Origin of the sequence: Runella zeae DSM 19591 (assembly GCF_000423565.1) — a bacterium.
GTDB lineage: Bacteria > Bacteroidota > Bacteroidia > Cytophagales > Spirosomataceae > Runella > Runella zeae.
In genome coordinates, this window is sequence record NZ_AUIF01000047.1 from 1 (window position 1) to 57,671 (window position 57,671).

General features: G+C 40.9%; 53 protein-coding genes (1 of these 53 running past the window's edge). 20 read left to right on the top strand and 33 right to left on the bottom strand.

Annotated features, from left to right (window positions below; all coding sequences use genetic code 11):
• Positions 1-67 precede the first annotated feature (67 nt).
• The 10 genes from G563_RS34825 to G563_RS0115015 all read left to right on the top strand — a co-directional run bounded on the left by G563_RS34825 (position 68) and on the right by G563_RS0115015 (position 11,609).
• The gene (locus G563_RS34825) at positions 68-391 is read left to right on the top strand and encodes a VOC family protein (RefSeq protein ID WP_051210994.1); all 324 of its coding nucleotides are present in this window, start codon (positions 68-70) and stop codon (positions 389-391) included.
• A gap of 542 nt (positions 392-933) precedes the next feature.
• Positions 934-1,710 carry a metallophosphatase domain-containing protein gene (locus G563_RS34830; protein WP_063828410.1) on the top strand — a complete coding sequence of 259 codons (777 nt, stop codon included), beginning with the start codon at positions 934-936 and terminating at the stop codon, positions 1,708-1,710.
• A gap of 219 nt (positions 1,711-1,929) precedes the next feature.
• Positions 1,930-3,507, top strand: coding sequence for a DUF4132 domain-containing protein (locus G563_RS0114980; protein ID WP_028666033.1), 1,578 nt, complete (start codon positions 1,930-1,932; stop codon positions 3,505-3,507).
• A 2-nt stretch (positions 3,508-3,509) separates the two neighbouring features.
• The gene (locus G563_RS0114985; protein WP_028666034.1) at positions 3,510-3,812 is read left to right on the top strand and encodes a nucleotidyltransferase domain-containing protein; all 303 of its coding nucleotides are present in this window, start codon (positions 3,510-3,512) and stop codon (positions 3,810-3,812) included.
• A gap of 92 nt (positions 3,813-3,904) precedes the next feature.
• Entirely contained in the window at positions 3,905-4,717 is an 813-nt protein-coding gene (locus G563_RS0114990; RefSeq protein WP_028666035.1) for a CPBP family intramembrane glutamic endopeptidase, read from the top strand.
• Positions 4,718-4,847: 130 nt separating this feature from the next.
• Positions 4,848-5,606 (top strand): alpha/beta hydrolase family protein, encoded by a 759-nt coding sequence (locus tag G563_RS0114995; protein ID WP_028666036.1) that lies wholly within the window; start codon positions 4,848-4,850, stop codon positions 5,604-5,606.
• 541 nt (positions 5,607-6,147) lie between these two features.
• Positions 6,148-8,070 (top strand): penicillin-binding protein 2, encoded by a 1,923-nt coding sequence (mrdA, locus tag G563_RS0115000; protein ID WP_028666037.1) that lies wholly within the window; start codon positions 6,148-6,150, stop codon positions 8,068-8,070.
• Between the two features lie 54 nt (positions 8,071-8,124).
• A complete protein-coding gene (gene rodA / locus G563_RS0115005) occupies positions 8,125-9,411 on the top strand; it encodes a rod shape-determining protein RodA (RefSeq protein ID WP_028666038.1) in 1,287 nt (428 codons plus the stop codon).
• 107 nt (positions 9,412-9,518) lie between these two features.
• Positions 9,519-10,541: a hypothetical protein gene (locus G563_RS0115010; protein WP_028666039.1), complete on the top strand. Its 1,023-nt coding sequence runs from the start codon at positions 9,519-9,521 to the stop codon at positions 10,539-10,541.
• Positions 10,542-10,904: 363 nt separating this feature from the next.
• The gene (locus G563_RS0115015; RefSeq protein ID WP_028666040.1) at positions 10,905-11,609 is read left to right on the top strand and encodes a LytR/AlgR family response regulator transcription factor; all 705 of its coding nucleotides are present in this window, start codon (positions 10,905-10,907) and stop codon (positions 11,607-11,609) included.
• 11 nt (positions 11,610-11,620) lie between these two features.
• Here G563_RS0115015 and G563_RS0115020 read toward each other — a convergent pair whose 3' ends face one another.
• Positions 11,621-12,367, bottom strand: coding sequence for a DUF4197 domain-containing protein (locus G563_RS0115020; RefSeq protein ID WP_374754517.1), 747 nt, complete (start codon positions 12,365-12,367; stop codon positions 11,621-11,623).
• Between the two features lie 150 nt (positions 12,368-12,517).
• Between G563_RS0115020 and G563_RS0115025 the strand changes: the two genes are divergently transcribed.
• The 3 genes from G563_RS0115025 to G563_RS0115035 all read left to right on the top strand — a co-directional run bounded on the left by G563_RS0115025 (position 12,518) and on the right by G563_RS0115035 (position 16,094).
• Positions 12,518-13,762, top strand: coding sequence for a competence/damage-inducible protein A (locus G563_RS0115025; protein WP_028666042.1), 1,245 nt, complete (start codon positions 12,518-12,520; stop codon positions 13,760-13,762).
• A gap of 30 nt (positions 13,763-13,792) precedes the next feature.
• Positions 13,793-15,103, top strand: coding sequence for a dihydrolipoamide acetyltransferase family protein (locus G563_RS0115030; RefSeq protein WP_028666043.1), 1,311 nt, complete (start codon positions 13,793-13,795; stop codon positions 15,101-15,103).
• Positions 15,104-15,245: 142 nt separating this feature from the next.
• On the top strand, positions 15,246-16,094 hold the full coding sequence (locus tag G563_RS0115035; protein WP_028666044.1) for an alpha/beta fold hydrolase: 849 nt from the start codon (positions 15,246-15,248) through the stop codon (positions 16,092-16,094).
• Positions 16,095-16,165: 71 nt separating this feature from the next.
• On the opposite strand, the gene G563_RS0115040 is transcribed toward G563_RS0115035, so the two are convergent.
• The 4 genes from G563_RS0115040 to G563_RS0115065 all read right to left on the bottom strand — a co-directional run bounded on the left by G563_RS0115040 (position 16,166) and on the right by G563_RS0115065 (position 18,922).
• On the bottom strand, positions 16,166-16,663 hold the full coding sequence (locus G563_RS0115040) for a lipocalin-like domain-containing protein (RefSeq protein ID WP_084650872.1): 498 nt from the start codon (positions 16,661-16,663) through the stop codon (positions 16,166-16,168).
• 78 nt (positions 16,664-16,741) lie between these two features.
• Positions 16,742-17,272, bottom strand: a complete 531-nt coding sequence (locus G563_RS0115050; RefSeq protein ID WP_028666046.1) for a GNAT family N-acetyltransferase — start codon at positions 17,270-17,272, stop codon at positions 16,742-16,744.
• 274 nt (positions 17,273-17,546) lie between these two features.
• A complete protein-coding gene (locus G563_RS37025; RefSeq protein ID WP_157585348.1) occupies positions 17,547-17,798 on the bottom strand; it encodes an MBL fold metallo-hydrolase in 252 nt (83 codons plus the stop codon).
• 20 nt (positions 17,799-17,818) lie between these two features.
• Positions 17,819-18,922 (bottom strand): vWA domain-containing protein, encoded by a 1,104-nt coding sequence (locus tag G563_RS0115065; RefSeq protein ID WP_028666048.1) that lies wholly within the window; start codon positions 18,920-18,922, stop codon positions 17,819-17,821.
• Between the two features lie 186 nt (positions 18,923-19,108).
• Here G563_RS0115065 and G563_RS34840 point away from each other — a divergent pair, with 186 nt between their 5' ends.
• A complete protein-coding gene (locus G563_RS34840; protein WP_037326998.1) occupies positions 19,109-19,843 on the top strand; it encodes a class I SAM-dependent methyltransferase in 735 nt (244 codons plus the stop codon).
• A 55-nt stretch (positions 19,844-19,898) separates the two neighbouring features.
• Here the strand turns inward: G563_RS34840 and G563_RS0115075 are convergent, their stop codons facing one another.
• The 6 genes from G563_RS0115075 to G563_RS0115100 all read right to left on the bottom strand — a co-directional run bounded on the left by G563_RS0115075 (position 19,899) and on the right by G563_RS0115100 (position 22,874).
• Positions 19,899-20,333 carry a BrxA/BrxB family bacilliredoxin gene (locus G563_RS0115075; protein ID WP_028666049.1) on the bottom strand — a complete coding sequence of 145 codons (435 nt, stop codon included), beginning with the start codon at positions 20,331-20,333 and terminating at the stop codon, positions 19,899-19,901.
• A gap of 104 nt (positions 20,334-20,437) precedes the next feature.
• A complete protein-coding gene (locus tag G563_RS0115080) occupies positions 20,438-20,752 on the bottom strand; it encodes an SUF system Fe-S cluster assembly protein (RefSeq protein WP_028666050.1) in 315 nt (104 codons plus the stop codon).
• Between the two features lie 11 nt (positions 20,753-20,763).
• Positions 20,764-21,189: a SufE family protein gene (locus G563_RS0115085; RefSeq protein ID WP_028666051.1), complete on the bottom strand. Its 426-nt coding sequence runs from the start codon at positions 21,187-21,189 to the stop codon at positions 20,764-20,766.
• A gap of 13 nt (positions 21,190-21,202) precedes the next feature.
• Positions 21,203-21,478 carry a type II toxin-antitoxin system RelE/ParE family toxin gene (locus G563_RS34845; protein ID WP_037327002.1) on the bottom strand — a complete coding sequence of 92 codons (276 nt, stop codon included), beginning with the start codon at positions 21,476-21,478 and terminating at the stop codon, positions 21,203-21,205.
• Entirely contained in the window at positions 21,460-21,648 is a 189-nt protein-coding gene (locus tag G563_RS0115095; protein ID WP_063828411.1) for a hypothetical protein, read from the bottom strand. The genes G563_RS34845 and G563_RS0115095 overlap by 19 nt, the downstream gene beginning before the upstream one ends.
• A gap of 8 nt (positions 21,649-21,656) precedes the next feature.
• On the bottom strand, positions 21,657-22,874 hold the full coding sequence (locus G563_RS0115100; protein ID WP_028666053.1) for a cysteine desulfurase: 1,218 nt from the start codon (positions 22,872-22,874) through the stop codon (positions 21,657-21,659).
• A gap of 207 nt (positions 22,875-23,081) precedes the next feature.
• Between G563_RS0115100 and G563_RS0115105 the strand changes: the two genes are divergently transcribed.
• Positions 23,082-23,384, top strand: a complete 303-nt coding sequence (locus G563_RS0115105; RefSeq protein ID WP_028666054.1) for a YtxH domain-containing protein — start codon at positions 23,082-23,084, stop codon at positions 23,382-23,384.
• 64 nt (positions 23,385-23,448) lie between these two features.
• Here the strand turns inward: G563_RS0115105 and rplI are convergent, their stop codons facing one another.
• The 4 genes from rplI to G563_RS0115125 all read right to left on the bottom strand — a co-directional run bounded on the left by rplI (position 23,449) and on the right by G563_RS0115125 (position 26,087).
• The gene (gene rplI, locus G563_RS0115110) at positions 23,449-23,892 is read right to left on the bottom strand and encodes a 50S ribosomal protein L9 (protein WP_028666055.1); all 444 of its coding nucleotides are present in this window, start codon (positions 23,890-23,892) and stop codon (positions 23,449-23,451) included.
• A 22-nt stretch (positions 23,893-23,914) separates the two neighbouring features.
• The gene (rpsR, locus tag G563_RS0115115) at positions 23,915-24,166 is read right to left on the bottom strand and encodes a 30S ribosomal protein S18 (RefSeq protein WP_013930944.1); all 252 of its coding nucleotides are present in this window, start codon (positions 24,164-24,166) and stop codon (positions 23,915-23,917) included.
• Between the two features lie 4 nt (positions 24,167-24,170).
• Entirely contained in the window at positions 24,171-24,539 is a 369-nt protein-coding gene (gene rpsF / locus G563_RS0115120) for a 30S ribosomal protein S6 (RefSeq protein ID WP_028666056.1), read from the bottom strand.
• A 117-nt stretch (positions 24,540-24,656) separates the two neighbouring features.
• On the bottom strand, positions 24,657-26,087 hold the full coding sequence (locus tag G563_RS0115125; RefSeq protein WP_028666057.1) for an arylsulfatase: 1,431 nt from the start codon (positions 26,085-26,087) through the stop codon (positions 24,657-24,659).
• Positions 26,088-26,544: 457 nt separating this feature from the next.
• Between G563_RS0115125 and G563_RS0115135 the strand changes: the two genes are divergently transcribed.
• Entirely contained in the window at positions 26,545-27,831 is a 1,287-nt protein-coding gene (locus G563_RS0115135; protein ID WP_037327006.1) for an O-acetylhomoserine aminocarboxypropyltransferase/cysteine synthase family protein, read from the top strand.
• A gap of 70 nt (positions 27,832-27,901) precedes the next feature.
• On the opposite strand, the gene G563_RS0115140 is transcribed toward G563_RS0115135, so the two are convergent.
• The 12 genes from G563_RS0115140 to G563_RS0115195 form a co-directional block, all read right to left on the bottom strand.
• On the bottom strand, positions 27,902-29,224 hold the full coding sequence (locus G563_RS0115140; protein ID WP_028666059.1) for a DUF4374 domain-containing protein: 1,323 nt from the start codon (positions 29,222-29,224) through the stop codon (positions 27,902-27,904).
• Positions 29,225-29,241: 17 nt separating this feature from the next.
• A complete protein-coding gene (locus G563_RS0115145; protein WP_028666060.1) occupies positions 29,242-31,650 on the bottom strand; it encodes a TonB-dependent receptor in 2,409 nt (802 codons plus the stop codon).
• Positions 31,651-31,945: 295 nt separating this feature from the next.
• Entirely contained in the window at positions 31,946-33,226 is a 1,281-nt protein-coding gene (locus G563_RS0115150) for a hemolysin family protein (protein ID WP_028666061.1), read from the bottom strand.
• 21 nt (positions 33,227-33,247) lie between these two features.
• The gene (locus G563_RS0115155) at positions 33,248-34,078 is read right to left on the bottom strand and encodes a universal stress protein (RefSeq protein WP_028666062.1); all 831 of its coding nucleotides are present in this window, start codon (positions 34,076-34,078) and stop codon (positions 33,248-33,250) included.
• Between the two features lie 144 nt (positions 34,079-34,222).
• Positions 34,223-37,387: an efflux RND transporter permease subunit gene (locus G563_RS0115160; protein ID WP_028666063.1), complete on the bottom strand. Its 3,165-nt coding sequence runs from the start codon at positions 37,385-37,387 to the stop codon at positions 34,223-34,225.
• 63 nt (positions 37,388-37,450) lie between these two features.
• A complete protein-coding gene (locus G563_RS0115165) occupies positions 37,451-38,575 on the bottom strand; it encodes an efflux RND transporter periplasmic adaptor subunit (RefSeq protein WP_028666064.1) in 1,125 nt (374 codons plus the stop codon).
• Positions 38,576-38,657: 82 nt separating this feature from the next.
• The gene (locus G563_RS34850) at positions 38,658-39,053 is read right to left on the bottom strand and encodes a hypothetical protein (protein WP_037327008.1); all 396 of its coding nucleotides are present in this window, start codon (positions 39,051-39,053) and stop codon (positions 38,658-38,660) included.
• A 107-nt stretch (positions 39,054-39,160) separates the two neighbouring features.
• Entirely contained in the window at positions 39,161-40,033 is an 873-nt protein-coding gene (locus G563_RS0115175) for a DUF1684 domain-containing protein (RefSeq protein ID WP_028666065.1), read from the bottom strand.
• Between the two features lie 30 nt (positions 40,034-40,063).
• Positions 40,064-42,169 carry a ComEC/Rec2 family competence protein gene (locus G563_RS0115180; protein WP_028666066.1) on the bottom strand — a complete coding sequence of 702 codons (2,106 nt, stop codon included), beginning with the start codon at positions 42,167-42,169 and terminating at the stop codon, positions 40,064-40,066.
• Positions 42,166-43,506: a M43 family zinc metalloprotease gene (locus tag G563_RS0115185; protein WP_028666067.1), complete on the bottom strand. Its 1,341-nt coding sequence runs from the start codon at positions 43,504-43,506 to the stop codon at positions 42,166-42,168. The genes G563_RS0115180 and G563_RS0115185 overlap by 4 nt, the downstream gene beginning before the upstream one ends.
• 1 nt (position 43,507) lies before the next feature.
• Positions 43,508-44,464: a PhoH family protein gene (locus tag G563_RS0115190; RefSeq protein WP_028666068.1), complete on the bottom strand. Its 957-nt coding sequence runs from the start codon at positions 44,462-44,464 to the stop codon at positions 43,508-43,510.
• A gap of 253 nt (positions 44,465-44,717) precedes the next feature.
• Positions 44,718-45,776 (bottom strand): glycoside hydrolase family 5 protein, encoded by a 1,059-nt coding sequence (locus tag G563_RS0115195; RefSeq protein ID WP_028666069.1) that lies wholly within the window; start codon positions 45,774-45,776, stop codon positions 44,718-44,720.
• Positions 45,777-45,922: 146 nt separating this feature from the next.
• Here G563_RS0115195 and G563_RS0115200 point away from each other — a divergent pair, with 146 nt between their 5' ends.
• The 4 genes from G563_RS0115200 to G563_RS0115215 are packed head-to-tail and all read left to right on the top strand — an operon-like array spanning position 45,923 to position 49,296.
• Positions 45,923-47,281, top strand: coding sequence for a vanadium-dependent haloperoxidase (locus tag G563_RS0115200; RefSeq protein ID WP_374754519.1), 1,359 nt, complete (start codon positions 45,923-45,925; stop codon positions 47,279-47,281).
• On the top strand, positions 47,278-47,916 hold the full coding sequence (locus G563_RS0115205; RefSeq protein ID WP_028666071.1) for an ABC transporter ATP-binding protein: 639 nt from the start codon (positions 47,278-47,280) through the stop codon (positions 47,914-47,916). The genes G563_RS0115200 and G563_RS0115205 overlap by 4 nt, the downstream gene beginning before the upstream one ends.
• Positions 47,913-49,046 (top strand): hypothetical protein, encoded by a 1,134-nt coding sequence (locus G563_RS0115210; protein WP_028666072.1) that lies wholly within the window; start codon positions 47,913-47,915, stop codon positions 49,044-49,046. The genes G563_RS0115205 and G563_RS0115210 overlap by 4 nt, the downstream gene beginning before the upstream one ends.
• 58 nt (positions 49,047-49,104) lie before the next feature.
• Positions 49,105-49,296 carry a hypothetical protein gene (locus G563_RS0115215; protein WP_028666073.1) on the top strand — a complete coding sequence of 64 codons (192 nt, stop codon included), beginning with the start codon at positions 49,105-49,107 and terminating at the stop codon, positions 49,294-49,296.
• Here G563_RS0115215 and G563_RS0115220 read toward each other — a convergent pair.
• The 6 genes from G563_RS0115220 to G563_RS0115245 form a co-directional block, all read right to left on the bottom strand.
• Positions 49,293-50,378 (bottom strand): Gfo/Idh/MocA family protein, encoded by a 1,086-nt coding sequence (locus G563_RS0115220; protein WP_028666074.1) that lies wholly within the window; start codon positions 50,376-50,378, stop codon positions 49,293-49,295. The genes G563_RS0115215 and G563_RS0115220 overlap by 4 nt on opposite strands.
• Positions 50,379-50,581: 203 nt before the next feature.
• The gene (locus G563_RS0115225) at positions 50,582-52,411 is read right to left on the bottom strand and encodes a DUF3857 domain-containing transglutaminase family protein (protein ID WP_169579764.1); all 1,830 of its coding nucleotides are present in this window, start codon (positions 52,409-52,411) and stop codon (positions 50,582-50,584) included.
• 112 nt (positions 52,412-52,523) lie between these two features.
• Positions 52,524-54,488 (bottom strand): DUF3858 domain-containing protein, encoded by a 1,965-nt coding sequence (locus G563_RS0115230; RefSeq protein WP_051210996.1) that lies wholly within the window; start codon positions 54,486-54,488, stop codon positions 52,524-52,526.
• A gap of 605 nt (positions 54,489-55,093) precedes the next feature.
• The gene (locus G563_RS0115235) at positions 55,094-56,863 is read right to left on the bottom strand and encodes a DNA polymerase III subunit gamma/tau (protein WP_028666077.1); all 1,770 of its coding nucleotides are present in this window, start codon (positions 56,861-56,863) and stop codon (positions 55,094-55,096) included.
• 79 nt (positions 56,864-56,942) lie between these two features.
• Positions 56,943-57,458, bottom strand: coding sequence for an MOSC domain-containing protein (locus G563_RS0115240; protein WP_028666078.1), 516 nt, complete (start codon positions 57,456-57,458; stop codon positions 56,943-56,945).
• A 151-nt stretch (positions 57,459-57,609) separates the two neighbouring features.
• Positions 57,610-57,671: the 3' portion of an acyl carrier protein phosphodiesterase gene (locus tag G563_RS0115245; RefSeq protein WP_028666079.1), read on the bottom strand. Its footprint extends 535 nt past the window's final position; the window shows 62 of its 597 coding nt (coding positions 536-597); its start codon lies beyond the right edge, outside the window; it ends in the stop codon at positions 57,610-57,612.

Here is a 57,671-nt window from a genome sequence, read left to right on the forward strand (position 1 = left end):
CGGATAGGTGGTGCGAAGTCAAAAAGAAAGTGCTCCAAATCAATTTTAAGCATCTAAACAAGGCGGCATGAAGGCGACAATTTGCAATGCACCCATAGTTGAATCGCTTCCGCATTACGCTAGATTTGAATGCAAAGACGGCAATTCAACTTTTTCAATTCATAAAGTTGAGCAACTTCCCAAAGGTGAAGGCATTTGGATATATTTTGAGTGCCAAAAACTTGACGAAGAAGTGGATGCACTATTAAGCAAGGGGATTGAATTTGAAGAAATGCCTAATGATAAAAGTTGGCTGTGGCGTGAAGCGAGGCTGAAAGACCCTGACAACAATCAACTAATTTTATATTATGCAGGTCAAAACAGACTTAACCCACCTTGGAGAATCAAATGAATGAAGCCCGAAACGCTAACAGAGGTTTAGCAAAAAAGCGGATTTAGTGGTTAATTTAACATTCTATTTCGTATCAATCCCGAAAACTTTTGGGATAGTATATTGACAGTTTAGTGCTCCGAAATCCCCCATTGCGCCAAGCGCCAAACCATTGGTGGCAATTTTTCAAATTCCTTATTGACATTAAAATTGGTCAACGATATACAAATGATTTCTGGTAAGACTAATATATTAAAAAATTTAGAAGAAGAGTTAGTAAATACTCCGAAGGGTTCAACTATTTCAATCGAAATACTTGAAGTATTTGACAATAAAAAGGAGGTAATAGAAGTAAATTAACTTAAAAAGGTTCAACAGGAAAGTGTTTTATCAAGAAAAATATTTGACATACTGGCAAAATCGTAACGGTAAATATCTAGCTATACGAGACATGTTTAATGATGATAAAAAGTCAAAATAATAAAGCAACTTTTCAAAGTATTCCATAGCAAGGTAACAAAATAATAAGTGACTATTTATGACCTAAAAATTGGTTAGATAATATGAAAATTATTTGCATTTCAGACACCCACAACTTACATAAAGATACTTTTATTCCAGACGGAGACATACTTATTCATGCTGGCGACATAACAGTAATTGGGAACCGAGAAGTTGTTGCTGATTTCAATCAGTGGCTTGGACAGTTGCCACATAAACATAAGATAGTTATTGCAGGCAACCATGACCTTTGTCTTGAAAGCGAGGATTTCCAAACCGAAAGTATCTTGACAAATGCAACTTATCTAAAAAATAGCGGAATCGAAATTGAAGGTTTAAAAATTTGGGGTTCGCCAATATCTCCTATTTCACCAAAATTTGGTAATGATTGGGCTTTTAATATTGAACGTGGACATAAAATTAGACAGTACTGGGAGCAAATTCCAACGGATACGGATATTTTGATTACGCATTGTCCACCTTTTGGAATTTTAGATAAAAATGAATTAGGCAGTTTTGAAGGTTGTAAAGACTTATTAGACATAGTACAAAATTCAGTAAAGCCTCGATTTCATATTTTTGGGCATATTCATGAAGCATATGGACGGCAGCAAATTGAACAAACGACCTTTATCAATGCGTCAATAGTTGATTTACAGAATTGGATAACAAAATATAAATTCCTCAGGCGACTTAGAATAACTGCTATTTTTGTTTTTCAAACTCTCAAAAAAGTTCATAAATTAGTCTTTAAAGTTTCAAAAGACAGATCTCATAACAGGAAGTTTTCGCACTCTCATTGGGCAGTTAAAAATAAAGCAATAGTTATTGACCTTTAAGCCAAAATAAATATTCCCCCGTATAGGTTTACAGCAAGCAGACTAACAGAAATTACTAAATGTTTTATTGTACTTTTGTTTTGGCATATAGAAACTTACAAAAAACACACAAAAATCTAGCAATCAACAACTTACAAAATTTAACATTCGCGCAGATAAGCTTCAAACCCTTCACCTCCCAGATATCCCTTGGCAAAAATTAAAGAAAAAATAAAAACAATGGCACAAATAGAAGAAATTGAGTTTAAGTTTGATCCCTCCGAATCGGAAGAATTAATTAAAATATATGAGCACTTCATTGAATTGCGAAAATTAGGAAAGACAGCCTTACCCTATGAAACTGATGATTTGGGTGTTCTTCCAAAAAAGGAATGGTATTCAAAAATGAGTGAATTGATAGATAAGTATGGTTACGAAAATTACCGAAATCACGTCAAAAAGACTTTAGAGTCCCTTATCACACTTCAAAGAGCTGTTAATAGGTTTGACAACTTAGTAAAGGCCGATAATAGAAAAGGAGTTTCTAGTACTCACACAAAGTATATTGAAAATATCAGCTGGAACACCATCGCCGAAGCACCTACACACTTTTACTTTTACTGCTCTGAAAAGGGAAGATATTTGAAAGGAATGATATTGAGCGTGGCATGTATTCCTGATCCTATACTATTAAATCTAATTGAAAGATTCTCCATTGAATGTCCATTTCAAGTGGGCGGGCATTCTCAAGCCCCAACAGGCTTATATGTTTATGATGCTTTAGAAGTTTTTTCAATGCTTAAATATCCAGATTCTATTCAGTATATAATGACCTTAAAGGCTAAGATTAAACAAACATGGGCACAAAAAAAAATCGACACCTATTTAAAGAAAATCGCAAAGGAGCAGAAAGCAGATACTGATGAAATAATTGAAATTGGAACTTCCGACTATGGGTTCAATCAAGAAAACTTATACAAAAGTGATTTAGGTGATTTTCAAATTCAAATTTCATTTCTCACAAGTAAAAAGAAACAAGTAATCTGGATAGATTCAAAAAATGGAAATCAACAAAAGTCCATACCTAAAGAAGTTAAAGAAAATTTCCCAGAAACAGTTAAATACATAAACAATCACATTCAGGACATCGAAACACAACTATCAGCTCAGGCAAAAAGGATAGAAAATCAATATCTAACAAATAGGTCTTGGAATATTAACTTTTGGAATGAAAAGTATTTTAAACACCCGTTTATTGGGATTCTTACCAAGGAACTGCTGTGGTTATTTAATAGAGATAATTTAAACATTGTTGGAGCAATTGAAGGGGATAAAGTCTACTCTATCAATGGTACACCTTTGAATATTGGGGAATTTGAAACCGTTAACCTTTGGCATCCGATGCACTACAGTGATGTTACTATTTCAGACGTCAAAGCATTTATCAGAAACAAAAAAATTGAACAACCCTTCAAACAAGCAGACCGTGAATTTTACGATGCCAGATTTATCGAAGAGGCAAAAGGCTCAAAAATGAAAAAATCTATTTTATCGGAACTATGTAAAAACAGGAATTGGACTTCATCGGAAAATCATACCATAAAAATACCACAATTGAATTTAACGGCAGAATTATTATTGAAAGACAGCAATGACGGCACAAAAGGAATATTTTCCGGTTCAGCGAATGTTGAATTGCAAGGGATACAAGTAAAAATAAATAAGAAAGTAGTCCCACCATCTGAAATAAGCCCTATCACTCTATCAGAGATACTAAGAGACGTTGATTTATTCATAAATGTAGCAAAATTTGTATAGCAATGGTTGCACCTTATTTTATTCCTAAGCTAGATGAAGTTTACACAATATGTAAGCTATTAAACATAGATGAGTTGTACTTTTTCGGAAGTTCTATAAACGAAAAATTCATTCTAGGAAAAAGTGATTTGGATGTTTTAGTTCATACCGATGATGCAGACATTAAAAATATAGTTAGACTGAATGTAGAATTAAGCAAAATTTATGGGTGTAAAGTTGACCTTTTCCACATAAAATGGAATATGAATCAAGAATTAATTGATTATTTGAAAGAAAACAAAGTGTTGATTTACAAAAGAAAATGAAAACTCCTACTAACACAGTACCAGCATCCATGCTGCGTACAAGCTGCTCGCCTCTAGCCGTCGGTATCAAGTGTAAGTAAATACAAAAATAAATGAAACAACTTATAACATATTTCGGACTTGCCTATTTAATCAGCTGGACTATTTGGCTTCCCTTGTATGGACATACTTTTGGCTTGACCCATTTGCCCACTTTGCCTTATCACCACGGACTTGGAGGGTTTGGACCTTTAATCGCCTCATTTCTGACAACTTGGATGTATCAAAAAAAACAAGGAGTAAAACTTTTAATTAAAAAATGCTTACAGGCACGACCACTCATTTATTTGACCATTGCAGTATTAAGTCCATTTGTACTCGCCTTCGCTGCAACAGCTATAAATTACTTTGTTGACAAATCGCCAATCAATTTAGCGGGACTTCTAACTTCAGAAGAGTTTCCTCAATTCAACTTATTGACTTTTTTCATTTACAATTTAATTTTTTTTGGTTTTGGTGAAGAAGTTGGTTGGCGTGGTTTTGCGTTACCAAGGTTTCAGGAAAAATTTAATGCATTAAATTCAAGTATTATCTTGACAGTATTTTGGGCTATTTGGCATTGGCCACTTTTCTTTTACCGACCCACTTACGTCTCCATGGATTTTGCAGGAATATTTGGCTGGACATTCAGCCTACTAACAGGAAGTGTATTACTGACTTGGCTTTACAACTCATCCAAAGCAAGTATTTTAATTTGTGCTGTTTTTCATTCAACCATCGACATCGCATTTACAGCAGACCTTGCCAACGACAACATCGTGAATTATATGGGATTTTTAATAACAGTTTGGGGCATATTAACAATTATTATCTTCAAACCAAAAAATTTGGCAACAAGTGAACGCGAGAAAAGTACCCACCCATAATAGCGTTTGCGTCACTTGGTGGTGAAGTACACCATTGAAGTAGATAGTAAAATACTTAGGAGTCTCCAAGTTCACAAATCCAAAAACCGTTGGCATCCATTACAAAAACATATTTAAACAGAAAAATTAGATGACAAGAATAATTTTTATTTTAGGAGCTTTGATAAGCTTCTCAACATTTGGAAAATTTGGTTATGACAAATCTTTTATCGATTTTAAACTTGATACTTTAAAATTGTATGACCAAAGCAGGCAAAGAGAAATCCCTATTGCCATTTATAAATCCACGGCCCCTATTTCAAAAAAACAGGAAGTTGTGATTATTAGTCACGGCTACGGTCAAAATAAAGGTGGGGACTATTTAGCATACTCCTACTTGACAGAATTTTTAGCATCAAAAGGTTTTTTTGTTGTTAGCATTCAACACGAACTCGCAACTGACAGTTTGTTGCCTTTGACAGGGAATCCACAAGTCGTCAGACGACCTTTTTGGGAGCGCGGTGCTGACAATATTTTATTCGTTATCCACGAACTCAAAAAAACAAATCCCGACTTAAACTACAATCATATTACACTGATTGGACACTCAAATGGTGGAGATATGACGGCTCTTTTTCCGCAGAAATATCCAAACATAGTAGAGAAAGTAATAACGTTAGACAATAGGAGAATGACTTTATCCAAAACAAAAAAGGTCAAAGTTTATTCGTTACGTTCAAGCGACCAACCAGCAGATGAAGGAGTTTTGCCGACAGAAAAGGAAATAAAAAAGTATAAAATGAAAATAGTTAAGTTGGCCAATACGACCCATAATGAAATGGACGACAATGCGAATGACACACAAAGAAAAGAAATACAAAATTATATATTGACATTCTTGAATGACTGAAGTAACACAAAAACGAACTACTCACACTAGGCTTTGTGTCAAACGAGGTGACCCGGGTCGCCCTTTGGTTTTAATGACTGCTAAGAAACCGTTACTGGATTGATAATACCAAGATCAAAGAGGGCATTGGGTCTCTAGCCCGTTCTTAATACCTTAATCCATAGGCCTAATTTTAAGAGTCACTGTGGGTGACGGTAGCCCACATACTTCTGATAACAAATGAAGGAGCTGGGTCTCAAAACTTCCCAAATCAATAGATAAAGCAATGAAAATGAATAAATTACCTACACCTCAAGTCATTCTCATACGTTGAATTTTTTTTCAAATAGTACTAAAATATTAAAACATTCGAAGGCAGTTCCAAACGTCTGAAATCGAAGGAGGAAGCCCTCCTTCTTTTTTTATGGAATTAGTTGTAAGGATGCTTGATAATTCATAAAAAGCCTCGAACTTTGTAGTAAGAAACAATCGTTATCACGTTATCATTACGATTTACTGCTCACTTACCTACGGAGAACGAATTAAAAATTATAATACTTAGATGTCAGAAAATAGGAAGTTTTTTGTGTACGGATTGTTTGTGGTGGTTGCCATTATTTATCTGAGTCGCCTACTTTATCTTCAAGTACTTGACAATACTTACGAAACAGCGAGTAATTCAATCAAGGCTATACCCGATATCCCGATGCGTGGTCAAATATACGACCGCAAAGGGCGATTGATTGTTTATAACACCCTCGTATATGACATATACGTAACCCCTAACAAGCTTAAAGTCAGCGATACACTTTCATTGTGTAATCTTTTCAATATCACAAAAAGTAGTTTTGATAGCTTGATGAAAGCCGCAAAGACTTATTCTCGGGTCAAGCCTTCGCTTTTTATGCGTCAATTGTCCAAAGAAGATTTTGCGCGGATTCAAGATGCGATGGTCGACTATCCAGGGTTTGAATACCAAAAAAGCTCCATTCGGACTTATTCTGCCCCTGTACTAGCGCATGCTTTGGGCTATGTAAGTGAAGTTTCAAAAAAGCAACTCGATGCACAAGAGTATCCCTACTATCGTCAAGGCGACTTGATAGGGCAAAGCGGTCTTGAAAAATACTACGAGGAGCAACTACGCGGCCGACGCGGTGTTAGATATGTGATGCAAGACGTACACAGCGTGGCCAAAGGGCCGTGGAAAGATGGCGAAATGGATACCATTGCGCTAGCGGGCCAAAATCTTTATACTAGTATCGACTTAGACCTACAGCAATACGCCGATAGCCTTATGCAGCATAAAGCGGGGGCTGTGGTGGCTATTGAGCCTTCATCGGGAGAAGTATTGACGATTACTTCTGCCCCTACTTATGACCCTGCGCTGTTTGCAACTCGCGATTTTTCTAAAAACTACGCGAAGTTGGCACTCAACCCGTACCGCCCACTGTACAACCGTGCCGTGATGGGAAGCTACCGTCCGGGGTCTACTTTCAAAACAGTACAAGCCTTAGTAGCCATGCAGATGGGGGCAATCACCCCCGGTAGTGTGTTTAGTCATGCGGGTGCCCCTATGAAATGCCACGGACACGGAGGATTGTCGGGTGTACACAGTGCGATTCAGTGGTCTTGTAACCCTTATTTTTACCATGTTTTTAGGCGAATGATTTATGCCAACAACGAGCGTAATGTATTCAAGGCTTCTGCTGCGGGCCTCCAAAGATGGTATGAAGACTCCAAAAAGTTTGGATTTGGGCAAAAACTAGGCATTGACTTACCAAGTGAAGCCAAAGGCGTGCTGCCCGATGCCGAATATTATGATAAAAGGATTGGCCAAAATCAATGGCGTTTTGGACAAATTTACTCTTTGAGTATTGGGGAGGGAGAATTACTCATTACGCCTCTCAAATTGGCCAATCTTGCCGCTATCATTGCCAACCGAGGTTGGTATATTGCCCCTCACTTGGTAAAAGGCGTTGGCAAGAATGACAACCCGCTACCTGAGTTTAAAGAAAAACATGAAACAGGCGTAAATCGTCTTTATTTTGAGGAGGTGGTCAATGGTATGGAGATGGCCGTAGTAAGGGGTACAGTATCTCGCGGTGCCATTATCCCCGACATCCAAATGTGTGGTAAAACCGGTACTTCCCAAAACAAAAAAGGAAAAGACCATTCTATATTTATTGCTTTTGCACCAAAATACAACCCCAAAATTGCCATCGCTGTTTTTGTTGAAAATGCGGGCTTTGGAGGGTTTGCGGCGGCGCCTGTGGCATCGCTTATCATCGAAAAATATCTCAAAGGGCACGTAGATCGTAAAGCCTACGAACAAGAATGGAAAAACAAAAATTTCTTACAAAACGTAATCATTCCTAAATCGCAGCAACAACCCTCTACGCCCAAAGAAAAACCTGCCCCGCCTAAACCTGAAGCTACCATCGTAAAACAAGACAATGCCATAATTAGCAAGCCAATCAACGGATAGGCCGTACGCTTGCTATCAACGATTTTTATTTATTACCAAAGTAGCTTTCATCAAATGGCTCGTAACGAACAAAACATCATTCAAAACCTAGACTGGCTGACGGTATTGATATACGCCGCTTGTGTCACTATGGGTCTTTTTAATGTATACGCATCAGTATATAATCCCGAAGAGCAGACCAAGCTCTTTGATATTTCAAACAACGCAGGCCGCCAATTTATGTTTATCGGCACTTCTGCGCTTATTATCATTGCTATTTTAGTGATTGACCACAAATTTTGGGAGGTTTTTGCGCCTTTTATCTATGGTGCTTGTATTTTGTTGCTTTTGGTAGTGTTGGTAGTAGCTACCGATATCAAAGGCTCTAAATCATGGATTAAATTTGGTTCATTTTCTTTGCAACCAGCCGAATTTGCCAAAACAGGTACCGCCCTTCTCCTCTCACGCTATATCACTCAGCCCAACATCAATCTTAGTCGTTGGAAAGATATGGCTTGGGCGGCTGGACTCATCATTCTGCCCATGATTCTTATCATTGCTTCCAAAGAAGTAGGTTGTGCATTGGTATTTGTATCTTTTCTGATTGTGCTTTATCGCGAAGGTATTCCGGGCATTTACCCTGCCATTGTGGTTATTTCTATTGTATTATTTATCCTCTCGCTGTTTTTTTCTCCACTCTATATTTCTTTAGGATTAAGTGTAATTGGCGTATTGGTATTTTACTTTGTCATTCCTCGCTATGATCGAAACCGCAAAACTGCCATTAACTTGGTTGTGATTTTTGGGGCGATGATGCTCTTTACAACTAGTGTAGAGTTTTTGGTTAACAATGTCCTCCAAACTCACCATCGCAATCGTATCAAAGTGCTTGTAGACCCTAAAATTGACCCTACGGGAATTGGGTGGAACGTAACCCAATCAAAAATCGCGATTGGTTCGGGACGTCTATGGGGAAAGGGTTTTTTGGATGGCACACAGACCAAATTCAACTTTGTACCCGAGCAGCACTCTGATTTTATTTTTTGTACAATTGGTGAAGAGCACGGTTTCATTGGTAGTGCGGCAGTTGTACTGCTGATTTTAGGAATGATGTGTCGAATTGTGTTTCTAGCCGAACGACAGCGAACGCGCTTTGCCCGCGCCTACGGGTATTGTGTGGCGGGCATTTTATTTTTTCACTTCTTAGTCAATGTCGGCATGACCATCGGCCTGATGGTAGTGATCGGGATTCCTTTGCCTTTTTTTAGCTATGGAGGCTCCTCTATGTGGTCTTTTACGATTTTGCTGTTCATTTTCTTAAAATTAGACGCTCAGCGGCCTTTTACCCTTTCGCGAACTTAGACGCATTGGCATAAACGATATTGAGCCTTTTTATAAGTTATATCAAAAAAACAATAAGTAGGAATTTAGCATTACCTTGCACTTAAAATTTGTCGCTAAGGAATGTTATGGCTTTCATTTCCAACAAAAAAATTCCGTTTAAAATCAATGCCAATCTGCGTGGCTATCTAGAAAACTACAATCGCGAAGTCTCGCTTCCGATTGACTATAGCAACTTGCTTCGCTATGACAACGCCATTCCGCTTTATGACAAAAACGGAAATGATACCCTATGGGAAACAGTCTTTTATCCTCCTAGCGAAATAGAAGAGGTATATCATGCCCTCAAAACGATTTATGCCGATCTCAAAGCGGACGGTGATTTGTCGGTCATGAAGCACTTGTATGTTGATAGAGTCGATTTGTGCTCCTACGGCAATTCCAAGCCTTTTCGGGTCAGGATTGTCAATAAAGTCAACGACAATTTCGATTATTTCTACATCAAAAATGCCGATGCTTCGCGCATCTATGGGCTTGAGTTAGAGCATATATTATCACCCAATCGCATCAGCTACCTTACTAGCGATGATACTCTTGTCGAAGAGCATATTGCGGGAGTGCCGGGAGATATGTTCATCAAAAATTACTTACACCAACCCAACCTCAACATCATTCGCTTTTGTAAGGAATTTGTCAAATTCAACGAACGCTGCTTTGTGAGACTACTAGGCGATATGCACTCTAGCAATTTTGTAGTGGATATTACGCCTGACTTTGAAGAAATTTACTACCGTATTCGCTCGATTGATTTCGACCAACAGTCTTACGAGGGCAAAAAAGCGGTGTATTTGCCTCAATATTTTAAACAAAACAATGCAATTATAGAACTCGGTATCAAGTACTTGACTTTCGAAAGTGTGGTACAATACCAAAAAGAAGAACGCTCCCTCATCGCAGGGCGTATCAGAGTAGAGGGCAAACGTGTACAAGACCTGATGAAAATAATGGTAGAAGATCCTATTTCTCCCCCGCGCAATGTTGAACAACTTAAACAAGAACTTGCTCAACATTACAAAAACAACAATTTCTTAAAATGCCGCAGCATGGGCGAAGTCGTAATGAAAAGCCTTGAATTGGTCTCTCTTCATTAAAACTGCCTCATCTACCCTCTAACAGCATTTAGTGCTACGTCTTCGTCTATTGATAAGCGTACTATTAAATTTATGCAATTTATTGTTTTAGACGGAGATTGTCTCGTAGCGTGAAACAAACGAAGTTGTGTTATAAATTACAACTATACCCTTTATTATCATTAAGTTATAACTCCAAAATATACTCTCACAAATCAGAGTCATAAGAGACTAATTTTATTCGTGCTTCATTATACTTTTGGGGGTGTTATTAGGAAAAAAATGCTTGGACAAAAGCAAGTTTTTCCTAAATTTCTATTGACTATTTGGCAAATAAATTGGCTAATTGGAATAACTTTACAACTACCCTAACCCCCTACAAAAATGAGAAAACAGATTAAATATCTAGTGGTAGGCAGCCACGAGCTGAGTGAGCAAATTACCAGCTTTATAGATGAACTACCTTTTTTTTCGATTGCCATTAATTGTCTGACATTCAAAGAAATGACGAAGCTTCTCAAGATACACGCTGTGGATGTGGTGCTATTGGACGCTTCTCTTCCTCACTTTACTGAATTGGGTATCCTTTCTAATATGGCAACAATTATCGTCATTTCTGATAGTGACAAAGATGCCTTAAAAGCATTTGAAATAGGTGCTACCGATTACCTAATCAAACCATTGAACATACCACACTTTTCGAAGGCTTTTTTCAGAGCCATCAAAGCTAATGTTACTCAGCACAGTATTGTATTCCCCTCTGAAATTTTGGTTAAGTCTGGGCGGCGAATGGAAATAGTACATTTTGACACTATTCAATACATAGAAGCTTATGGAATGTATTCCAAAATATTTCAGGGCAATGGAAAGGTCCTCATTGCCAATTCCATGTTAATATACCTAGAACAACAACTCCCCAATAAATTATTTTTACGTATTCATCGCTCTTTTGTAGTCAACATTCAAAAAATCACGGGTTTTGACAAGCGAAAAGTCTATTTAGAAAACAAGGAAATTGAATTGGGCGGAGTATATAAGGCCAAATTCAATTCCTTGTTTAGTTTCTTGGATAATACGCTACCCAACTAAAATACGCCACATTATTTTGAGCCAAATACTTTTTGTAGTATGTCGTTGACCCGCGCCACGGGGTCTTTACGGATTTTGCGTTCTTCTTGAGCTACCAACACAAATAACCCGTCAATCGCTTTTTGCGTGGCATACTGCTTAAGGTCAGGATTTACCTTTTGTACCAAAGGAATTTTATTGTAAGTGTTGACCAAATCAGCGTAGTATTTGGTAGCGTTGTTGAGCTTAAGTGTACTATCCACTACTGGATAAAACTGCTTATACAACTCCTCGTTGGTGGTACGTTGCAAATAGCCCGTTGCCGCCGTAGAATCTCCCTTCAAAATACCCAACGCATCTTGAATCGTCATAGAGGTGATGGCTTTCACAAAAATAGGTTTTGATTTTTTGGCGGCATCTTCGGCAGCACGGTTGAGCGAAAGCACGAACCTATCCACCTCTTTGCCAAGTCCCATTTGACGGAGTCTAGCTTCTACGCGCTGTACATCGGGCGGAAATGCGATTTTAATCAGCGAATTTTTAAAATAGCCATCCACCGCCGAAGCTTTGGCGGAGCCATTGGAAATACCCACCTGCAAGGCTTCTTTGAGTCCTTTTATGATATCATCATTAGTAAGGCCATCGGCGGTGTTTTGCCCCGTAAGTACTTGTCCTGCTTTGTTTAGCAATCCTCCAAGACCGCCCGACTTATTGTCTTGGGCAAAAACTTGTAGAGAAATCAGCGTAATAAGACCTGTAAAAAGTGCAGATTTTTTCATGATATGTAACATTTGATTTAAGTGGGTGTGTAAATAAGACAACTAATTTGTAAAGAAGTCACAAACATATTACTAAGAAAATAGATTGTAGAAGAACAACGTTCATACCAAAACAGAATTTTGTCTAACTTTGAAAAAAATTTATTAACTATGGTCAAAGCGGAAGTAATTACGATAGGAGACGAAATATTGTTTGGACAAATCACCGATACAAATACGCAATGGATAAGTACAGAACTCACCAATATTGGCATCCGAACCATCCGCAAATCTTCTGTGGGCGACAATGAAGATAGTATTTTGGAAATCCTGGCCGAAGCTGAAAAAAGAGCAGATGTCATCTTAATCACAGGCGGACTTGGCCCCACCAAAGACGATATTACCAAAACTACTCTTTGCAAATATTTTGATACTGAGCTATATATCAATGAAGAAGCGTTGGCATTGGTGACCTCATTTTTTGTAAAGAGAGGTCGCCCCATGACTGAGCTCAATCGTCAACAAGCCGCTCTCCCTAAAAACAGTACATACATTCCCAATCATTGGGGTACTGCTCCGGGGATGTGGTTTGAACGCAATGGCAAAGTCTTTGTTTCGATGCCAGGCGTGCCTTTTGAGATGAAAAGCCTGATGACCCATGCCATTTTGCCAAAATTACAGTCGTTTTTTAAAACAGCGGTCATTCATCACAAAATGCTACGTACCATTGGTATTGGGGAGTCTTTCTTAGCCGAGCGCATCGAAGCTTGGGAAGATGCCCTACCCTCTCATATCAAACTTGCCTATTTGCCTAGTTTTGGGCAAGTACGCTTACGCCTTACAGCTACTGGCACTGACCTCGCCCAGCTCCAAAAAGACACGCAAGCCGAAGTGGACAAAGTAATGCCTCTCATCGCCAATTTTGTGTATGGATATGATGACGACGAAATCGAAACCGTGGTGGGTAAATTACTCAAAGAACGCGGCCAAACCCTAGCTACTGCCGAAAGCTGTACGGGTGGCTACGTATCTCATCTCATCACCAAAATACCCGGCTCTTCTCAGTATTTTATGGGAGGAGTAGTAAGTTATAGCAACGACGTCAAGATGCAACAACTAGGTGTAAGTCCCGATACATTAGCCACTGATGGTGCTGTAAGCGAGCAGACAGTCATACAAATGGCAGAAAGAGTGCGTCAGCGTCTCCAAACTACCTATGGTATTTCGGCAAGTGGTATCGCCGGCCCTGACGGGGGTAGCGACCAAAAACCCGTAGGTACTATTTGGATTGCGGTGGCGGGTCCTGACAATACCGTAACCCAAAAACTCCAGTTAGGAAAATTTCGCGAACAAAACATTCAATTTACCAGCGTTTATTTATTGAATTTATTACGTAAACAAATGTTGGGTATATAGAGTAGTTTAATAATTTTTAATCAAATACCAATGGCAATAGCAGAAATGGTGATGCCTCGCATGGGTGAGAGCATCATGGAGTGTACCGTCATCAATATCCTAAAACAAGTAGGTGATTCGGTATCAGCCGATGATTCGGTATTGGAAGTAGCCACCGACAAAGTAGACACCGAAGTACCTTCCCCTTTTAGTGGCGTGATCACCGAAATTCTTGTCAAAGAGGGAGATGTAGTTCCTATTGGTCAGACTGTAATCAAAATTGAAACCTCATCCCTTTCCTCCATAGCATCTCCTTCTGATACCCCCGAGCCTACAAACGGCGAGGAAGAAGTAACCGAACTAGAGCGTCAGTTTCATGAAGTTTCGAGCGCACTTACCTCCAGTTTTTCTGAATCAGGAGCCAAGGCTACAGGGCGATTTTATTCTCCTTTGGTACTGAACATCGCCAAAACTGAAGGGCTTTCTGCCCAAGAACTCGACCAAATCGAAGGAACAGGCGCCGAAAATAGGGTTACCAAAAAAGATATTCTCGGCTATTTGGAACAGAAACAACAAACCCCTTCTGCTCCCACCCAACAGCCTACCGCGCCCTCGCCAACGGTAACTCCTGTCAAAACGACCGACTCAAATGCGGTGGAAGTCATACCTATGGACCGCATGCGCCGACTCATCGCCGAGCGGATGATCGAATCCAAACGTATTTCGCCCCATGTGTCGTCGTTTGTGGAAACCGATATGACCAACATCGTTTTGTGGCGCAATCAAATCAAAGACGATTTCAAACGACAAACAGGTGAAGGAATCACTTTTACGCCACTGCTTATTGAAGCATTAGTGAAAGCAATCAAAGATTTTCCGCTTATTAATATTTCGGTAGAAGGCGACAACATCCTTAAGAAAAGGGACATCAATATTGGTATGGCGGTGGCATTGCCAAGTGGGAATCTAATTGTACCTGTAATCCACAATGCCGACCAGTACAGTTTGATTGGTTTAACCAAAAAGGTAAATGACCTTGCCAATCGAGCTCGCCAAAACAAGCTCACTGCCGACGATCTAGCCGGTGGTACCTACACTGTTTCCAACATCGGAACTTTTGGCAACATCATGGGGACTCCTATCATTCTCCAACCGCAAGTAGCCATTATGGCTTTTGGGGCTATCCAAAAGCGCCCCGTGGTGATCGAAACGCCACAAGGTGACGTAATTGGTATCAGAAGCATGATGTATATCTCTCACTCTTATGATCATAGAGTGGTAGATGGAGCTTTGGGAGGGATGTTTGTGAAGCGGGTCAGTGAGTACTTAGAAGGCTTTGATCCACAAAGAAAAATATTCTAAAAGCCCATTTTCATCCCCAACTTCACAGATAAGTTGGGGATTTTTTTTCCTAAAACGGTAGGGTACGATTCTTTTAGCGATTCAAGAAAGAGCTTATTTTATCACTTGCTAAGGCTATTGCTTAGCTTAACTTTCTTTCGCTATGCCCATGATACAAACAGCCCCCAATGTAAACCTCCACGTAGAAGATTGGGGCCACGGCCAAACGGTCGTTTTTTTGCACGGATGGCCCTTAAGCCACCAAATGTTTGAATATCAAATCAATCAGCTTGGCAACGATTTTCGGTGTATTCTCATCGACCGCCGTGGCTTTGGACAATCCGACAAGCCTTGGTCAGGCTATGATTACGATACTTTGGCTGATGACCTAGAAGCAGTTTTTGAAGCCCTCAACTTAGAAGATATTACTTTGGTAGGTTTTTCGATGGGAGGAGCCGAAGCCATTCGCTATATAAGTCGGCATGGAAGCCGCCGTATCGCCAAGTTGGTTTTGCTGGGAGCCGCTGCCCCTAAAATGTTAAAAACACCTGATTTTGAAGAAGGTATTGATAAAGAAGTATTCGACGAAATGATCGAAAACGCCATCCAAGATCGTGCTGCTTTTATGGAATCATTCGGTAAAGATTTTTTTGGAGTCAACCTTCTCAACACCCCTTTGAGTAGCCGATTGCTAGATTGGTTTCATGGTTTAGCTATGAAATCGTCACCCAGGGCCTTTGTGAACAGTATTCTCACTTTCAGTCAGGCCGACTTGCGCGCAGACCTCGCCAAAATCGATGTTCCTACGCTTATTATTCATGGTACAGGCGACAAAACTGTTCCCTTTGAACTCACCGCCAAAGCCATGCACGCAGGCATAGTAGGCTCACAATTAATTGCTTACGAGGAGGCACCTCATGGCTTTTTTTATACCGAATGGCCTCAACTCAACCGGCACCTAACTGAGTTTATCACCAGCTCAGTAGCCATACAAGAAAAAGTATTATCCTAAAACCACCGAGCGGGCTTATTATCGTGAATCACACCATAAAAAGCCCGCTCGCTATATTTATCTAACTAATACTACACTTTTTTAAATTTATAAGTAGTAACCACTTTAATATTGACCGAAGGGTCATCGGGGTCTGGCTCCATTATGGTCTGTGACATAGAAAAAGTATCACTATCTACCGTATAATCAAACTCCGTCACCTCATTATCTTTGTCCGTAAACTTGAGTTTACTTCCTGAAACTTCCCATTTGGTAGTATCGCTAAGCCCTTCTATTTCTGTATCCTCAGTAACACAACTTGGAGGATTGTTGGTAGAGAATATCCCATCTGATTGGAAAGTAAAAATCATATCTGAAAAACAAGTGCCAAAAAGCGCAAAAAAAGGCAGAATATCTTCTTCAGGCTCATTGTCTTCTTTTATTAATAGTGCGCTTAATTTCCAATTGCCCACCAATGGTCCGCCTGCCATGGGGTCGTCTTTTTTGCTACAAGAAAAAACAACTGCCATGAGAAGGCAAATCGCCGCTGACCGTAAAAAAGCCGGAGAAGGAAAAACTGTATTTACCATAAGAAAAGAGATAAAAGGTGTGAGAAAAATCTTTATTTAAAGTTAAAAAAAATTTCTATCAACCCCTACCCTAATTTATCAAACGGTTATTCGGGTGACACCCGAAAATGCTGGATTGAGCCAACCCATAGGCACATCGGCTACGATACTTCCGTCAGGATCAAGTACCCTACCTTCCGCTCTGCCTTCTTCTTTGAAACCTATTTTTTTGTAAAGTTCAATCGCCTTAGGGTTGCTTGAACGCGCATGGAGCTCAACCCGTAAAATATCTTTTCGCTCCTGCATAACGTAGTCGAGCAAAGCCGTAAAGACTTTTTTCCCTAGTCCTTTCCCTTGAAAATCAGGGTGTACACAGATAGTAGTATCTCCCAACATATGTTTAAAACACTCAATCCCCAAAGAATAAGTGTGTACTTCCGCCACAATTTGCCCTTCTTCTTCGGCCACGATAGAGCAGCCATTGGCCAAACTTTTGGTCAAAAAATTTTGAATATAAACCTCCGTAATTTCGTGTTCTTTGCGAGCAATACCACCCGATACCCGGGCAACAGTTTGGTACAAATATTGGATTGAATGAAGGTCGTCTAAGGTAGATTTTCTAATGAGCATTAGTAAAAATAGGTAATCAGCAATAGAAGACTATTGCATTTATTCATAAGTATTAATGACTTTTTGGTTGCCCCATGTCAATATCAATTCTTTTCAAAACCGTGTTGAGGGATTTCAGGCTTACCAACCGTATCTTTTTGGGCAAACTGCTGAGTCAAAGTAGATGAATATGACGGTATTCCTCTATTATGAAATACACGACGCCCACCCAAGCAATCTCCATAAAAATAATTGATAACCACGCCTTTACCTTCGCTTTGGCTTCGAATTCAATCTATTTAAACAACGCCACCGAAGCCGAATCATTGACGGGCGTGTCAAACACAATCGCTTCTCCCTCTTGGATATAAATCATGCCATTCCAAGGCACGTTTCCCCATACGCGCGTAAATAGAAAAGAACGATGAACGTAAATATTTGCACTAATTGGCTTTACTTCAAGCATAGGCGTTTTGTACACTTGAGCATGTAATTCTACGCCCAACAATACCCCCATAACAATCTTAAATATGCTTTTTATGGTCATTCCCGAAAAATCAATCTTCGCTATTTTAAATTTTTTCGACGATTTCGTTGAAAATCTTCCAACACAAATCCGCCCAAGCCTTGCAAGTTACTATAATAAGCCCGACCATTGTTAACTCTCGTAAATTCCTGTACAAACTGCTTTAAGTAAGGGTCAGAGGCAATCATAAAGGTCGTGATTGGAATCTCTAAGCGACGACACTGCGCTGCAAGCGTAAGGGTTTTACTGACGATTTTTCGATCAAGCCCAAAACTATTTTTATAATATCTAAGGCCTTCTTTTAGACAGGTAGGTTTGCCGTCGGTAATCATAAAAATCTGCTTATTTTTTGTCTTACGACGACGTAGCAAGTCCATCGCCAACTCCAGACCCGCCACGGTATTGGTATGATAAGGCCCTACTTCCAGATAGGGTAAATCTTTGAGTTGAATCTGCCAAGCATCATTTCCAAACACAATAATGTCTAGCGTATCTTTTGGGTATTTGGTTTTGATCAGCTCTGCCATGGCCAACGCCACCTTTTTGGCAGGGGTGATACGGTCTTCTCCATACAAAATCATCGAATGGCTCACATCAATCATTAAGACGGTAGAGGTGTTGGTTTTTTGCTCTTTTTCTACAACTTCTAAATCTTTTTCTAGCAAAAAAAAGTCTCCAATACCATGATTGATTTGGGCATTTTTGATGGATTCGGTCATCGAAATTTGCTCAAGCGTATCTCCAAACTGAAAATCACGCACATCACTACTGAGTTCATCGCCTGTACCCGTATAAGGCGTGTGGTGATTTCCGCCCGCTTTGGAGCGTTTGAGTTTACCAAAAATCTCTTCTAAAGCACTCCGCCGAATACTTCGTTCGCTTTTGGGAGTCATCACCACTTTTCCTTCTTCGTTTTCTTCGGTGATATAGCCCTTACGTTTTAAGTCTTCAAAGAAATCGCCAATCCCATATTGGTCATTGGTCAAATTATACTGCCGATCCAATTGACTCATCCACGCCATCGCTTGCGACACATCGCCCGAAGTCATCAGCAATAGCTGCTGAAAAATATTCAACAATTCGTCAAATTTACTTTTGCCGCTTTGTTGGGTAGGTTTAAATTCTGAAAAACGATGACCTAACATAATAATATAGGGGATTAAGACCGATTGATAATATTCCTTCTCTTCGTCAACACAGAAATATGCACTTAAGTTTGAACAAATACCTTCAAATTAAAACCTTATTTCTGGCGTATTATTTTGATTTGGTACAAAATAATATAGCTACTTTGCCTAAATTTGTTTGAAAGTGACCATATCGTATTTTACATGAATCAATCCGAAATCTCTTCTAACTTAAAGAGTGTGTACGATCAGCAGTATGCTCAAGCCGACACACGCTGGCGCGATATAGGCGCTCGCCAAAAAGCCGAAAACATTATCAAGTTATGCAAAAAGTACAACTTTGACAAACTCCTCGACGTAGGAGCAGGCGATGGCGCAGTGCTCAAAGAATTGGACAAGCATCATTTTGTGAAAGAGCTATCTGCCGTCGAAATCTCCAATAGTGGTATCGAAAAAATCAACTCACGGCAGCTCGCTTCTCTAAAAGAAGTAAAGCTATTTGATGGATATTCAATCCCTTATGCTGACAAAACCTTTCCGCTAGCGACCTGCTCACACGTGATAGAGCATGTGGAGCATCCACGGATTTTACTAAGGGAGATTGCTCGCGTTTCTACGTACCAGTTTTTTGAAATCCCGATTGATTTTAGCTTGTTTGTAGACCAAAAAATCGAACATTTTTTGTCTTACGGGCATATCAATATTTATACCCCCGCTTTATTTAAGTTTCTGTTAAAGTCAGAAGGTTTTGAGATTTTAGACGAATCTTTCATGTTTTTGAGTGATGAAGTAGTGGATTTTATGATGAAAGATTGGAAACAACGGCTCATCTACAAGACCAAAGTTTTTTTCCTAAAAAACTCTTCCCTTAGACGTGTCAAACCCAACGCTTACGCAGTTTTGTGCAGACACCAGGGGCATGACATTAAAATTTTCTAACTACAAAAAAGGCAGAATCGGACCGATTCTGCCTTCCTAAAAAACTTCTGACTGATTAGGCTTTTGAGTTTTCGCCGCAAAACTCTTCAAACGCCATCACTAAGTGCTCAGCAATCATTTTGGCATTGCGCCCCTCAATGTGGTGACGCTCAATGAAATGAACCAGCTCATCGTCCTTAAAAATCGCAATGGAAGGCGAAGAAGGAGGATAAGGCAACAAATACTCGCGCATTTTGGCAGTAGCTTCTTGGTCTACGCCCGCAAATACAGTTACGAGGTTGTCAGGTTTTAAGTCACTGAAAGCCAAAGCCGCTTTTACACCCGGACGGCAAGCACCAGCGGCACAGCCACAAACCGAATTTACAACCACCAAAGAAGTACCTTTGGCGTTGGCCATAAAATCGTCCACTTCGGTGCCAGTTGTCAGTTGTTGAAATCCTACGCTCGTCAGATCTTCTTTCATCGGAGCTACTAAATGAGGAGGATACATATGTTTATTTAATTTGAAAATTTGAAAATTAAAAGGTCTAATTTGGTCATTTGAGAATGAATAGAATCATTTTCAAATGACTGAATTTACTCATTTTTACATTATTACATAAAACCAAGTTCTAGTTTGGCTTCGTCGCTCATCATATCTTGTGAGTACGGAGGATCCCAAGTAAGCTCTACACTCACATCGTTTACGCCTTCTACTTCCCTGATTTTTTGTTCAATCTCACTCGGAATCGTCCCCGCCGAAGGGCAAGAGGGAGAAGTGAGCGTCATTTCTACGTAGACGTTATTGACAGGAAAGATTTTTAAGTCATAAATTAGCCCCAACTCCCATACATCCACGGGAATCTCAGGGTCATAGACTTGCTTTATTGCTTTTATGACTTCTTCTTTTAATTCTGCTTCTTCGGTCATTGTATGGTTGATTAGTTGGGTACGATTTGACTTTGGGCAAACTCTTTCATCCGCGCAATCATAGAGGCCAATCCTCCCGCCCGACGCGAAGTGATGATATTACTCATCCCTATTTTTTCGATGAAATAGAGTTGGGCAGCCGCAATATCCTCGGGTTTTTCGTCCGAAAGAACCTTAATTAAGAGACTCACCAGTCCTTTACTGATTTGGGCTGTTGGTTCGCTATCTGCCTCAAAATGAACGAGATTATCACGTATTTCGCAATGTAGCCACACCTTCGACTGACACCCCCGAATCAAGTTGTCGTCGGTCTTGTAAGCTTCATCAATAGGAGGCAATTTTTTACCTAAGTCAATGATATATTGTGTTTTGTCTAACTGTTCGTCAAACAAATCAAAATCTTCGATTAGCTCGTCTTGTTTTTCGTTGATTGTCATATTTTCTTAAATCCTATTTAAGGCTTGAATGCCGAATAGCCAAAACCAGTATATCTTCCTCAGAGACGGCATAAGTCACATTATATTTACCAACTAAAATTTCTCTCAAAGATTTCATCTGCATTTTTGCTACTATCTTACCAAGGTGAGGAAATTTTTCTAGCAATTCCATCTGATGAAAAAAATCGTCGGTCCAGTCCTTGGCATAAGCATCTGAATATTCTGATAACTCAAAAAAAATATTTTCTAAGTCTTCTCGGGCTTCTTTAGTCAAACGTGCTTTTGCCATGAGTGAACCATTTTCTTCATCTCCTCTAATGAATATGTTTCGCCAGCGTTAGCTTGTTCTAAAGACCTTTCTATTTTTTTTAGAAAAATAATATTCTCAATGATATCGTCAGCCGTCGCATCTTCGGGCAGCGACTGAATGGATTCCAATATTTGAGCCTTTGTAATCATAGATTTTATCAACTTAACATTTTTTTGACTCGTTCTAAGCCTACCACCAATTTATCAATCTCTTCTTTGGTGTTATAAACCGCAAAAGAGGCCCGAGAAGTTCCGACGATGCCGAGGCGTTGCATCAAAGGCTGTGTACAGTGATGCCCCGTCCGCACCGCAATCCCTTGCTGGTCCAGAATCACCCCAATATCTTCTGGATGTATGCCTTCCATTACAAACGAAATCACGCTTACTTTTTCTTTGGCAGTACCCACCAAACGCAACCCTTCTATACTACTAAGGGCCTCAGTACCATACACTAACAGCTCATGTTCATAGGCTGCTATTTGCTCTTTTCCAAGAGTTTCGACATATTCTAGTGCATTATGGGCTGCTACCACATCGGCGATATTGGGCGTACCTGCTTCAAATTTATAAGGCAAATCATTGTAAGTAGTTTTGGCAAAAGTCACTTCTTTAATCATTTCTCCTCCCCCCCGGTACGGCGGCATCGCATCCAAAACTTCTTTTTTACCATACAAAACGCCCATGCCCGTAGGGCCATAGAGTTTGTGCAACGAAAACACGTAGAAATCACAATCAAGTGCTTGTACATCTATTGTAATGTGAGAGCTTGCTTGTGCCCCATCAATAAGCACCTTGGCTCCTACAGCATGTGCTTTTTCGATGATTTCAGCAACAGGATTGATGGTTCCGAGGGCGTTAGAAACATGCACCACCGATACGAGTTTGGTTTTTTCGGACAACATCCCTTCAAATTCATCCATCAATAGCTCCCCTGCATCATTGATAGGAATCACACGTAGCACACACCCTTTCTCCTCACAGAGCATTTGCCACGGAACGATATTTGAATGGTGCTCCATGGTACTAATAATAATTTCATCACCTTCTTTCAAAAACTTACGTCCATAGCTCTGCGCCACGAGATTGATGCCATCGGTAGTACCGTAGGTAAAGATAATCTCTTCTACCCGAGCGGCATTCATGAAGCTTTGGATTTTAAAACGAGAAGCTTCAAAAGCAGAAGTGGCTTTTTCGGCCAATGAATGAATCCCCCGGTGAATATTGGCATTGTAATGCTCATAATAACGTGCCAAAGCATTCAGTACAGGCAGGGGCTTTTGGGTAGTGGCGGCGTTGTCGAAGTAAACCAATGGTTTGCCATTGACCACCTCCCCTAAAATAGGAAAATCTTGACGGATTTTTTGAATATCAAGCACAGAGAAATACGTTATTCGTGATACTTAAATTGCGAACAGCCTTTAACAAAAAGAAGTATTTGAAAAGGCTACTAAAACAACAAACAAATTTAGTGTTGAGTTTTATAATGTCTAAATAAAAACCCATCCGTTGGTATAAAAGTCATTTTTTATGTGACTTAAAAGCATTTCATTTGTCTCATCTTTAAACTAAAACCAACAATTGCCATGGTCAATGCCAAACACTTAGCTACTTTTATCCTCGGCGCAGCGGCTGGAGTAGCCTTACACAAATATTTGCAGACTGAAGAGGGGGAAAAGATGTTTGAAGATCTCAAAACCAAAGCCAACGACCTCAAATCAGAAGCAGAAGGTGCAATCGACAAAATGCCCGAATACTTTGAACAGCTCAAAACCCAAGGCTCAGATGCCCTCAAAAAATATACGCCCGAAGCCGAAAAAATGCTACAGGATTTGCTGGATAGCCTACAAGGAAAAGGAAACACCCCTTCGGCAACCGTCGAAAAATAATCATGTAAATGCAAAAAGGTGCGCTTTTAGGCGCACCTTTTTATATTGTACAACTAGTAACTTATTATTCTTCTCCTACTACGCTTACGTTCAAAGAGTGTTTCACTTCTTTGTGTAAGTCGAGGATTGCTTTATAAGTGCCTACTGTTTTTACGTCTTCAATCGTAATTTTCTTACGATCCACGTCAAAACCTTTTACTTTAAGTGCATCCGAAATCTGAGTGTTGGTCACTCGTCCAAAGATTTTGCCACTGTCACCTACTTTAGCTACTAGTTGGATAGTAATATCTCCAATGCTAGCCGCCAAATCTTCAGCGTCTTTTTTGATTTTTTCGGCCTTGTGAGAAGCTTGCTTCAAGTTTTCGGCCAATTGTTTCTTGTTTGATTCTGTCGCCATTACCGCGAAGCCCTGCGGAATAAGATAGTTGCGACCATAGCCAGCTTTTACATCTACAACGTCGTTTTTGTAACCAAGCCCGGCAATATCAGTTCTTAAAATAACTTGCATCGTCAGTTTTCTCCTTCCGTTTTTACTTTAATTGATCAGCTACGTACGGTAATAATCCTAAGTGGCGCGCACGTTTGATCGCCTGCGACACTTTGCGTTGATACTTCAATGAAGTACCAGTAAGACGGCGAGGTAAAATTTTACCTTGCTCGTTGATTAACTTCAATAAGAAGTTAGGATCTTTGTAATCAATAAACTTAATACCAGCTTTTTTGAAGCGGCAGTATTTTTTGCGGTTTTGATTACGCTCGATGGGTTCGTTTACTAATGTCATTGTCTTAGCCCTCCTTAGATGTTTCGGTTTGTTTTTTTCCTACAAGTCCTCCGCGTCTGCGTTCTGCATACGCTACATGATGCTTATCCATAGCGACAGTCAAGTAGCGCATCACGCGCTCATCACGGCGAAACTCTGTCTCAATCACTTGAATAAGTGAAGGTTCAGATTTAAACTCGAAGAGTTGATAAAAACCTGTGTTTTTGTTTTGGATAGGATAAGCCAATTTTTTTAGGCCCCAATTGTCCTCGTGTACTAGTTCCGCACCGTTGTCGGTAAGGATTTTGCGAAACTTCTCGACGGTGTCCTTCATCTGTTGATCAGATAAAACGGGAGTTAAAATGAACACCATCTCATACTGTTTTGTAAACATACTGAGAATTGTTAAACGTTTATAAAAATGAACTCATTGTAAATGAGGGCGCAAAGGTAGCGTTTTTTAAAATTCTAGCCAAAATTATTGGTGTTATTTTCTAAAAACCACTTATTATCAGTCACCTCCCAAGGGAAATAGGGCAGACGCTCGGTGGGCTTCTTTCATCAATGCTTCCATTTTAGCTACTCTGTCAGGAAATTGCTTAGACAAATCCACTTGTTCTGAACTATCTTTGGTCAAATCGTAGAGTTCTATTTTGGAAGCTTCGGGACGATTTATATTCAGTTTGACTGCCTTCCAGTTTCCTTGGCGAACGGCTTGCTTCCCTCCTCCTTCATGAAATTCCCAGTACAAATATTCGTGCTGTTTTTGTTTGCCTTTTCCAGTAAGAGTAGCCGCAAAAGAAAGTCCGTCAGTAGGTGAAGTCACTTTGGTATGAGCTAGCTCAGCCAAAGTAGGAACCAAATCCCAAAAAGCTCCCACAAAATCACTTTGGGTATTAGGTTTTATGATGCCAGGCCAACTTACCACAAAAGGTACCCGAATCCCGCCCTCGTACAAATCACGCTTTACGCCTCTGAGGCCTCCTCCACTATTGAAAAAAACAGGGTCAGCTCCTCCCTCAACGTGAGGGCCGTTGTCGCTCGAAAAGATAATGATGGTATTTTTATCCAGACCTTTTGCTTTGAGCTTGTCCATGACCTCGCCCACGTACTTGTCCAAGCGCGCCACCATTGCCGCAAAGGTGGCATGAGGATAAGGCTGAGAGGTATATCCACCGTCTTTGGCGTCTACGCCATAGTCGGCCCCCTTAAATGGCTTTTCAGGAAATTTGCCTTTATAATATTCTAAAAGTGGGTCGTCAGGAACTAACAATTCGGCATGAGGCAAAATGTAGGGCAAAAACAGAAAAAATGGCTGTTTATCGTTTTGTTTGTCAATAAAAGTCAGTGTTTGCTGCTGTATCAAATCGGGCGCAAACGTTTTGGCAACTTGAAGATTCTGATTTTCCGTTAAAACTATCTTCTTTTCATTTTCCCAAAGGTGAGCAGGATAATAGCGATGTGCCAACTTTTGACAATTGTACCCATAAAAATAATCAAAGCCTTGCTTGAGGGGGTCTCCCTCCGACCCTACTGGCCCCAGGCCCCATTTGCCAAATGCAGCGGTAGTGTATCCTGCTTTTTTCAAGACCTCGGCGATGGTAGTTTCAGAAGCCGCCAAAGGCTGCTGACCTTCGGGTATTATTTCTTTGTTGCCCCGTATGTAGGTATGCCCCGTGTGCTGCCCTGTCATAAGCGCTGAGCGAGAAGGAGCACAGACCGTAGTACCCGCATAAAACTGATTGAAGCGCATTCCTTGAGCCGCCAAACGATCCAAATTGGGAGTTTTTATTAGTTTTTGGCCATTGAAGCCCACATCTCCGTAGCCTAAGTCATCCGCCACAATCAACACGATGTTGGGCTGAGTGGCATTTTTTTGTTGGGCTTTTCCAGATACGGTGAGGCATATCAAAAAACAAATCCCTAACCAAGTCTTTTTCATGAATTTGTGGTTTTATAAATAATTAGTCTTACTTTCTAACTAAAGACCACTACCGCCCCAAATCTCCCTTGCGGATTCTTCAAAATCCGCATTTATTACTTCTCTTCCTCTTTTTAAGGGAAACTTTCTCACCACCAAAATTTCATCAATAATATTTGGAGAAGGACTTTTTTGGTTTCATCTTTGCATAAACAATTAAACCACTAGAGAAAGAAGAGATTTTTGATTTTTGTCTAAAATTTAGACGGTAGTCAGTTTAAGTAAGTAGGTGAGGGCTATTGTATTGCATGGTTTACGGCATCCTATCCCTTACTTAATTAGGGATGATTTAGATTTTTTATGATTAAAAATGCCCTCAAAGTAGTTTTTAATACAAAAGCGCAAAATAATTCCAAAATTCAGACTTTAGCCTTCTATATCAATCTTTATATTATTCATTATTAAAACCATCAATTTTATGAAATTCGAAACCCTCCAACTCCACGCAGGGCAAACCCCCGACCCTACCACCAATTCACGCGCAGTACCTATTTACCAGACGACATCTTATGTTTTCAATAATTCGGAACATGGCGCTAACTTATTTGCGCTCAAGGAGTTTGGAAATATTTACACTCGTATCATGAATCCTACCAACGATGTTTTTGAAAAGCGTATCGCAGCGTTGGAAGGTGGCGTAGCAGCCTTAGCAACAAGCTCAGGCCACGCAGCACAGTTTTTGGCAATCAACAATATCACTACCGTAGGAGATAATTTTGTCACTACTTCGTTTTTGTACGGAGGTACTTACAATCAATTCAAAAACTCATTCAAAAACATCGGCGTAGAAGCACGTTTTGTAAAAGGTGACAAAGTCGAAGATTTTGAGAAGTTGATTGATGAAAAAACCAAGTGTTTATATTTAGAGACAATTGGCAACCCTGGCTTTAATGTACCTGATTTTGAGGCATTTGCCCAATTAGCCCAAAAATACGATTTGCCTCTTATTGTCGATAATACCTTTGGTGCAGGTGGGGCGATTGTTCAACCTATCAAACATGGCGCACACATCGTGGTAGAATCTGCCACCAAATGGATTGGCGGACACGGCACGAGCATGGGAGGTGTGATTGTAGATGCCGGTACTTACAATTGGGGCAATGGCAAATTTCCCCAATTTACTGAGCCATCTCCTAGCTACCACGGCCTAGTGTTGAACGATGTTTTTGGTATCGGCGGGCCTTTCGGCAACATTCAGTTTATCATCCGTGCTCGGGTAGAAGGTTTGCGTGATTGGGGTCCTTCGCAGTCGCCCTTCAATTCATTTTTGTTGTTGCAAGGGCTTGAGACCCTCACTTTACGCGTAGAGCGTATCAGCGAAAATGCCCTTGCTTTGGCACAGTGGCTACAAGCTCATCCCCAAGTTGAAAGTGTTAATTACTTAGGATTAGAAGGCAATCCCTATCACGAACTTGCCAAAAAATATCTTAATCGTGGCTTTGGTGGCGTGTTATCATTTAAGCTAAAAGGCGACAAAGCTCAAGCAGAGAAATTTGTAAACAGCCTTGAGTTGATTAGTCACTTAGCCAATGTTGGTGATTCAAAAACGCTTATTATTCACCCAGCCTCCACAACTCACTCACAGCTTTCTGCCGAAGAACAAATAACGGCGGGTGTTGACCCTAATCAACTACGGGTATCGGTAGGTATTGAGCACATTGATGATATCAAAGCCGATTTTGAGCAAGCTTTTGGTAAGTTGTAACTTATCACTTATCTATAAAAGAAGGGGTTTCCGATGCATCGGAAACCCCTTCTTTTATAGATAGTTTGATTTAAAAAATACCGATATAGTGGTTTCCTGCTTTATTCACTAGTTTTGCGCCTTTAGTCACCGCCCCTGTTTTGCTGTTGAAAATATAAATATTTCCGTCTTTACCCGTAGGCGTTACTGCTACGTAAACTTCGTCTCCACTCACCAAAATGCCTTGATACTGACCAAAATTTAAGTCAGCATCATATTCAATATTTACTTTGGTGGCTGTTTTGGCATTTAGATCTAGGCGAGCGATGTAGCCTTGGTCTGTACCATCTTGAGCATAAAGCACGTATGCGATTCCATTGCCCGCATATTTCCAGCTATCAACATAGGCTCCTTTTACGCCCAAAGCTGCATCCAAACTGAAGACGTAAGAATTGTCGTACTCATTGTTTTGGTTGATTTTCAAAATATGCGAGCCTTTGCTATCGCGCTGAGTAGCTTGATAGATACTTCCATCTTCTGCCACAAAAGCATTGGGACTGCGGTAGCCGCTATTGTCACCATTGCTTACGGTCGAGGTAATTACTTTAGGATTTTCCAAAGAAGGAAAATCTACTACCACCGATTTGCTACCCAAACGGTCAAAAGTACTTTCGATAACTCCTGTTGCAGGGTTGTACTTGCGCATCCACGTTCCGATAATAAGTTTGTTTTGGGCTTTATTGAGGACGGGCGCATCTAAGCGGAAGATACAATGCCCATTCAACTCTTCTTGGGTCGAAAGTGGAATTTCGTACTGTCTGTATCCATTGATAAGCACTTTTTGCAAATCAAGTGCTAATACCGTAGCCGTACCTCTATAGTAAGCAAATGCCTTCGTTTTGTCAGTAGCGTTGTTGGCGGCAATATTAGCCACATTGACCGCAATACCCGTTTTGTCGCCATCAAGTAGTTTAGACCAACGTGGCGACGTACTTGCATATTGAGATATATTTACCGTCACATCTTCTTGGGTAAAACTGCCTGACCCATTTACTTTATAACGGGCAAATTCGCCACCATTGTCGCCCGTGTAGGCAATGTTAAATAAGGTATTGCCATCTTCGGATGACTGCAAACGTGCTGTTCGATTTGATTTTACTGGAAAACCATTATCATACACATTGATTGAAAAGTTTGGGTTTTTAGCATTTTCTTTACTTACCGAATATACCATAGTACCACCGTTGCCGTCGCCTGGCGTGGTTCCCATCAAGGCTCCAGCTACGGTTATCCATCTTTCTTTGGTAGTCTCATCTGGCTCTACCGTACCACCACCCGAATTGTCGCAACTAGCAATCGTAAATGCACTGATTACCGAAGTGTAAAGCAAAATGTTCCTCAATTGTTGTTTCATTGTGGATAAATTAAAATTTAGAAATTATTAATCAGATAGTTAAGTTTCAGATAAAAAGCACGGCCAGGTTTCTGAACCGCGAAATTGTCATACACCTGCTGGTCAAAAATGTTTTTTGCATCTGCGCTAATGACAAACTTATTTTGAGGAAATGCGTAGCTAATTCCCAAATCTTGGATATACTGACGCGGCGTGCGAAAGTCGTCAATAAGAAGCCAAGTGGTATAAAACCGCTCCACAAAGCGAAAACCGTAATACAGGTTTAAGGCCGATTTTTCCTTCCACAAATTTTTGATGGTATACTGTACATTGGCATTGGTTGTCCAGAAAGGTTCGTTGGGCAATTGCCGATTATAGTAGTCATATTCTCGACCATTGGGGTCATAACGTACGTTGAAAACCGAATTGAACTTCGACATATTGAGGTCTACCCGAAGATTGTTATCAAACGAATAGTGGAAGTCTGCCTCAAAACCTATGGCTTTGTTTTTTCCTAAGTTTTCAAAAGGATTGGTTTGAAGGGCGTCGTTGACACGTGGATTGATTCGCTGTACGATTTTGTCGCGAGTATCACGGATAAAACCTGAAACGGTGAATGAATAGCGGTGTTTGTTAAAGTAAAAATTACCAGCATTGAGTCCTAAGTTATAGTTATAACTTACTTCTGGCCGAATACCAAAGTTTTCGATGATGTTTTCGCCTGGATTGCCAAACACTTCACTTTCGGATGGTAAGCGTACGGCTTTTTCAGCCGAAGTCAGTACAATAAACTTTGGTGCTACCGTATAAGACATCGCTAATCCATACCCTGTATGGTTTTTGCTACTATTTGCGCGGTTTTCTTGACGTACGTTTTGGCCTTCTACCACACGTAGTACTGGATCAACACGGTTGATGCCTTGTTGGTAAAATTTAGCGAAAAGGTTAGTTTTCAGGCGATCTTCAAAAGCTTTTGCTTCGTAAGCTACAGAAGTGATATTTTTTCGGAGGTCACGGGTTCCTACAAACTCTCTCTCAAGCTCTGAACGCATAAAATCCTGCTCTCTCCGATCAATTGTGTAAAAAATATGGTTTAAAACCAGTCGATGGTTTCTGTTCAAATCATAGTTTAAACCTGCCCTGAAAGTGCCAATATTCCGATCCAGATTCATGATAGTAGGGGCAGCTTGCTGGGCTCCACTTGGGCGTAAAATCGGATTTCCATTGAGTCCCACACTGATTTGGCCATACCAGTTATAATTCCACTTCACGGTATCTACCACCACTTGCCCACGCTGACTATACATCCCATTTACGTTGAACTCAAGTCCTCTGATTAGGAAGTTTTTCTTGACGTAGTTCAAACTATATACATTGGCTTGGGAGGTAGTAAATCGCCCCATGTAAGGAATAGACATATAGGTACCGTGCTGAATCTCTTTGAAATCGTCGGAACCATTATAACCGATAAAAAATTGATCCGCCCATTTCACATTCATAAACCCAAGTTGGATTTGGCCACCAGTGGAGCGATAGGCATCATTGAAGCGTCTAGCCCGGACATATTCATAGCGACCATTAGGCAGGATATTTCTCACAAACTTCCCCCATACTTCGTAGTCATTGTCTGAGTAATTGTGAAAGGCAGAGGCTTTTACGGTAAAACCCGATTTTTCGTTACGATACGTTCCACTAAAATTGGTCTGAAAAGTATTGAAAGAGCCATACGACGCCGAAGCTGAGAGGTTATTCATCGACCCTTTTTTAAGAATCACATTGATAGCACCTCCCAAGGCATCGTCGGCCAAGTGGGCCGGAATCACGCCTTTGTACACTTCTATTTTCTCAATTAGAGCAGGAGGAATACTATTTAAACTAAACGACTCCCCATAAGTAGAAATCGGGATGCCGTCAATGAAAATACGCACTGAGTTTCCCGACATCCCGTTTAGATTATAATTGACAGAAGATCCCAACCCCCCATTTTGGCGCACTCTGATGCCGACGGTTCTGTCGAGCAGCTCGTTGGTCTGAAAATTTCGCTGTGCTACTTCTTTGGTTTCAATCACATTCACCGCAAAACCCCGTGTTTCAATCTCTTTCTTCTCAGATTTTTGGACCACACGCACTTCATTGATGTCAAAGTTTTTGGGTTTAACCACAACAGACAGAGATGTTTGCGGTTTGTTTACATTAACTTTTACGTTTTGCGGCTCCATTTCGACCGACGTAACCACCAGTTCACGCTGTCCAAATGGCACATTTTTCATTACAAAATACCCATTTTCATCAGCTACTGCTACGATATTGCTTTGCGTCAATTTTACATTGGCGTGGCTGACTCCTCCATTTTCTTTGCAGTAGATTTTCCCTTTAATGGTGGCAGTTTGGGCAAAAACGCTCACTGTAATGAATATCAAACAAATAGAAGTAAATAATTTTTTCATAAAGGGGTGGATAAATATTTCATTTTCACCAATGATGATTTAAAACCATCATTTTGTCGTTAATCAATAAGCCGAAAACAACACAAATTTTATTTAGACTTATTAATAATGAACAGCAAAATTAGACTTAATCTAAATAAACACAAAGAAAATTTAATTAGATTTTAATATCACCCCAAAAAAGCCAATAAATTGTCACCAAAGTGACAAATAGTACCTCATCCGGTACAAATTAGAAGTATCTCTGTGTGGCTTTATAGGTCACAGAGTTGTTAGGATAGAAAGTATAAAAATGCTAAGAAGATATTTTCACTAGCACTTTATCGATTCTAGCACCATCCATATCCAAAATTTCGAAGCTAAAACCTTTCCAGTAGATTTTTTCGCCTACGGTGGGTATATCACCCAATTTTTCAAGAATAAGCCCCGCAAGGGTATTAAAGGGCTTATTGTCTTCGTAAAGATCTGTTTGTTCAAAATAACTCAAAAAGTCGTAATAAGGGATTTGCCCGTCTGTAATGTAGCTACCATCTTCGCGCTCAACAATGCTTTTTTCATCATCATAAATGGTATCGCTCACATCACCTACTAGAGCATCCATGAGGTCATTGAGGGTGACCATTCCCTGAATAGCCCCATATTCGTCAATAACTACCCCATAATGCTGCCGCGACTCTTGAAAACGCTCTAAGATTCTATAAGCCGAAGTGTTTTCTGAAATATAATGAACAGGTTGCTTGATCGCTATCAAATCTAGTGGTTTGTTTTCCATCAATTGCCGAAAAATATCTTTCATCGTTACGATACCGATAATTTCATCGAAATTATCATTACAAAGTGGATAAACGGAATGTATCTCAGTCGTAATTTTTTGGCGGATTTCGTCAGGAGTATCTTCGGTATCCAACCATACCAACTGACTACGGTGCGTCATAAGAGAGGACACCTTGCGGTCTCCCAGCAAAAAAACCCGCTCCATAATCTCTTGTTCAATCTCCTGTACTTCGCCGCCATCGGTTCCTTCTTGAATAATGGCTTTGATTTCTTCTTCAGTCACTTTGTTGTCGGAAGAAGGTTTGATTTGCAAAATTTTTAACAACAACTCGGTCGTATTGGTCAAAAGCCACACAAAAGGAGCGGTTGCTTTAGATAAAATTTGCATGGGCAAGGCCACCGTTTGGGCAATTCCTTCGGGGTTGGTGAGTCCTATCCGCTTAGGTACTAGCTCGCCAATTACTAAAGAAAGAAAAGTAATCATCACCAATACTCCTCCTACAGCCAACGGGCGACTATAAGGTTTGAGCCACGCCACTTCATTGAGTACTGCTTGAAAATCGTCCGTCAGGCTTTCTCCTCCAAAAATCCCCAGCAAAATACCGATGAGCGTAATGCCAATCTGTACAGTGGAGAGGAATTGATTGGGAGAATTGAGCAGGGCCAAAGCTTGTTGGGCAGAACTGCTCCCTCGGCGAGCGGCATTTTCAAGTTTGACTTTACGAGAGGACACAACGGCAATTTCGGACATTGAAAATATACCATTGAGTACTGTAAGAAGCAGAATGATGAGGATTTCCATAAATAAAATTTGATGAAACTACTATTCTTTTCTAAATGAAACAAGCGGAATATTGATATCAAAGCTCATCCCTGCCGTAAAGCCCGCAAAAAACAAACGCTCTATCCAGTTGGGTTTGTGTTTTGAAAACATAATCAATATGGATGGTTTCTTATTTTTAATCACGCGTTGCAGGTTTTTGATAAAGGTGTCTTGCACTTTTTGTTGTAAACAGTAAAAGCTACAAAGTTCGTTTCGGTACTGTAAATTGAGTCCTTTCTCTTTCGCTTCATTTTGCTTGGCAGTAAGCATATTGAAATGATATACCTCCAAAGGAACTGCGAATAAACTCGAAAACGACAAGGCCGTGGGCATCTCCCATTCAAGACTCTCTAAATCAGAGGCATAAGCCACTTTATAGACATCTTTTAATCGGTAATTCTTGGGAACTACAATCACCGGCACCGGCGAAGAATTGACCAGAGTCGATGCGTGTGTTCCCATTATTTTTTGAAAAGCGCCTGCCCCTCTTGTTCCCATACAAATAAAATCCGCTTTAATCTCCTTGGCATAAGCCACAATCATATTACTTACATCACTACCGATTTGTACCTCGTATTGATAATCAATGTTAGAAACTTTTAGTTGTTTGAAAGTCTTCTCCAAAAAACTTTTTAATTGTGCTCTGCCTTTTTCTAACTCTGATTGCAAAAATTTGTCGACTTCTGCCTTAGGCCAAGATGTGGGTGCTATGGTTTCGACAACACTGTAAAACACAAACTTACATAAAGCTTGAGAGTGCATTTGCAAGGCAAATCGAATGGCGGACTTAGAATTGCTAGAGAAATCTGTGGTGATAAGAATAGTTTTCATAATAATCGAGAAATTAGAAAGTTTAAAATAATTTTAAATCTACTCCTTAGCTCCACCGCTAAAAATGACAAAATGCACCTTCCAAACCGACCAAAGTCATTTTATTTTAGGCACTTTGTGGTCCTAAATTCAGGTAGATTAGGTTTAACTCCATTTTTCTAGCTTGGCTTCTGTAAGGGGTTTGGCTTCTTTTCTATGGCTAAACCTGTCGGCCCAAGTAGCAAATATTACATATAAGCCAGGAATGACCACTACGCCAAAGACCGTCCCGAACAACATCCCACCCGCAGCGGCTGTGCCAATAGTACGATTGCCTAAGGCTCCTGCTCCCGATGCAAACATCAATGGAAGTAAACCTGCAATAAACGCAAAAGAGGTCATTAAGATAGGCCTCAAACGTGCATTGGCACCTTCGATAGCGGCTTCTATCACATTATATCCTTCGCTATGACGCAGCGTGGCGTATTCTACAATAAGAATGGCATTCTTACCCAACAACCCGATGAGCATTACCATGGCGATTTGGGCATAGATATTGTTTTCCAAACCCAATATAGACAAGAACAAAAATGTCCCAAAAATTCCGGTGGGAAGAGACAGGACAACAGGCAGGGGCAACAAAAAACTCTCATACTGCGCCGAAAGCAATAAATACACAAACACCAAACAAATCAGAAAAATATAGACGGCTTGGCTGCCCGTTTCGACTTCGTCGCGGCTGATACCCGCCCAATCAATCTCATAACCTTTGGGAAGCTTGGTTTTGGCTACCTCCTGAATCGCCTCAATAGCACTGCCACTACTATAACCTTCGGCAGGCTCGCCGTTTAGCTCAGCAGAGGGGTACATATTGTAGCGCGTCACTTGGTCTACGCCATATACCCGTTCGAGGGTTACAAATGCCGACAAAGGCACCATATCCCCTTCATTATTTTTAACATAAAGGTTTAAAATGTCTTCTGGTTTGGCACGATATTGCGGTAGGGCTTGTACCATTACTTTGTACATTTGACCATATTTAATAAAATTAGTGGCATATTCACTTCCCAACAAGGTCTGTAGTGCCCCCATAGCATTGTTGATAGTCACCTTTTTTTGAGCCGCCTTGTCTTCGTCGACATGTAAGAGGTACTGTGGAAAACTAGCATCAAAAATCGTAAATGCAGAAGCGATTTCGGGACGAGCTTTTAGGTCTTTGATGAATTGATTGACCACATCTTCCATGGCTTTGAAGTCACCCTTGCCTGTTTTATCTAGCAATCTAAGCTCAAAACCACTCGCATTTCCATACCCAGGTACGGCAGGAGGAGGAAAATACTCAAGACGCGCATCTTTGATGTGTTTGGTTCGTTGCTCCACCATTTCCATGACTTCTTCTACCGTTTCTTTACGGGATTTCCAATCATGAAGGTTGATTAAGCATGTACCATAAGTAGCCCCAGTACCATCCGAAAGGATGTTGGTACCCGCCAAAGTAGAGATAGATTCCACAGCCGTTATATTTTGGCAGGCTTTTTGGATTTCGTTCACAACCGCCTTGGTACGTTCGAGGGTAGCGCCAGAAGGTGTAGTGACACTTACATAAAAAGTACCTTGGTCTTCGTTGGGAATAAAACCCGAAGGTAACATCTTTCCAAAAATACCTATACCCCCACAAAACGCCAGTAGTATCCCAAACGTAATCACTCGACGGTTAACAATGGACGATAGCAAACGTTGATATTTACTGGCAAGTCCCTCATACCAGCGATTGAATCCCTCAAAAAATCGTCCCAAGAAATGGTTTTGAGGATGTTCACTATGATTGCTTTTTAAAAACATACCGCACAAAGCCGGCGTAAGCGTCAAGGCACTTACGCCCGAAAGCACGATAGAAATGGCCATGGTTATTGAAAACTGTTTATAAAAAATCCCAACGGGCCCGGTCATAAAAGAAGTAGGAACAAACACCGCCGACATCACAAGCGTAATGGCCACAATGGCCCCGCTGATTTCTTTCATCGCTTTTTCGGTTGCTTTTCGTGGCGAATACTTGCCAGTTTCTAGCTTGGCATGAACCGCTTCTACCACCACAATAGCATCATCAATCACAATCCCAATCGCCAATACCAAAGCAAAAAGTGTAATGAGATTGAGCGAAAAACCTAACAACTGCATAAAGAAAAATGTCCCAATAAGTGACACCGGCACCGTAATAGCGGGAATGAGCGTAGAACGAAAATCTTGTAAAAACAAAAACACGACCAAAGCAACCAAGAAGAATGCTTCGATGAGAGTTTTGACCACTTCGTGTACAGATGCATCCAAAAAGCGCGAAACATCGTAGCTAAATTCATAGTCCATATCCTTCAAAAAAGTACTTTCTTTGATACGCTCCATGCTTTTTTTGACATTGGCAATCACCTCACTAGCGTTAGAACCAGGCAGCTGCTTGAGCATAATAGCAGCGGTAGGTTTCCCGTTAATTTTAGCTTCTACGTCAAAATAAGTAGTGCCAAATTCGACATCGGCAATATCCTTGATACGTAAAATTTGTCCTTCTTCGTTGGATTTGATAGGGATGCTTTCATACTTTTCGGGCGTATTGTATTTCCCTCCGTACTTAATCACGTATTGTAATTGCTGAGGTGTTTTATCAGTACTTTCACCTACCTTTCCGGGCGCAGCCTCTACGTTTTGTTCCTCCAAGGCTTCCAAAACATCTTCAGTAGAAACGTTGTAGTTCAGCATCTTATCGGGCTTCAGCCAAATCCGCATGGCATATTCGCGTGCTCCCAAAATCTCCGCATACCCTACACCTTTTACCCTTTTGATTTCTGCTAGTACGTTAATATCGGCAAAGTTGTAAAGGAATTTTTCTTTGAGGGTGCTGTCTTTACTGAATATATTGATATACATCAGCATTGCATTTTCTTCCTTGGCAATTTTGACCCCATTTCTGATTACCTCGGCGGGGAGTTCGCCCATGACAGCCGCTACCCGATTCTGAACATTGACCGCTGCTACATCTGGATCTGTACCTACTTCAAAAATAACCTGTACCACTCCTACGCCGTCGTTTCCCGCATCTGAAGACATATATTTCATACCCGGCACGCCATTGATAGCACGCTCGATTGGAACAAGCGCCGCTTTGGTGACGGTTTCGGCATTGGCTCCGGTGTATTCGATAGTTACGTTTACCTCTGGTGGTGCCACACTTGGAAACTGCGTCATGGGCAGGCGTGTAAGCATTAGTAAGCCCAGCAAGGTAATAATCAGAGCAATGACTATCGACAAAACAGGCCGATTTATGAATTGACTAAACATAGCTTTTTGGTTAATAGTGAATCGTTGAACCGTATATCTATATACGGTCAACTAAATTACCCTCTAATTTTTAGCATTACTCGCCATCGCTTGACGCATAGATACAAACTGCGGGGTGATCACGTCACCTTCCGCCACTCGTTGTATACCTTCATAGAGAATTTTTTCGGACTTATCTAAGCCCGACTCAATCACGTACAGCTGTGGCAATCGCTGGAGAATTTGCACGTTGCGGATACTTACTTTATTTTGGGCATCCACTACGTACAAGCAGTTGCGGTCTTGCACCTCAAATATCGCTTTATGAGGAACTACCAACGCATTTTTAATCGTATTGGTCAATTGGATTTTACCACTTGCCCCATTTTTGAGGATTTGTTGTGGATTAGGAAATTTAGCACGAAAAGCTATATTTCCCGTATTTTTATCAAACTGACTATCAATAGTTTCAATAATGCCCCTTTGCGAATAAGGTTGTCCATTGGCCAATATAAGCGTAACAGGGCGCCGACGATTGATTTCATTTTGGGCCGTAAAATCCAAATACTCTTTTTCAGTTACGTTAAAATAAGCATAGACCTCTTGATTGTTGGAGACTATTGTCAGCAGCGTGCCTTCGTCTACTAAGCTTCCTACCTTGTTGGGAATTCGCCCTACTACTCCACCAAAAGGAGCCTTGATTTCGGTCATAGAGAGTTGTAATTGGGCATTGGCAGCGTCTGATTCGGCCTCTTCAATTCGAGCTTTGAGGGTTTCTAGTTTCGATTCTGCGATCTCCAACTCTGTCTTGCCTACTATTTTTTGTTCTACCAAGTGGCGTATATTCTTAATTTCCAACTCAAGGGTCTTTGCCTCTGAGCGAGCACTTTTGAGCGTTGCTTGAGCTTTATTAAGCTCTTGTCGGTATCGTTGCCCTCCGATTCTAAACAATGTTTGTCCGCTATGAACTGCCCTACCTTCGTCTATCAAAACAGCTTCGATATAGCCTTCGATTTTGCTACGTATTTCTACGTTTTGAAGTGAGGCAATAGTTGTCACATATTCTTTTGTATACACAGTATCTACTACCAATGGACTAGTGACAGGAAAAGATAGTTGTTCGACTTTGGATTGGTTGGTCCCTTCCATACACGACCAACATACTAACAGGCAGGCACACACACCTACCTTAAAAGCATTTGCTTTCATAATAATGGGGTTAAAAATAAAAACATAAACCAACGTAATCATCTTAGATTACGCTTTGGAATAATCACGAAAAAGAAGAAAATTAGGCGTGTTGGGGCGGTGGAGATACTAGCTCAGGATGATACTGACTCGCATACATATCTTGGTAATAAATAGGAAGCAAAGGAGAGGCTAAAGAGTGGATATGGTTTGAAAGTATAAACGAATGGAGAGATTGGCAGTAAAAGAGAATTTTTCCTAGCGAAATATGGCTACCATCTTCGGTATCATGTTCGTCATGTTCAGCAAAAAAATCACCTAATCCCAACCATTGTTCAATCACCAATTCGGCGATACTTTCTATATCATTGTATGCAAGATTTTCGGGAATATTGTCTGGCTGGGGGTCAGGAGAATCAATACTACAGTTGAGTATGTGAATTGTCATCAATACCCAAAAGAAGCGAAAAATAGTATTTTTTCCCAACCAACTAATCATACGACAAAAATAGCCCTATTTTCTACAAATGTACTCTCTGCCAAAGAATTTTGTATGAATATGGCATGATACTCTAGCTCGCAAACACATTTTCAATGGTTTGTCTGTTAATGTAATCCATAATTTTTTTCGCCAGCTCTAATGGCAATGGGTAAGCGATTTTGTTTGGGTGGTAATGGACAAGTTGCAAAAGCCGTAAAAGCACAAGGAGGATTGATGGCTTTGTTGAAATCAAGAATGGTAGTGCCTTGTTCGTTAGGCAAATCGGCATATAGAAAACGCCCCGCTCCGTAGGTTTCTTTTTGATTGGTAGGATCTGCAAAAAGGATAAAAAGCTCTCCCTCACTCTCTACCGCATCCAAACGATACTCTTTTCCAGCGATTGAAAACACCAAAGTACCCGGCGAAGGCTGCATCGTGGTTTGCCCAAGCACATCCATAATGGCTATTTTTTTGTCGGCAGTGGCTTTTTCAAGTTTGGCCGTCACTTGCCATTTGGCATCAATAGGATAAGTATCAACCCCTTTAAAATGCTGCAATTCAATACTTTCCAAGTCTCTCAAGCGAATTCCCACTTTGGGCCCACGTTTTATGACAAACCATCTGAAGGAACCATATTGCATGGTGGTACTTTGTCCGTCCGCAAAAACATAAGGAGCGGGTACCTTCGCCCCTAATAAACTCACCTGCACGCCCTGCTCGGCCACAAAACTCACTTTACTGTCTTTTAGCAGTAGCGTTCCTATTTTTTTAGGCGCTTTTTCTGGAAACACAATTTGATTAGTAGCATCACTCCCAAATGAATTTTCGCCTTCTTCCAACCAAAATAAACCCGCAAGATTGAGCCATCCATTTTCAGATTTGAGGCTTTCTAAACGGTCTTGATGCCATGCTTTTATATCTTTTATATATTGGCTTTTATCCTGCCCCAAAGAGACCAGCGAAGCCAATAAAAACAGCCAAGTAAATTGTGTTTTCATAAAATAACAATTGTTGATGAATGTACTTATTTAATACCAAGCATTCAAGTCCGGAATCTTGTTTTCATGCCCATTGTGCCACAAAATAGCTCCTTTTTTATTCATAAAATGATAGTCCAACTTAGCCACTTCCGCTTGTTTTTGAAGGGTATCCAACACGTAAAATTTGTTGGAATGATCAAAAAACAACTTCTGCATTCCAAATGACCTTTGAAGTTGAGCCATATTTTTGTGACTTGATTTTCTGACAAGTACATAATCTGCCTTTGGAAGCGGTTCCGTAAGTGGCTGCTCTACCAGCAATATCGTTTTCTGATTCCAAACAATCAATTTACCAAACGGCAATGTCTTTATGATTCCTAATCGCGGCGAAGGTGTCTCTAGCTTCTCTTTGATGATATGCTTGATACCACGCTTTACATAAAAGTTTTTAAGGTAAAAATCATAAGGCTGTTTGCCTTGTTGGAAAAAAGCAGAATCGGCCACAATAACCGCATTTTGGCCGTCAATCAAACTAACCACCGTCTGATACGGAACTGCATGCAATACCACTGCCTTCTGATGGCGATACTCAACAATTTCGGCTAGCTGCACTACCATTAGACATATACTTACACCTACCACCGCCCAAAGCCATTTTAGATCGCGCTCGTATAGCATCACAATCAACAGCCCGATGATTGCATACACCAACAAAAGCTCTAACCAAGAAAACGAAAGATTGGAAACTAGCGAAAGAGGCAATTTATCGATCAAAACAACCGACTGATTGAGTAACCAAATAATACTGGTCAGTACCCACCCCAAAGCAGAACCTATCAATGGAATCCAAGACAACAGAATAGCGGCCAAAGCCACAGGCAGCATAGCCGTAGAAAGCGCTACCACGATGGGATTTGCCAACAAAAAATAAGTGGGAAATTGATGAAAATAATAAACCGCAATAGGGTAAGTTGCCAATTGTGCGGTCAAAGCTACGGCGGTAATTGCCCACATTTTATCCAAAAACCAATCTTTAAAAACAAGGCTTTGGTAAAGAATAGGCTGCAAAAATATAATACCTGCTAACGCAGCATACGAAAGCTGAAAGCTCACCGAATATATCAGCAGTGGGTCAAGCACCAATAAAACAAGCGCTGAGCCAAAAAGAGCATGAGCGATGTTTTGTTTTCGCTGAAGAGGCTCTGACAACAAAAAAATGGTAAACATCAAAGCCGAGCGAATCACCGGAGCCGATAGCCCCGTGAGCACAGCATAAAACCATAAGATAGTGAGTGTAAGTCCCAAATACAGCCACTTTCCGAAACGATTTTTTTTGAAACGACTCAACAATAAGGTGAGCAGCCACACAAAAATCCCAATATGAAAACCCGACACCGACAACACATGTACCGCTCCTGCTGCGGAGTAAGCTTGCAGCAAGTCCACATCCATTTCATCACGTAAGCCCAAGACCATTGCTTTGGCTACTCCGTATTCACGCTCATAGGGTATGAGCTTACGCAAGGCTGCATCGCTCCACGCACTCAACTGATAAGGCCATACTTTGTACCAAACCGTGCGGCTTTTTCCCGTTTTTTCAAAATCGGTAATTCGCAGATAATCTTGAAAGAAAATATACTGATACGAAAGGAATCGCTGATAATCAAATTGGGCGGGGTTGGCGGGTGGCAAAATTTCGGTCGGTGTCCCTAGAATTACCAATTCATCGCCATAATTTGGTTTAGGGGCTTTTTTGTCGATATATAGTAGCACTTTACCATTAGCCTTTTTCCACTCATGCTGCGTTTTGATAGCCGATACTTCCAATTCAACTTTATGAACTTTGGTACGGGTTTCGGGCAGCGATAAAACATATCCTTGATATGCCTTTATTTCGGAAAGAGAAAAGTGACTTAAATGAAGATGATTGTCTTGTTCTTGGTGCAAGACCCGATTAAGCATTCCTAAATTGACAAAAAGCAACAACGTAAAAACACCCATCCAAAAGCGGCTTCGAAAAAAACGCCACATCCATAAATTACCTAAAGCCACCATACACAGCCCTCCCCACATCCATTCCACGGGCCATTTGACTTGCCCCATTAGCCAAATCCCCAACACAAAAGCCAACGTATAGCGAAGGAGAATGTTCATCGCCTGATAATCAAACGGGAAGTAAATGTTTCATCTTTGGTTTTTACCCTTACGATGTAGCTACCAGCGGCCATATCGTCGGTCGGAAAATCAACAATCCAACTGGGATAATCTTCATACACAAATCGCTTCACCAATTGGCCAGTCACGCTATATACCTCTACCTCAAAGTCCCCAAACTCTTTGAGTGTCACCTCTACTTTCACCCTTTCAGTAGAGGGAGCGGGATTAGGATAGACCCTTACCGCTAGTTTTTCGCCAAAAGGTACGCTTGCGCACCAATACTTCACCAATCGTGCCCTTCTTGGAGCCTTTTCAATGACAGCCAGCATTCGTTCGGCTTGGTTTTTAGTAAAAATATTCATGCACGAATCAGGCGAATAATCAAGGTAATTTTCGGTCATGTTGCGCATCCGTTGTCCGCTACAATTTGAAAATACGGGACCACAATTAGCCGATTGATTACCACTTTCAGCGGTGGGCGTATCCGCACAATAATCGTCGCCGCAATTGGTATCTCCCCAAGTGTGAATCAATCCTAACCAATGCCCTACCTCGTGTGTGGTGGTACGGCCTAGGTTGTAGAGACGGCTTGTGACGGCGCTTCCTACCCCAAATACCCGAAAATCAATAAAAACCCCATCGGTACGCTCTTGAAGCTCCGAACTATTGTCCAAGCCCTGAACGCCTGTGACTGACGGGAACTGTGCCACCCCTAAAAAACTACCCGAAAAGCGGGTTACCCAGATATTCATGTAGAGATCCGTAGGCCAACTGACGATATTGGCCAGAAGCTGATCATCCGAAAAAATATCAAAAGAAGTTTTGTTGGGATAATAATGCCTTGTGATGCCGTTGGTAGGTTGGTTGTTTGGGTCGACATTGGCTAAATAGAATTCGATACCCGTATCTGCGCCGACGGGGTTGTTGTTGAAGCCCCTTGTACCTGCCTTGCGCCGATAATCTTCATTCAAAATCTTAATCTGCGACAAAATTTGTTCATCCGAAATATTGACATTGTCGCGTCCTCCTGTAGTACCAGCGGCGTTGTTATGAATCACGTGCACCACCACAGGGATACGGATTGTTTCACAAAGTACTGCTGTACGAAGATTTTTACGGCTAGGATTGTGCAAAGTATTCTGCACAGAATCTTCGAGCAACCTACGTTTCAGAGCCCAATAAGGATAGCGTTTTTGAAGGAGGCTATCATAAGGCACCGCCGAACAACGTTGTGCAAAACTAGGAGGCATGAAAAAGGAGACAAACAACAAAAAACTGCCGATGACTCCTACTTGGATATATTTAGCGATTTTGGTGTATTGTCTCCCTTTCACTCTATTCTTTTTCTTTTCTTTCGTATGCCTCCAAAATTTCTTTAACGAGGCGGTGGCGCACTACGTCGCGTCCGTCAAGCTCTACAAAACCGATTCCTTTGACATTTTTGAGGGTCTCCAGCGCATCTCTCAGCCCTGATTTTTGATTTTTAGGTAAATCGACTTGGGTTTTATCGCCCGTAATAATCACTTTAGAACTAGGCCCCATCCGCGTCAAAAACATCTTCATTTGGGCAGGTGTTGTATTCTGAGCTTCATCCAGCAGAATAAAGGCGTTGTTGAGCGTGCGCCCTCTCATGTAGGCAAGTGGGGCAATTTCTACGATACGATTTTCGAGATAAAACTTCAGCTTTTCACCTTGAATCATATCATCCAAGGCATCATAAATAGGCCGCAAATAAGGGTCAATTTTTTCTTCTAAATTACCCGGCAAAAAGCCTAAGTTTTCGCCTGCTTCTACGGCTGGGCGCGTGATGATAAGTTTCTTGACTTTTTTTTCTTTGAGTGCCTGTACCGCAATAGCCACTGCCGTGTAAGTTTTGCCAGTACCTGCGGGGCCAATCGCAAAAAGCAAGTCATTTTCAGCCGCTTTTTCGACCATCAATCGCTGGTTAGCCGTTTTGGCTTTTACCACTACTCCTTTTGTACCATACAAAATCACGTCCTTTTCATCTTCCAGTACATGAGGTGGTGCTACCGAACCTCCGTTGGCAGTAAGGTAATGTCGTACGTTTTCGTTGGTGATTTTACCGTACTTCTGGTAATGTTGAAGAAGGGATTGCAGAATATCGGTGATGCGGACTATTTCAGGCTGGGTTCCCATTACCCGGATTTCGTTGCCGCGAGATATGATTTTACTCATCGGAAACGCAGCTGCGACTTCTTTGATGTGGTTGTTTTCTACGCCGAGGAAATCAACTAAAGACACATCCTCCAAGGAAATTACTTTTTCGACCAAACGATGTAAATGTTTTATTATTGATTAATACGTTAAACTTTTTATTGACGTTGCATTCGTCAAATTCACCAATGGAAATATAGCGTCTTGTTTTCAAAAAAACAACTTTTCTTTCTACTTTTTAAGGCTTAAAGGGTAGTGTTGTTTGATTATGAAACACTTGAACCTACAATGTCTTTTTATTGCCTCTATTTTCCAGCACCTTCTTTTCTACATTCAAGTGCTTTATTGTTTTTTCATACTTTGTCTTCCACTAGTATCGTCTTAGCAACTCCAGCATTTTTCTATCTAGCTTATTCCCATGCCAATCTTCGTAAACTACATCTTTGCGCCCACTATCCAAGATTCCAAACGAGCCTCTCAGATTCCATAAACTCCACCCCCAGCCTGCTTCTTTCCAAAGCTGTAGGTTGTCTTCCATCCACTTGAGAGCTGTGGCGTGAGGTGTATGCTGAAAAGCCCCCCACTCTCCCACATGAATCCCGACGCCTTTACGTTCTAGCTGTTTCCAAGGTTCGATGTATCTGCTTTTCAACAAATCTTTGTTCCAATCAGTTTCACCAATTTTGAGAGGCCAATCAGGAATAGGCCATTGTTCCGAAGCCTTCACCCAGCTAGCCCGATAATGGCTCACCTGCATGGGGTTATATCCACGGGTGCTTTGTCCCACATTCAAATCCACTATACTATGGACGGGAGTGGTGCCCCATCTTAAACCATCAGCGATGATAAGTCGCTGGGCGTCCACATCCCTAATGGCTTTGACTAATGCCCGCACTACACGCTCATAATCAGCTTCTGGAATATCGGGAGGCTCGTTGAGAAGGTCAAAACTGAGTCTTTTGTTAGAAACCCCTTTATACCGAATCGCAAATTGTCGCCAATGATGACAAGCCGCTTCCAGAGCCTTTTCATCTTTCCACAAATTGAGCGGCTCAGCAGGAGGATTGACACAATAGCCCGGAATACGGTGCATATTGAGGTTTACGTGGATTTTGTAAGTTTTGCCCCATTCAACGACTTGGTCTATTTCTTTAAGCTGCATCTCATCCATCAAAAGCCACTGCTGCGGGTCGGGTTTGGACCAACACCAATATGACATAGGCAATCTCACAAAATCAAAGCCCCACTGATGCATCCATTCAAAATCTCGCTCTGAATAAGGTTTGGTTTGGTTAGGGTTAAACTTTTCGAGCAAATTGAACCCTCGCCACCGTGGCAATTTGGAAGGACGAGGTGCTGACTCTGCCGTTTCAAACGCCAACCAAGACGCTAACCCTATGGATGTTGAAAAAAAGGTACGACGTTGCATAAAGAAGGTTTTTTACATTAAAAGTTTTTAATCCTTTTTAAATACCGAAATAACTGACCAAAATCACTTTAATAAGCCCATGATTTTATAAATTTGCGTTTATTAGTATCCTTTTCTAAACTTTTTTTTCATTTTTTTTAGCCCTTATGATGAAACGGCCTTTCTTTTTTGTGATTATAGGCAGTATCTTCTTATCATTAAACGCCTGTAAACCAAAAGCCAAACCTGAAGAATATAACGCAAAGGCCGCTGATGCAGAATTGTATCATCAATCGGTTGAGCTACTAACGGAGGTGATTATTCACGATATTTTCAAGCCGCCCGTAGCTAGTCGAATCTATGCCTATGCCAACTTGGCAGGATATGAAGCTATGGTTCCGGGCTTTCCGGTTTATCAATCGCTCGGAGGCAAGTTAAATGATTTTACCTCCCCTGCTCCACCTGAGCCTAATGCCGATTACTGCTTCCCTCTAGCAAGTACTCATGCCTTTTTGAAAGTAGCTCGTGCGCTTACATTTTCAGCAAGTTTCTTTGATGATTACGAAAAAACTTTCTACTCCAAGTACGAAGACATGGGTATACCCTCTGATGTAATTGAGCGCTCTAAAGCATTTGGGGATAGTGTAGCGGCTCATGTGATTCGGTATTCAGGCAAAGATAAGTACAAACAGACCCGAGGCATTCGTTTTACGGTTACCAACAAGCCCGGTACTTGGGTCCCCACTCCCCCAGCCTACGCCGATGCTTGCGAACCTGAATGGAACAAAATCCGCTCATTTACCTTGGATTCCATTACGCAATTTATGCCTCCACGGCCTCCCATGTGGACCCCTAATAAAGACAGTGAGTTTTGGAAAGAAACGCGTCAAGTCTATGAAATTGGTAAAAATCTAACCGAAGAGCAAAAACGAACGGCTTGGTTTTGGGACGACAATCCTTTTGTGATGAATGTAGTGGGGCATGTTATGTTTGCCAATAAAAAAATGACTCCCGGCGGTCATTGGCTCGCTATCAATGCCACCGTATCTCGTGACAGCAAAGCTTCTTTTGAAAAAAGCGTGGAAGGCTATTTACTTGGCTCTCTGGCTCTTATGGATGCCTTCATTAGTTGTTGGGACGAAAAATACCGCAGCACCAAAGTGAGACCCGAAACGGTCATCAACTCAGACATTGACCCCAAATGGCAACCTTATTTGCAAACGCCCCCTTTTCCTGAATACACAAGCGGCCACAGTACTATCTCTGGCGCAGCGGCAGAAGTGTATAGTTTTGTGCACGGAGCTAATGTAACTTTTACGGACTCGACCGAATTTAAACACGGCCACGGTGTGATGACTTTTAAATCTTTTAGAGAAGCGGCTTTGAATGCAAGCATAAGTCGTTTGTATGGCGGAATTCACTATTGGTCGGGTTGTGATGAAGGAAACAAAGCAGGAATAAAAATCGGGCAGCATGTATTAAAAGTAGCCCAGACTCGCAAGCAAAATACCATCAGCAAGCGATGATAATCATCAAAAATTTACGTAAATCGTACGGCGGGCACTTGGTCATCCAAGTGCCCGATTTAGTATTAAAACCGGGTATTCATTGGTTCAAAGGTGCCAACGGTTCTGGCAAAACCACTTTTTTCAGAACCCTCGCTGGAATGCTACCCTTTGAAGGCGACATCCAAATCCACGCTTGGGATATTCGAAAACAGCCCATCGCCTACCGTCTCCACATCAATTATGGCGAAGCCGAACCCGATTACCCTGAGTTTTTGACCGCCAATGATTTGATTCAGTTTGTAGCACACGCCAAAAAAGCCCCCCTAGAGCAAGTCAATCAGCTCATAGAGACCTTTGGAGTACGAGATTTTTTGTATCAGCCTACGGGTACTTACTCAAGTGGAATGCTCAAAAAAACCTCTTTGATTCTCGCTTTTTTAGGAACTCCAAAAGTCATTATTTTGGACGAACCACTCATCACTATCGACGATGCTACCGTCCAAAAAGTGTACGACCTTGTGAGCCAATATCATACACAAGGAGTTACTTTTTTGTTATCATCACATCAGGATTTTATCTTTGAAAAACTACCCATTCAAGGTTTATATCAAGTCCACAACCAGACGATTCATTTAATCAGCCACCAGCAGTGAAGCCCATTATTAATATCCTTCGCAAGACTTTTGTAATCGAATATTATCGCCTCAATACTGGTTTCTTGTTTTTGGTCGCCATGTTTGGTTTCGGGATTTTACGCCCCGAAGACCACATCGCATTGGCAACTTACGCTTTTACTTCTCCTTTTTTATTGTCGCTTGGGCTATGCCTGTGGGGATTGTATCACCTCAAAGTGGTCTATTTTGTGCGGCAAAGATTGCTTTTTGGTTCACACGAATTTTTGTATCACCTCGTGACCGTCTCAAAACCAACGCGTTGGCTAGGGTTGTTGTATGTACATTTTATGTTGTGGCTTCCTGTGGTATTGTATGCGGGTTTTGTGGGCTATTATGGGTGGCTATTTGGGCAGTACCAAGCCGTAATCATTACCATAAGTTTCGTATTGCTATTGCCCTTAACTGGTGTAATGGCTTATGAGTACCGTCTTTTTCATCCCAATCCCGATACCCGTCTGAGTATATTGAGTGGTTTTCTCAATCGCCAATTCACAAAACCCTACTGGTCGTACTTCTTGCTTTACTTATTTCAAAAAGCCCCCATTTTATTATTTCTTACCAAGGTATTTACGTGTTTTATCGTCTATGGTATTTGTAAAATTTACCCTACCGATGCTTACGATGCGCGTTTGTTTTCATTAGGTGCTGCCACTATTGGTCTTAGTCACTCGGTGATGCTGCTGCATCTCTACGAATTTGAACATTTGCAGTTGCCCCTCCTTCGCAACCTTCCTCTTACCTTATCCCAGAGAGGACTTCAATACACGATTCTCTTTATTTTATTGATTTTTCCCGAATTTATCTTTATGATTCGATACCATCCGTCAGGTATAAGTTGGGTATATACACTTGAATGGTGGGGGCTTATTTTAGGGCTTTTTTGGGTGGTTTTTGGGCGTTTTCTTCAGCAGCATTATTTAATGGATTTATTGCTACGCCAAGGATTTTATGCTTTTATAAGCCTTTTTTTCCTGATTATGTTTCAAATCCCTACATTCCTCTTAGCTGTATGCAGCCTCGGCGCGGGCATCTATCTTTTTCACCGTCATTATTACAACTCCGAATACATTGTTTCGACAGACAACCTCAAAGTAAGGCCAGAAGAATAGTGTAAGCTTTCAACAAAAATGATAATTTTGTGCTCATTTCTTCTAAAATTATCATTTAATGAAACGTACGTTCGGTAGTATTCTCACGGGAATGGGAGTTATTTTTATCCTTTTTGCTCTTTTTGCTTTCATGTCTGACAAACCTGTATTGGGCTTTACCCTTACAAAATGGGAAACCCTCGTCCCATTTCTGGTCGGAGGGCTTTTTATGTTTGTGGGCGTAGGTATGCTCAACAAAATCGCCGATTAGAGCTTGATGAGCTTGCCGCCGTTGGCTACCGATTTATAAACAGCTTCTACCACCCTAATATCCCGCAGCCCTTCTTCACCAGGAGCGATAAGGGGCATATTTTTCATGATGGCTTCCACATCATCATCCAGCTGTTTGGCTTGTTGATTGGCCAGCGGAAAATCAATGGGGCCGAGTGGACTGCTTCCTTTGTTGTTGCTATAACTTGAAAAAGGCTCCATCTTAAACCAACCTTTTTCGCAGTTGGCTTGCAGATAGTTCATGTTGATACCAAAGCTCGTGTGGCAAGCCGCCAAAGCACCACTTGGAAACTCCAACTGAAAAGTGGCGGTTTCTTCCACTTCTTTATAAATATCAGGGCGGGTAGTGTGAAATTGCGCTGTCACCGAAATAGGTTCTTCGCCCGTAGCCAAACGTGCCCCTTGTAATGCATACACGCCCATGTCGCCCATTACGCCACCGCCAAGGGCTTTGTTTTGCTTCCAGTGGGTGGTACGAGCATCAAAATACCCCGCTCCGCAAGTCACCATGCGTACTTTGCCGAAGGTTTTTTCTTTGGCAAACTTCTGATAAGCCTGCGTATTGGGGTCGTGCTGACAACGGTAGCCTATCGCTAATTTTACTTTGTTGTCAGCGCAAGCTTTGATCATCGCTTCACAATCCGCCACCGAAGGTGCCATAGGCTTTTCACAAAAAACTTGTTTTCCTGCTTTTGCGGCTCTTACTACATACTCCCGGTGCATACTTGGGGGCAATACCACATACACGATATCAATATCAGGATTGTTGGCGATTTGGTCAAAATTCTGATAGTTGTAGATGTTTTTATCCTTGATATTGTACTTTTTCTTCCAAGTTTCTGCTTTTGAGGGAGTTCCGGTCACGATGCCTACCAGCTCACAGTTTTTGGTAAGTTGCAAGGCAGGGGCCAACAAGTCGGTGCTATAATAGCCCAAGCCTACCAAAGCTACCCCTAATTTGTCTTTTTTGGGGCGAGTAGCTGCCCAGAGCGCGTTGGGAGTGATAATGCTAGCAGCCCCCCCAATGAGGGTGCTTTTCAGAAAATCTCGACGATTGAACATGGTAAGTAAAGGGTTTTTATATTAGGATTGATTGCGTTTGATATATATATGGCTTTTTGAATAAAATATACTCTAAAAATAAGTAATAAAGTGCATATTACTAGGCAATTTGCCTAATATTCAGGTTAACCATATTAAAACTAGCCTCGTAGAGGCTAAATATTGGTAGTAAATCAACCGCCTTAATCCAGCATAACCAAATCCTATTTTTCTTGTACCAACACAATTTGGCTCTTATCTAGTTTTACGATTTTTTTCCTAAACTCCACCCATTCATTAAAAGCACTTGCAGGATAAAGCCCCTTTTTCATTTTCATTTTTCGGGTGTAAATGATACGGTCATTTACTTTTTGAGCTTCGGCTTCGTACTCACCAAATTTTGAAACTACTTTTGATTTTTCTGGCAAATACTCAGCAATATACCCTTTCGGAACTAGGTAGGTGATGCTATCTATGTCTAAATAATTGGACGAAATCTCAAAATCGTACTTTCGCGAAGCATTGGGAAGAGGTACTGTACTGACAACATTAAACTGATTGGGACTCAAAAAAAGTCGAGAGCTACTTTTATTGTAGACGTTTTTGGCAAACAAATACACTTTTTCTTCCACCGCAGGAAGAGCCGAAGGGTATTCTTCAAAACTAAATTTCTGGATTTCGAGACTTGACAGCGACAATGATTTTACCAGCCACTTTTTTTGTTCTTCTTTACCATAAGCGTGCATCACTCCCGATACCGTTTCTTGCTGAATACCTTTGTAGTAGGTTGTCATATCGATTGTGGCTTCGCCATTTTCTTGTAAATTGACCAAAGCACGACGAAGCTGCTGATTGTCTTCGGGCCGATACGAAGGCGTTTTGATAAGTACGCCCCCATTTTCGGTAATCAAAACTGCATGTCTATCTCCCGTAAAACTTCCCAAATACCCAAAAGGAGCCGTTTGACTAGTACATTCTAGCCAGATAGTATCCTTTTGATTGGGTACACACAAAAACAAATGATTGAACTGAAATGAAGGAAATGTAGCTTGAATATCACCTTCATCCGCTCCCGCTTTTACCAATACAGGATATGATTTGATACCTACTTCTTTCAGCATCGCCCCTAAATAAGTAGTAAGGGCTTTACAGTCACCATAACCTTTAGTAGCTACTTCTTCGGCTTTCATGGATTGCCACCCTCCCAATCCCAACTGAATGCTTACATAGCGGGTATGCCCTTGCAGGTAGGTATATAGTTTCTGTACTTTTTCTTGAGGATTCTCTACTCCTTTGACCAATTCTTTTACTTTACTGATAGTCTGTGGAGGTAAATTGTAGCGATCTTTGTTTAATTCCCGATAAAATGTCCCGAAATCTGCCCAAGTAGAGAGATTACCACGGTAGCCTTCTACCATAAACTCAGTGGGACCGGTATATACACAGGGCAATATTTTGGAAAGTGGCGGCGCATAAGGTTCCTCCTCTACGGCTTTCATATTTTTTACAGCCCAATTATATTTGGTTTGTCCGCCTTCTTCCGTAATGGTCGCTTTGGAAGGCATATTTTGTTCCAAATACCTCAATTTCAAGCCTTGAGGCATCGTTACAGTCAAGCTGCTCTGTTCTACCGCCGTTCTAGGAAGATTGTTCGGAACAGCCTCCCACGTAGGATATATCATCATATTACTAGTGGTAAATTCATAGGTAAAAGCCACTGTATAAGGGTAAGTGGTATGCTTTAGCACTGCTACTTTTACAAAACTATCATCGATAGAATTATCTCCCGAATTGGTACTAAAGTTTTCTATTTCGCTTCTTTTGAGGCGCTTTACTCTTTGACCTTGTGCGTCGTAAAGCTGCGCTTCTATATCCTTAATCTTCGTAAATTTATTGTAAGGAATCACAATCGCGGCTTGCCGTTCGCCTTTTTCGTCCAATACAGTGACCGCCCCACTTATCTTCACCGAAGCCTGTCCAATGTCTTTTACCACAAACTCCGTATGATGAAATCTCACCACACAACTTGCCTTGTCGATCAGTTCATTTGTCAAAGTTGTAACAGCAAAATTTTGCCCGTGTCCCACTAAAGTGTTAACGATAATCACTAAAGTTAAAACACCCTTTATCCATGCCTTCTTATACTTCATTATTAAAAATTGAATTTTAATTTTCTTTTTTAATCACAACTTGTTCCTGATTTTTTTCAATTATTTTATCAAAAAATTCTTTCAGGAATAAATATTCTTCGGCATAATAAATCGGCTTTTTAAGTTGTATTTTACTGACTACGTTTATTTTTCGACCGTCTACCCTTACCATATACGAAAACCGCCCTCCATCAGAAGGCAAAGTAATAGAGGCACTTTTGGGGGCTTCTATTACTTTATACCCTTCAGGAATTTCAAAATTAGCCATATAAGTTTCGTCTAGTGAACACCCAAAATCTACTGGAAATGACCTTTCAGAAGCTTTAAATGGATTTTCGGCATAGTCGTTACTTAAAATCGGTTTTAAATACAATACATTTCCTGCTTTGGTAACGTGTTCATTGATATTCAACTCAAAAGCTGCTTCCATGGCCCTATTGTTTGGTTCGGTATTTGAATATTGTACTTTAGAAATAGACCATGAAGGGTTGTCTTTTTTTACTTTTTCTAAGTACTTTTCTTGCCCTGTCTCTTTCAAATCACTTTTGGCTCTGATAGCACCATAACCTGCATACGAAAACGACATTTTCCCTGACAGCTCGCCTTCTTCATTCAGCACAAATTCCGCTTTCTTATATTCTCTATCTTGTTCTTTAGGAATCAATGATACAAACCTAGCTTCTGTAGGATGTACCAGCCATCCTTTTTTATTTAAACACCTTGTAGGCACAACCCCCACATCGGCAAATTCGTCGGTAGCATCCAAGAAAATATCTTTTCCGTAGTAATTCATGTACGCAACTAGATAATTAAATTTTTTAAGCAGTGCGTACGTTTCGTTGATATATCCATTTGAACGTGTACTCAAAATCAACGGATTAGCATCATAACCCATTTCTCTAAGAAGAGCTGTAAGTAGCAAATTGATGTCGCCTGCATCACCCTCTTTCTTATCAAATACTTTTTTGAGACCGGTCGAATAAATACTGCTTTTTCCATCCCATTTGATATTAGAAAAAACGTAATTTTTGGCAGCCCTCCATTGACTAAGGGTATCCGCATTTTTGGCTTTTATCTCTTTTGCAATATTTTTAAGAAAATTGGTTTTACGAAGCTGTTCTTCTAGGTTATAATCCACAAGCAAGGTTTTGTTCATACTAGCATAATCTAAGGAAAAGTTTTTTGTCAAAACCCCAGTCCAATCAATGCTTGCAAGTTCAAAATCAATCTTAGAGACGTAATCAAGAGCAGTCGTGATGTAGGGTTCATTTTTAAACGCCGCGCCATTTTCTACCACAAATCGATAGCTTACACCCGGCATATCAGAACCAGCAAATCGAATATTTATAGGTTTTTTTTCATTGATAGCTAAAGGTAAATACCCCGACATCAACATCGTATAATAAAATATATTAGGAATATCGATTCTGTATTCGCTCCATACAACGGGAATATCATTTTGAAAAATCCACATTTTAGGATTATGAGAAAGAGTCATGGGAGTTTCGATTTCATAACTATACTCAATCACTGAACCTTCCTTCACATTTGGTAATGTAAATTTGTGATTTGTATAATTGTCAGAAGATTTTTCTTTAAAAATCATATCTTTTGACAATTTATCTTTCACTACTTTTCCGTCTATCAAGTTGTAAGTAAATCCTTTAATATCAAAAACCCTTTCTTCGTTGTTGCCAACTTTGTATAATAATACGCTAGAAGAAGCTCTATCAAGTGCCGATTTCTTCAAAATCTTTACTTTCTTGTGTTGCTTTAAAACAATAAAAATATTGTTGTTGGTATATCTAAAATTAGTCTCGCCATAATCGTACAATACAACCGCATCTGCCGAAGAGTCCTTGGGGTAAGCTTTCATGCTAATCTCTTCAAGAGAAGCTTCACCAAACTTATGTTTGTTTTCTTGGGCTGTAGTAGATAGTGCCACCATAAATGTGACAAAAGTAATGATGTACTTAATCATAAAAGAGGGAGGTTTAATAATAACAGGTAGTATAAAATGGAGTTGGACAGAATTTAGAAATGGTTTGAAATAAAATGATGCTAATTGCTAATATCGCTAAAAAGCATACTTGATAATTTGTAAGTGTATATAACGCTCTAATATTAGAAGAAAAATATTTAAAAAGAAATGATTTTTATCAAACGGCCACCCAAAGCAACTAGTTTATAATTGACGCTAGATATAAAAAATTAGTATTTTTCTTCATCAAAAATGTAAGATTATTTTTGCTATCAAGGGCAACTTAAGGTAGAATATCGCTGAGATAGAGCACGATTATTTATGAATTTAAGTTTTCAATCAAAAGTTTTTGAGGAATTCAAAGTAGCCTCGGTAGAGGCTAAACATTTGTAGTAGCAGGATATCTTTTTAAGTTTTTGCTTCGGACGGGGCTGCCCCTGCGGAAGCATAACAACGCAACAAGTTATGCACCTCCGAAGCAATATAAACTACTAATAACCTAAAACTTAGGCGCAACTACTGAATACTAATCATCATAAAGCCTCTTTAGAATAAGCGTACGAAATAACCAGTTATGATTATATAGAAAATAGAAGGTAATTTTCCTAAAAATCCACATCCAATCCCAACAACCGCTGCAAATCTAGTAAGGCGGGATTGCGCTCGGCCAAGGCGTTGAATTTTTCGAGGGGCGTGTAGGGGTTGCGTTTTACCTCGTTGGGCGCGATACGGTGCGTGATTTGAATCTGACGGTTTTTGAGCGTGTGGCGAAGGTAGCTCAGCAGCTCGGGCTTGATGTCATTGAGAAGCGTCTCTTGGTGAAGATTATCCAAAATCAACTCAATCGTCATGTTTTCAAACTTAATCTCACGATTGAGCATGATTTGCTCGCTTACGCCACCTCCTTTGGTTTCCCTCAAACGCGCAAACGCCTCCCAAGTTTCTTTGAGTTGTTCGAACGTAAAAGGCTGGTCACTCCAGCTCGTTAGAGGTTCTGCTTCCTTAGAAATTGAGGTAGTTACTTTGGCCGTTTCGGGGGTTACTATGGCCGTAGCATTGAGGTTGACCGTCGAGCGTAGCTTGCCGAGTGTTCCGGAAGCGGCATTTTGATAACTTACCGTAGGCTCGCTCGTGGTCATGAGGGGTTTACTGGCAGCTGGATTCCCGGCCAAATTCACGTGGGTGGTCACCGTGGCATTGGGCACAGTTACCGAAGTAGTTGCACTTATATTATGCTTTTTTTTTTCGTCTTGCGCTATAGCCTCCAAATCCAAAACATCTGCGAGCTTTGCCAACTTCATCAAGCACAGCTCTACGTGTAGGCGTTGCTGTTTGGCGGCTTTATAATTGATATCGCACTGACCACCAATACTCAACGCAGACAATAAAAATGACAAAGAAGCTTTGGCCGATTGGTCCAAATATTTGTTTTTGGCAGTTTCGGAGACTTCCAACAACTGCACCGTTGAGGGGTCTTTGGAAACTAGTAAATTTCTAAAATGCTCCAACAATCCAATAACAAACAAATGCCCGTCAAAACCTTTTTTGAGTATCTCATTGAAAGTCAACAAGGTTTGGGACAAATCTCCCGCCAAAAGAGCATCTGTTACCTTAAAATAATAATCATAATCCAGGATGTGGAGGTTTTCTAAAACATCCCGATACCGCACTGTGCCGTCGGTCGAAAAAGTCACGTTGAGGTCAAACATCGACAGCGCGTCGCGCAAACCTCCGTCGGCTTTTTGGGCAATGAGTTCGAGGGCTTCGCGCTCAGTTTGGATACCTTCCTTTTGGGCGATTCGTTCGATGTGGTCGGCAATATCACTAGGCTGAATCCGATTAAAATCGAAGATTTGGCAGCGCGACAAAATCGTGGGCAAAATCTTGTGTTTTTCGGTGGTAGCCAAGATAAAAATGGCATAGCTAGGTGGCTCCTCTAAGGTTTTCAGAAAAGCATTGAAAGCCGCCGACGATAGCATGTGCACCTCGTCTATGATGTAGATTTTGTATTTACCCGTCTGAGGAGGATAGCGCACTTGGTCGATCAAGTTCCGAATATCATCCACGGAGTTGTTAGACGCCGCGTCTAGCTCATGTACATTGAAGGAGGCATTATTTTGAAAAGCCACGCACGAATCACACTCTCCGCAAGGTTCCACTTCATCGGTAAGTCGCTGACAATTAATGGTTTTTGCAAGAATACGAGCATTCGTTGTTTTTCCAACACCACGAGGTCCACAAAACAAAAATGCCTGTGCCAAGTGATTGGTACGAATAGCGTTTTTGAGGGTAGTCGTAATGTGCGACTGACCCACTACCGTATCAAACGTAACGGGACGATACTTCCGAGCCGATACCACAAAATTGTCTGCCATGGCCGCAAGTTAGTAAGTCCGCCGTTGAATTCAAACAGAAAAAAACTTTTGCCAAATTAAGTCAAAAGTACTCAGGCAGTTACTGATGTAGGTTGTCTAGCTGACTCAGCACCTTTACGGTATCTCCCACCTTAATCGTGCCTTCATGCAGTACTTTGGCAGTGACTCCCCCATGCCCTCGCATGGCATTATAGCCTCCCTCTCCTAGCACCTCCTCCATACGACTACATGGATGACATAAACCTGTGATCTGAATCACCGCCTCTCCGATTTGGATGGTGTGGTCTTTAAGCGCTAGTAGATTGATACCCGTCACGACGATGTTGCGCCGCAACAAGACCGGGTTGATAATGCCTCTTCCCAAATAAGAGCCTATCGCCGCCAAATGCTCTGCCTGAATCAAGGTCACTTGGCGTTTGCTGTCGGGATTGCCACGGTAGCGGTCACCGTCGAGTCCCGTTCCTATTCGGGCAAAAGTCTCATTAATAGGCGTTACAGGCTGTCGAGATGCGGGTCTCACCCCCATCCAAATCACTTCTCCCGCCTGCGCAAAGTGATTCATTAATTCTTTTAAAGGGCTGGGTTCTGTAAACATAGTTTGTCAATTTGAAAATGTAATAATCTTAATTTCGTCACAAGCCGCTAGATAAGTATGCCATCAGGTTGCTATCAGAAAACAGGAAAATTTGAGAATAAAATTTCCCACAATCTCCTTACTAAGACAAGCAGTATCTCCAAAGGAGACCTTAATCACTTCCTAAAAAATCTTCACAGCTATGAACTAAATCTGGGAAAAAAGTTCGGAAAT

What these genes read in the sequence shown, in the direction of transcription:
- G563_RS34825 (WP_051210994.1), top strand. Translation starts at nt 68, where the DNA reads ATGAAGGCGACAATTTGCAATGCACCCATAGTTGAATCGCTTCCGCAT.
- G563_RS34830 (WP_063828410.1), top strand. Translation starts at nt 934, where the DNA reads ATGAAAATTATTTGCATTTCAGACACCCACAACTTACATAAAGATACT.
- G563_RS0114980 (WP_028666033.1), top strand. Translation starts at nt 1,930, where the DNA reads ATGGCACAAATAGAAGAAATTGAGTTTAAGTTTGATCCCTCCGAATCG.
- G563_RS0114985 (WP_028666034.1), top strand. Translation starts at nt 3,510, where the DNA reads ATGGTTGCACCTTATTTTATTCCTAAGCTAGATGAAGTTTACACAATA.
- G563_RS0114990 (WP_028666035.1), top strand. Translation starts at nt 3,905, where the DNA reads ATGAAACAACTTATAACATATTTCGGACTTGCCTATTTAATCAGCTGG.
- G563_RS0114995 (WP_028666036.1), top strand. Translation starts at nt 4,848, where the DNA reads ATGACAAGAATAATTTTTATTTTAGGAGCTTTGATAAGCTTCTCAACA.
- mrdA (WP_028666037.1), top strand. Translation starts at nt 6,148, where the DNA reads ATGTCAGAAAATAGGAAGTTTTTTGTGTACGGATTGTTTGTGGTGGTT.
- rodA (WP_028666038.1), top strand. Translation starts at nt 8,125, where the DNA reads ATGGCTCGTAACGAACAAAACATCATTCAAAACCTAGACTGGCTGACG.
- G563_RS0115010 (WP_028666039.1), top strand. Translation starts at nt 9,519, where the DNA reads ATGGCTTTCATTTCCAACAAAAAAATTCCGTTTAAAATCAATGCCAAT.
- G563_RS0115015 (WP_028666040.1), top strand. Translation starts at nt 10,905, where the DNA reads ATGAGAAAACAGATTAAATATCTAGTGGTAGGCAGCCACGAGCTGAGT.
- G563_RS0115020 (WP_374754517.1), bottom strand. Translation starts at nt 12,367, where the DNA reads ATGAAAAAATCTGCACTTTTTACAGGTCTTATTACGCTGATTTCTCTA.
- G563_RS0115025 (WP_028666042.1), top strand. Translation starts at nt 12,518, where the DNA reads ATGGTCAAAGCGGAAGTAATTACGATAGGAGACGAAATATTGTTTGGA.
- G563_RS0115030 (WP_028666043.1), top strand. Translation starts at nt 13,793, where the DNA reads ATGGCAATAGCAGAAATGGTGATGCCTCGCATGGGTGAGAGCATCATG.
- G563_RS0115035 (WP_028666044.1), top strand. Translation starts at nt 15,246, where the DNA reads ATGCCCATGATACAAACAGCCCCCAATGTAAACCTCCACGTAGAAGAT.
- G563_RS0115040 (WP_084650872.1), bottom strand. Translation starts at nt 16,663, where the DNA reads ATGGTAAATACAGTTTTTCCTTCTCCGGCTTTTTTACGGTCAGCGGCG.
- G563_RS0115050 (WP_028666046.1), bottom strand. Translation starts at nt 17,272, where the DNA reads ATGCTCATTAGAAAATCTACCTTAGACGACCTTCATTCAATCCAATAT.
- G563_RS37025 (WP_157585348.1), bottom strand. Translation starts at nt 17,798, where the DNA reads ATGACCATAAAAAGCATATTTAAGATTGTTATGGGGGTATTGTTGGGC.
- G563_RS0115065 (WP_028666048.1), bottom strand. Translation starts at nt 18,922, where the DNA reads ATGTTAGGTCATCGTTTTTCAGAATTTAAACCTACCCAACAAAGCGGC.
- G563_RS34840 (WP_037326998.1), top strand. Translation starts at nt 19,109, where the DNA reads ATGAATCAATCCGAAATCTCTTCTAACTTAAAGAGTGTGTACGATCAG.
- G563_RS0115075 (WP_028666049.1), bottom strand. Translation starts at nt 20,333, where the DNA reads ATGTATCCTCCTCATTTAGTAGCTCCGATGAAAGAAGATCTGACGAGC.
- G563_RS0115080 (WP_028666050.1), bottom strand. Translation starts at nt 20,752, where the DNA reads ATGACCGAAGAAGCAGAATTAAAAGAAGAAGTCATAAAAGCAATAAAG.
- G563_RS0115085 (WP_028666051.1), bottom strand. Translation starts at nt 21,189, where the DNA reads ATGACAATCAACGAAAAACAAGACGAGCTAATCGAAGATTTTGATTTG.
- G563_RS34845 (WP_037327002.1), bottom strand. Translation starts at nt 21,478, where the DNA reads ATGGCAAAAGCACGTTTGACTAAAGAAGCCCGAGAAGACTTAGAAAAT.
- G563_RS0115095 (WP_063828411.1), bottom strand. Translation starts at nt 21,648, where the DNA reads ATGATTACAAAGGCTCAAATATTGGAATCCATTCAGTCGCTGCCCGAA.
- G563_RS0115105 (WP_028666054.1), top strand. Translation starts at nt 23,082, where the DNA reads ATGGTCAATGCCAAACACTTAGCTACTTTTATCCTCGGCGCAGCGGCT.
- rplI (WP_028666055.1), bottom strand. Translation starts at nt 23,892, where the DNA reads ATGCAAGTTATTTTAAGAACTGATATTGCCGGGCTTGGTTACAAAAAC.
- rpsR (WP_013930944.1), bottom strand. Translation starts at nt 24,166, where the DNA reads ATGACATTAGTAAACGAACCCATCGAGCGTAATCAAAACCGCAAAAAA.
- rpsF (WP_028666056.1), bottom strand. Translation starts at nt 24,539, where the DNA reads ATGTTTACAAAACAGTATGAGATGGTGTTCATTTTAACTCCCGTTTTA.
- G563_RS0115125 (WP_028666057.1), bottom strand. Translation starts at nt 26,087, where the DNA reads ATGAAAAAGACTTGGTTAGGGATTTGTTTTTTGATATGCCTCACCGTA.
- G563_RS0115135 (WP_037327006.1), top strand. Translation starts at nt 26,545, where the DNA reads ATGAAATTCGAAACCCTCCAACTCCACGCAGGGCAAACCCCCGACCCT.
- G563_RS0115140 (WP_028666059.1), bottom strand. Translation starts at nt 29,224, where the DNA reads ATGAAACAACAATTGAGGAACATTTTGCTTTACACTTCGGTAATCAGT.
- G563_RS0115145 (WP_028666060.1), bottom strand. Translation starts at nt 31,650, where the DNA reads ATGAAAAAATTATTTACTTCTATTTGTTTGATATTCATTACAGTGAGC.
- G563_RS0115150 (WP_028666061.1), bottom strand. Translation starts at nt 33,226, where the DNA reads ATGGAAATCCTCATCATTCTGCTTCTTACAGTACTCAATGGTATATTT.
- G563_RS0115155 (WP_028666062.1), bottom strand. Translation starts at nt 34,078, where the DNA reads ATGAAAACTATTCTTATCACCACAGATTTCTCTAGCAATTCTAAGTCC.
- G563_RS0115160 (WP_028666063.1), bottom strand. Translation starts at nt 37,387, where the DNA reads ATGTTTAGTCAATTCATAAATCGGCCTGTTTTGTCGATAGTCATTGCT.
- G563_RS0115165 (WP_028666064.1), bottom strand. Translation starts at nt 38,575, where the DNA reads ATGAAAGCAAATGCTTTTAAGGTAGGTGTGTGTGCCTGCCTGTTAGTA.
- G563_RS34850 (WP_037327008.1), bottom strand. Translation starts at nt 39,053, where the DNA reads ATGATTAGTTGGTTGGGAAAAAATACTATTTTTCGCTTCTTTTGGGTA.
- G563_RS0115175 (WP_028666065.1), bottom strand. Translation starts at nt 40,033, where the DNA reads ATGAAAACACAATTTACTTGGCTGTTTTTATTGGCTTCGCTGGTCTCT.
- G563_RS0115180 (WP_028666066.1), bottom strand. Translation starts at nt 42,169, where the DNA reads ATGAACATTCTCCTTCGCTATACGTTGGCTTTTGTGTTGGGGATTTGG.
- G563_RS0115195 (WP_028666069.1), bottom strand. Translation starts at nt 45,776, where the DNA reads ATGCAACGTCGTACCTTTTTTTCAACATCCATAGGGTTAGCGTCTTGG.
- G563_RS0115200 (WP_374754519.1), top strand. Translation starts at nt 45,923, where the DNA reads ATGATGAAACGGCCTTTCTTTTTTGTGATTATAGGCAGTATCTTCTTA.
- G563_RS0115205 (WP_028666071.1), top strand. Translation starts at nt 47,278, where the DNA reads ATGATAATCATCAAAAATTTACGTAAATCGTACGGCGGGCACTTGGTC.
- G563_RS0115215 (WP_028666073.1), top strand. Translation starts at nt 49,105, where the DNA reads ATGAAACGTACGTTCGGTAGTATTCTCACGGGAATGGGAGTTATTTTT.
- G563_RS0115220 (WP_028666074.1), bottom strand. Translation starts at nt 50,378, where the DNA reads ATGTTCAATCGTCGAGATTTTCTGAAAAGCACCCTCATTGGGGGGGCT.
- G563_RS0115230 (WP_051210996.1), bottom strand. Translation starts at nt 54,488, where the DNA reads ATGATTAAGTACATCATTACTTTTGTCACATTTATGGTGGCACTATCT.
- G563_RS0115235 (WP_028666077.1), bottom strand. Translation starts at nt 56,863, where the DNA reads ATGGCAGACAATTTTGTGGTATCGGCTCGGAAGTATCGTCCCGTTACG.
- G563_RS0115240 (WP_028666078.1), bottom strand. Translation starts at nt 57,458, where the DNA reads ATGTTTACAGAACCCAGCCCTTTAAAAGAATTAATGAATCACTTTGCG.